Source organism: Stenotrophomonas maltophilia group sp. Smal12, from assembly GCF_037079935.1.
Classification (GTDB): domain Bacteria; phylum Pseudomonadota; class Gammaproteobacteria; order Xanthomonadales; family Xanthomonadaceae; genus Stenotrophomonas; species Stenotrophomonas sepilia.
Window position 1 is genome coordinate 1 of the sequence record NZ_JBAWUK010000040.1, and the last position, 44990, is coordinate 44990.

Sequence of the window (44990 nt, forward strand, 5' to 3'; positions counted from 1 at the left end):
CCCCCCCCCCCCCCCCCCCCCCCCCCCCCCCCCCCCCCCCCCCCCCCCCCCCCCCCCCCCCCCCCCCCCCCCCCCCCCCCCCCCCCCCCCCCCCCCCCCCCCCACCCCCCCCGCCCACCCCCACCCGGCGGCGCCCGCCCGGCCCCCCCCGCCCGGGGGCTCGCCTCTACAGGCGGCGCATCACATGCCCGGACTGCGGTAGATCCACGCCATGCGTGGATGCACCCCCAGCCGGTACAATCACCGCTCTGTTTTCCCCCAAGCACCGGAGCGACCCATGTCCCGCCAGATCATCAACACCGAAAAGGCCCCCGCCGCCATCGGCCCGTACTCGCAGGCCGTGCGCGCCGGCAACACCGTGTATTTCTCCGGCCAGATCCCGCTCGACCCGGCCACCGGCGACATCGTCGGCGCCGGTGACGTCGAAGCACAGGCCCGCCGCGCCTTCGACAACCTCAAGGCCGTGGCCGAAGCCGCAGGTGGTTCGCTGGACAAGGTCGTGCGCCTGGGCCTGTACCTGACCGACCTGGGCGAGTTCGCCAAGGTCAACGCGGTCATGCAGGACTACTTCCAGGCCCCGTACCCGGCCCGTTCCACCATCGAAGTCTCCGGCCTGCCGAAGGGCGCCAGCTTCGAGGTCGACGCGGTGATGGTCATCGACTGACCGCCACGTGGCACGCAAGGCGGCGGTCACCCCGGTCCTGTCACCGTCCGGCGAAGCATCCCTGGCGATGCTCGCCGGCGTCGGTCCGGCCGTGGCCGCCAAGCTGCAGGCGCGTGGCCTGGCCACCCTGCAGGATCTCTGGCTTCACCTGCCGCTGCGCTATGAAGACCGGACCCGGCTGACCCGCATCGAAGACCTGCGCAACGGCGTGCCGGCGCAGGTGGAAGGGCGGGTGGTCGCGGTCGAGCGCGGCATGCGCTACCGGCCGATGCTGAAAGTGGCGGTGGAAGACGAAGGGCAGGGCACCCTGGTGCTGCGCTTTTTCCACTTCCGCCAGCAGCAGGTCGGGCAGTTCGCGGTCGGCACCCGGCTGCGCTGCTTCGGCACGCCCAAGCCCGGCCACTTCGGCCTGGAAATCGTCCATCCCAGCTACCAGGTGCTGGGCCGCAACGACGATCCCGAACTCGGCGACCGCCTCGACCCGGTGTATCCCACCGTCGAAGGGGTCGGCCCGATGACCATGCGCAAGCTGATCGGCCAGGCGCTGGACCGCCTGCCCGAGGAGAGCGCGCTGGAATTGCTGCCCAGCGGCTGGCTCGATGGCCTGGGCCTGCCTTCGCTGCGCAGCGCGCTGCTGACCGTGCACCGGCCACCGCCGGATGCCGATCTGGCCGCGTTGGCCGCCGGTACCCACCCGGCGCAGCGTCGCCTGGCGATGGAAGAACTGCTGGCCCATCACCTCAGCCTGCGCCGCCAGCGCATTGCCTTGCAGGCACACCATGCGCCGCCGCTGGCCGGTCCTGGCAAGCTGGCCAAGGCGCTGCTGAAGCAGCTGCCGTTCGCGCTGACCGGCGCGCAGGCACGCGTGTTCAAGCAGATCCGTGAAGACCTCGCGCGCCCCAGCCCGATGCTGCGGCTGGTGCAGGGCGACGTCGGCTCCGGCAAGACGGTGGTGGCCGCGCTGGCCGCCATGCTGGCGGTGGAGCAGGGCAAGCAGGTTGCGTTGGCCGCACCCACCGAACTGCTGGCCGAGCAGCACCTCAACAATCTGCGCGGCTGGCTGGAACCGCTCGGTGTGCGCATCGCCTGGCTGGCCGGCAAGGTCACCGGCAAGGCGCGCGCCAAGGTGATGGAGCAGGTCGCCAACGGCGAAGCACAGGTGGTGGTCGGTACCCACGCGCTGATGCAGGAGGCGGTGGTGTTCCAGGACCTGGCGCTGGCCATCGTCGACGAGCAGCACCGCTTCGGCGTGCACCAGCGCTTGGCCCTGCGCGACAAGGGCGCGGGCGGCAACAGCGTGCCGCACCAGCTGGTGATGACCGCCACGCCGATTCCGCGCACGCTGGCGATGTCCGAGTACGCGGACCTGGATGTGTCGGCGATCGACGAACTGCCGCCGGGACGTACACCGGTGCAGACGGTCGCGCTCAACAATGATCGTCGCCCGGAGCTGATCGAGCGCATCGCACTTGCCTGCCAGGAAGGGCGGCAGGTGTACTGGGTGTGTACGCTCATCGAGGAAAGCGAAGAGCTGGATGCCACCCCGGCGCAGGCCACCTACGAATCACTGCAGGCGCTGCTGCCCGGTGTTCGCGTCGGGCTGGTGCATGGCCGCCTCAAGGCCGCCGAGAAGCTTGCGACGATGGTGGCGTTCAAGGCCGGCGAGATCGACCTGCTGGTGGCGACCACCGTGATCGAAGTGGGCGTGGACGTACCGAACGCCTCGCTGATGGTGATCGAGAACGCCGAGCGCCTCGGCCTGGCCCAGCTGCACCAGCTGCGTGGCCGCGTGGGCCGCGGTTCGGCGGTGTCGCGCTGCGTGCTGCTGTACCAGGCACCACTCTCGCAGATGGCGCGTGAGCGCCTGCAGACCATGCGCGAAACCAACGATGGTTTCGTCATCGCCGAGAAGGACCTGGAACTGCGCGGCCCCGGCGAACTGCTCGGGACGCGCCAGACCGGCCTGGCCGGTTTCCGCATTGCCGACCTGGCCCGCGACGCTGGCCTGCTGCCCGGCGTGCATGAATTGGCCGAGCGCCTGTTGGCCCAGCAACCGGCCCTGGCTGATCGCGTGGTGCAGCGCTGGATCGGCACCGCGGTGCGTTACGCCTCGGCCTGATCCCTGTAGAGCCGAGCCCATGCTCGGCTGCCGTTCGCGCTGCGCGCGGGAGTCGAGCATGGTTCGACGCTACAGACAGCCTTTTCGATCATCTCGCGGATATGTCGACCAAGGTCGACACCTACCAAGAGCGGTAGCGATCTGTCGAAGGCGCGGTGGGGCCGGTTGCGGGGGCGTGAGCCGCATGGATGCGGCGACCGAGCTTACATGGACGTACTTGCAGCGTCCCCCGCAACCGGACCCACCCCGCCATCGCTCAGGAAACCAGCTTTTGCCGTTGCCGTTGCTCCTGCCTCTGCGGGTGCAGGGCGCAGCCCTGCCAGAACCCCAACCTCCGTACTTGCAACGGTCATCATCCCGGTCCACACTTCGTTGCCGATCTGAAGACGGCAATAATGACCCACAAGATCCCCCTGTTGATCGACACCGATCCCGGTGTGGACGACGCCTTGGCCCTGCTGATGGCCTTTGCCGATGAACGGCACGACGTGGTCGCCCTGACCATCGCCGCCGGCAATGTCGGCCTCGAATACACCGTCCGCAACGCCCTCAAGCTCTGTGACATCGTCGGCCGCCCCGACGTACCGGTGTTTGCCGGCAGCCCGGATCCGCTGCTGCACCCCTCCGTTGACGCTGCCCACGTGCATGGCCGTGATGGCTACGGCGACGTGGACCTGCCGCCGCCGAGCCGCCAGGCCGAGGCCGAGCACGCGGCCCTGGCCATCCTGCGCCTGTCGCACGAACACGCCGGCGAACTGATGCTGGTGATGTTGGGCCCGCTGACCAATCTGGCGCTGGCACTGAAGCTGGACCCGACCCTGCCCCAGCGCATCAAGCGCATCGTGGTGATGGGCGGTGCGGTTACCTGCCACGGCAACATCACCCCGGCAGCCGAATTCAACATTGCCTTCGATCCGGAAGCCGCGCACGTGGTGTTCACCTCGTTCAAGCACCTGCTGGTGTCGGACTGGGAGGCCACCGTTGCCCACGGCCTGCCGCTGGAGGACGCCGAGAAATGGCTGCAGGCCGATTCCGATCGCGCCCGCTTCTACGAACTGATCTCGCGCAAGACCCGCGCGCTGTCGGAAGATGCCAAGGGCGGCCGCTGGTATACCGCCGATGCGGTGGCCATGGCGTGGGCGCTGAATCCGGAAGGGCAGCTGCAGGTCGAGTCGCGGCCGCTGAACGTCGAGCTGAATGGCACGTTCAGCCGCGGCGCCACCATCGTCGACTGGAACCGCCAGACCGGCCAGCCGGACAACTGCGATCTGCTGATGGCCTACGACCAGCAGCGTTTCGAGGCCCTGGTGCGCCAGGCTCTGGGCGCGGACTGACGTCCGTTGCCCCGCACCGGTTGCCCCGAGCGGCAACCGGTGCTTATAATGCCGCTCTTGACCACCAGCCCATTTACGGTGTGAGCCCATGAAGGCCGATATCCATCCGAACTACCGCGACGTCGTCTTCCATGACGTCACCTCCGATTTCAAGATCCTGACCCGCTCCACCATGGCGACGAAGGAAACCATCCAGTGGGAAGACGGCAACGAATACCCGCTGGTCAAGGTTGAAATTTCCTCGGCTTCGCACCCGTTCTACACGGGCAAGCACAAGGTCATCGACACCTCGGGCCGTATCGACAAGTTCCAGAAGCGCTACGCGCGCTGATCTGTCGATCCAGCTTCGAACCGACGGCCGCGCTCTGCGCGGCCGTTTGTTTTTCCCCAACGCCAACCCAACGGGCGTTTGGATGGACGGAACACTGCGTTCGTGTGACAACGCTTTTGCCGATCCGGGCAGCTCAACGGCCGGTGTCTGGCCGCCTGTCGTATACGACTTCCGTCTAGCACCCGACAAATGCTGCTGTGCGATAATGACATGATCCCCGGCACAGGCCGAGGACGTCATTCACGTGCCTGACCAATGCGCTTGGGCAGGCGCCTTCCCATGAAGGAGCGCACACAGTGTCCGATCTTGATCAGGTCACGCTCAACGCCGGCGATAAGTCCGTCGTTCTGCCCGTCATCAAACCCACCCTTGGCAACGACTGCGTCGACATCGCGAAGCTGACCAAGGAAACGGGTTTCTTCACCTACGATTCCGGCTTCACCGCGACGGCCAGCTGCAAGTCCGCCATCACCTACATCGACGGCGACAAGGGCGTGCTGCTGTACCGCGGCTACCCGATCGAACAGCTGTCGGAAAAGTCGAGCTACGTCGAAGTGGCCTACCTGCTGATCAACGGCGAGCGCCCGAGCGCCGAGCAGCTGAAGGCCTTCACCGATGAGCTGACCGCCGAAGCCAACGTCGATGAGTCGATCAACACCCTGATCGGCAGCTTTGCCAAGGATGCCCACCCGATGGCGATCCTGGCGGCCGCGATCGCGCAGCTGTCGGCCATCTACCACGACTCGCTGGACCTGTCCGACGCCGAGCAGCGCCGCAAGGCCGCCGTGCGCCTGATCGCCAAGGTGCCGACCCTGTCGGCGCTGATCTACCGCCACGGCAAGGGCCTGCCGGCCAACAAGCCGGACACCTCGCTGGACTACGTCAGCCGCTTCCTGAAGCAGACCTTCGAGTCCGCTGACGGCCAGTACGACCTGAACCCGGACGTGGTCAAGGCACTGGACCTGCTGTTCATCCTGCATGCCGACCACGAGCAGAACGCCTCGACCTCGACCGTGCGCCTGGTCGGCTCGACCGGTGCCAACCCGTACGCGTCGGTCGCTGCGGGCGTCACCGCGCTGTGGGGTCCGGCCCACGGCGGTGCCAACGAAGCCGTGCTGAAGATGCTCGAAGAGATCGGCAGCGCCGACAACGTCGAGTCCGCCGTGGTCAAGGCCAAGGACAAGACCTCCGGCTTCCGCCTGATGGGCTTCGGCCACCGCGTCTACAAGAACTTCGACCCGCGCGCCAAGGTCATCGGCGAGATGACCAGCAAGGTGCTCAAGCAGCTGGGCGTGCAGGATCCGCTGCTGGACGTGGCCGTGAAGCTGGAACAGGCTGCGCTGCAGGACGAGTACTTCGTCGCCCGCAAGCTGTACCCGAACGTCGATTTCTACAGCGGCATCATCTACAAGGCGCTGCAGATCCCGACCGAAATGTTCACCGTCATGTTCGCCCTGGGCCGTACTTCCGGCTGGGTGTCGCATTGGCTGGAACAGCAGGTCGATCCGGAAATGAAGATCGGCCGTCCGCGCCAGGTCTACACCGGCAGCGACGTGCGCGACTACCAGGGCTGATCGCCCGCAGCAGATTTGCTGAGAACGCCCCGCATCCGCGGGGCGTTTTTTTTTGTGCCCTGATCGTCTTCGGCGGATGGCGACCGCGGAACGTTGGTCCGCACGATAAGAGCCCGCTTCCGGATCTGAACGCGTTCTGACAATGAATGTCGCATTCACATCTTTTCGGATCTATTGCATGGGTATCACGTCGAAGGCGATAGAACCTGTGCGTACTCATCCCTGTGTGGAGAACGCCATGAACCGACTGCTCGCCATCGCTTTTATCGCCACGCCGCTGGCCCTGCTGAGCCCGCAGGCCTTCGCGCAGTACACCGGGCCGGGGGCAGGGGCCGCTGCCAGCACGGTCGCTGACGCACGTGCGCAGCGCGATGATCATCCGGTGGTGCTGCGTGGCACCCTCACCGCCAAGATCGGTGACGAGCGCTACCAGTTCCGTGATGCCAGCGGCCAGATCGAGGTCGAGATCGATGACGAAGACCTGCCGCCGCAGGCCATCGGTGCCGACACCGTGGTCGAGCTGCGTGGCAAGGTCGACACGCATCGCTTCAAGCCCACCGACATCGATGTCGATCACGTCACCGTCGTGCCTGCAGGTTGAAGCGAACGGCAGCCGAGCGTGGGTTCGGCTCTACAAATTCAATGCAATGAGGTTTGTTGCATTGAACCGATGAGGGAAATTGCATAACCCTCAAACATTGAGCGAATTCAAGAATTCCCCTTAACGTTCAACGTTTTAGGAATGCTTGAATGGCCTGCATGGCAATGGATTTCTAACATTCTCTCCGTCGCCCGCACCCATCCCCGCGGGCGATGCTTCCCTCCCTTTTCTCCTTGGGGAGGGGAGCTTTCATATTCCCCCTTTGTCCGAGAGAGACAACCATGCACGCCATCATCAAGAAGGCCGCGCTCGCGGCAGCGCTGGCCACCGCTTCGCTGTCCGCGCACGCGCTGGAAACCAAGATCTCCGTCTATGCCGACGTCGACCCGACCCTGGCACTGCTGCGTGATGACGGCACCCCGTTGCCGGACCTGGTCACGCTGACCCACGATCCGCTGCGCGGCCTGATTCCGGACACGCAGCGCGTGCGCATTCACTCCAATGATGACACCGCGGATATCGAGGCACGCATCGACGGTGCGTTTGCCCTCGCAAATGAGACCGGCACCGTCACCGTGCCGATGACCATCAGCCTCAACAATCGCGCACTGGGTGCCGCCGCCATCGAATACGAGGCAGTCGACCTGTTCACCGGCGCCGGCTCGACCCCGGGCGCCTCGATCTCGATGCCGTTGACCATCGCCCAGGCCACCCCGGCCCCGATCACCACCAAGGGTCGCTACAGCGGCATCGTCAACGTCGTGCTGAACCAGAAGGCCACCACGCCGTAATCCCCGCGCCGGCCCGGCTCCCGGGCCGGCCGCTTCTCCAGCGGTACCCTCATGACCTCACACGCCCCCGCCGTCACCCGGCTGGCGGTCGCGCTCGCCCTGGCGTTGTCCACTCCGCTGGCGGCCGCGCGCGGCGTCCCGCCCGGTTTCGAAGATCTGGTCGAAGGACAGACCGAACAACTCGACATCCGGCTGTTCGGCCGCTCGGCCGGGCTGTCGCCGGTGCGCGTCACCCTGGAGCATGTGCAGCTGGAAGATCCCGCGCGCGTGCTGCAGGCACTGGACCTGCCCGCCGAGGCGCAGGCCGCGCTGCTGCCGGCGCTGTCGCAGCCGCTGCCACGCAACAGCCACCTGGCCTGCCGCTTCGGTGGCGCCGAGGCCGGTTGCGGCTATCTGGATCCCCCGGAAGACCCTGCGGCCGCGCGCGCGCTGTATGACGAAGGCGAGGGCGCCGTGCGCCTGTTCGTGGCGCGCAAGTGGATCGGTGGCGAGCCCGCCGCGGAACGCTTCCACGCGCTCAGCAGCAATGCCGAGAACGCTTTCCTGCACCAGCAGGTGCTCAACCTCACCGGTGGGCGCGACTACCAGTCGTTCAGTGCGCGCGGCACCGGCGTCCTCGGCCTGTTCCAGCGGGGCCATATGTCCGCCGACTGGTACTTCACCCAGCAGCGCTACCGCAGCAACGGTGGCGATGCGCATTTCGAATTCGACAACGTCTATTACCGCCATGACCTGGGCCAGCAGTACTACCTGCAGGCCGGGCGCATGGACCGCCGCAACCTGTCCAGCCCACAGGGCGGCACCTTCGGTTTCAGCATGCTGCCGCTGGACCGCTTCGACGGTGCCCGCGTGGGCACCACCCAGGCTTACGTGGACAGCGATGCTGCCGTGCAGGCCTCGCCATTGACGGTCCTGCTCGCCCGCGATGCGCGCGTGGACGTGTTCGACGGCGAGCGCCTGCTGCAGACCTACTACCTGCAGGCCGGCATCAACCAGATCGATACCCGCAACTTCCCGTTCGGCAGCTACCTGGTGCGCATGCGCATCTACGAGGATGGCGTGCTGGTGCGTACCGAAGAGGCCCCCTTTGACAAGGGCGGCGATTGGACCGACAGCCAATGGCAGTGGTTCGTGCAGGGTGGCCGCCGCAACGAGCGCCGCAGCGACCGCTTCGATGGTGAGCAGGTAACGGTGGCCGGCACGCGCGTGCCATTGGCTCGCGATCTGGCGGCCACTGCGGGCGTCGCCCACCTGGGCGGGCACAGCTATGGCGAACTGCGGATCGACCTGCGCCGCGTGCTGGCCACGCAGGAGATGCGCGCAACGTTCAGCGGCATGCGCGGCAGCGATGGCAGCCACGGCCAGCAGCATCAGCTGTCATACCGGCGCAAGGCCTCCTGGAACATCTACCAGCAGCGCATGCGCGGCAAGGCCTGCCAGTTCGAGGCCGATGCACGGGACCGCCTGGGCTGCACCAACTCGCTCAGCGGATCGGTCTCGCTGCCGATCGCCGGTGGTACGGCGTACCTGGGGTACACCCGGCGCCAGACCTGGCGCACCGGTTGGAGCCGTCCCGGTGACGATGATCCGTTGGCGCCACTGGATCCGTTCCTGCCGCCGCAACCGCTGCAACCGCACCGTGAGCCGCAGCTCAGCCGCACCTGGCAGGCCAGCTTCAGCCGCAGCCATCGTTGGCAGGATTTCAGCGTCTCCACGCGGCTGGGCCTGTGGCAGCAGCACAGCCACGACAGTGCCCGTGACACCCGCACGCGCGACCGTGGCATCTACCTCAACGTAAGCTTCACCCGCCTGCAGCGCAGCCATGTTGGCAACGGCCAGCGCCGCTATGCGGTGGACATGCGCCAGCCGCAGCACCAGCGGCCGGAGATCAACTACAGCGTCGGCCAGAGCTATCGCCAGGAGGTGGACGCGCAGTTGCGTGAGCTGACCTCCGAGCTGCGCGCCAACAACAACGACCGCTACAGCGCATCGCTGGGCGGGCAGCTGCAGAACCGCTACGGACAGACCGGCGCCACCGTGGCGTACTACCAGCAGCATGGCCGCAGCGAGACCGCTTACAGCGGCACGCACAGCTCCGCCTTCGCGCTGGGCCGGCGCGGTGCCTACTGGGGCGCAGGCACCGGCGCCGACGCCGGGCTGGCGGTACAGGTAGCCGCCACCGATGACCTGGACCTGCAGGGCGTGGCGGCCGAACTGCAGGTGAGCGGCGCGGGCCGGCAACGGCTGCAGATCGGCGAGCGCCGGCTGCTGCCGTTGGCCGCCTACCAATCGCACCGGGCCGAACTGCAGGACGCCAGCATCGACACCAGCATGGCCGCCATCCGCGTGAGCGGCGCAGGCGGTGCGCGCCCGATGTTCCTGGCGCCAGGACGGCTGATGCGCATGCCGGTGCCGATCGAAGTGACCTATACCTTCATCGGCACCGCCCGCACGCTTGCCGGCGTGCCGCTGGGCGGCGCCCGCATCCTCAATGCGCCGGTACCCGGCACCAGCGCCAATGGCGGCTTCGTCGCCGACTTCCCGCGTCGCGAGACAACGCTCTACCTGCTGCAGGACGACCGCCTGCTGCACTGCCCGCTGCAGGTGCGCGAGCGCCGCCAGGTGGTGCTGCTGGTCGGCGCCGTGCGCTGCGAACCGCTGGCCATAGCCCAGCTGCCGGCGGAGATCCGCCAGCAGGCCCGCGTCACCCGGCTGCTGCAGGAACGCGCGCTGATTGCTGCCACGCCCCAGACCGCTGCTGCAGGAGGAACGCCATGAGCCGGCGTGTGTTGTTCGTGTTGATGCTGGTGTGCGCGCTGGCCGTGCTGATGCCACGGGCATGGGCGCAGTGGCCGCCGGAGACACATCCCACCGATCAGAGCCGGGACATCGTGATGTCGTGGGACCGCTCGGCCGTGCCCGGCGACGTGGAGCTGTGGGCGCCGAGGACGGTGCTGGGGTTCAGTCATGACGTGGCGATGAAGTACGGGCAGATCCATGTGGTGTGTGGGTCATTCACGGACCCAGAGTTCGGCAGATGCCGGACGGAAGGGATTGGAGGGGAGCTCACCGTTCCCTCGGAGGTTGTCATTCGCTTGGTTGAGCAAAGAACGGGTCTACGAAACGACATTCGCATGGTCGGGTATCTGGAGCGTTCGATGACCGACCGCAGTTGCACGGGTGACTTCTGGCAACCGGGGGTCCGGCCGCTATTTGCATCACGCTTGGACTATTGCGGTACCGGCGAAGCAATTGGTACCGGCGCCGCGTTGACCTTGTCAGAAGCTGAGCTGGCGCGACTTGTCGCAGGCCACTGGAAGGCCACGATGCGCCTGAACATCAAGGCCGACCCAGCCGCAGCTCCTGTCGCCACCGCCACCTTCAACTTCGATTTCACCGTCACCGACTACGACGCGATCTCGATCTACTTCCCGGCCTTCGACACCATTGCGCCGCTGGTCAACATGGACCTGCGCTACGACCCCATCAAGCAGATGGTGGGCGGCCGCAAGCAGCTGGAGATGTGCCTCTACGACGGCCTCGGCTCGCAGAGCGAGTTCCTCGGCGTCACCGTGCGCGACAGCGGGCCGCGCCCGCCACCCGGCAGCGACTTCGCGGTCTGGCACCGCGATGGTGGCAGCGACGACCGCCAGCGCCTGGACTACCACGTCAGCCTGAACTACGGCGGGCGCGATATCCGCATGCGGCATGGCGTGGAAGAACTGCTGCATGGCATCGACAGCGCCGAACTGCGCCTGGTCATGCTGCCCGGCATCAGCCAGCCGGTCTATTGCGTGCCCACGCCGCTGACATTGCTGACACCTCCCACCCCTGTCGCCAGCAAGCGCCCCGGTCTCTACGAGGGCGAGCTGACGGTGGAACTGCGCGTACCCACCGCCAAACCCTGATCCCACACGGAGCCTGCCATGAACAAACTGATCGTCTGGATGCTGCCGTTGAGTGCGCTGCTTGCGCCATCAGCACACGCCAACCTGTCCATCCACCCCATGCGAACCGCGATGGACACAAAGCGTGGTGCGCAGATCCGCGTCTACTCGCAGTCCACCCGCCCGCAGTATGTACAGGCCAGCCTGCGACGCATCGATAACCCGGCAACGCCCCGCGAACAGGAGCAGGATATCGAGGTCGCCGATTCGGCCATTGCCATCACACCCGGCAAGTTCGCGCTGTCAGGCGGTGGCAATCGCCTGATCCGGCTGATCCCCCTGCAGCCGGTGCAGAAGGAAACCGCATACCGGGTGTACTTCGAAGGTGTGCGCGGCCCGGAAGGCACTGAACTGGAAAGCAGCGACGACGCTGCGCACGCCGACGTCGGCGTCAGCCTGGTGTGGGGCGCGCTGGTGAACGTGGTGCCCGCCGACGGCGTGGTCAACCTGAGTGTTCGCGGCAACACGCTGCACAACAGCGGCACCCTGCGCGTGGGCATTGTCCATGCGGCCGAATGTACGGCCGCCGGCGTCTGCACGCCGCACGACCTCTCGCACAGCCTGTACCCGGACGCCGATTTCACCCTGCCGTTCCAACCGCAGCCGGGCAATTCGCTGCGCCTGCGCTACCGGCTCAGCCAGGACGGCTATCGCGAGCATGTCCAGGACGTGGCCATCCAGTCCAGTTGATCCACTCCCTGCGTCCCGCGCCTGGCGCGGGATGCCTTTTCCGCAGACTGTTAAGGAGAAAGACCATGAATCGAATCTATCGACGTATCTGGAATGCTGCACGCCAGTGCTGGGTGGTAGCGAGCGAGCTGGCTGTCGCAAGGCAGTGTTCCTCATCGCCGAGAAGACTCCGGCTACTAGTCATTCCACTATCGATGTCTGCGGCCGGCTCCATTTCCGCGAACGCGGGCAGCATGTACTGGGGATGTTCGCCCTTCGATTGGGACAAGGCGGACGTCTATTGCGTGCCCATGTCAGGACAAAGTGAGGATGGAAGAACCTCTGCCAATGCAAAGATCTCCACCTCCAAGGACTATCTGATCATGGGGGGAGGTTCGTACAACGACGGCTCCTGGAACGCTGCCTTTGGTCCCAAGGCCCAGATCATTGGCAACTACAACGCGGCATTGGGCCACAAGGCCAACATCAACGGCGTAGACAGTGTTGCCGTGGGCTACAACGCGACTGCCAATGGTGGTCACAGCACGGTTGTAGGCGCAAATGCCTATGGCAGGGGAATCGGCTCCACCGCATTCGGAAACAGCGCTGCGGCAACGCGTCAGAACGCGCTTGCGGTCGGCAGTGGCTCGTTGTCACAGGGCGAGAATGCGGTTGCAATGGGCGCGAACGCATTTGCCAATGGCGTTGATGGCGTCGCCCTGGGCAGCAAAGCCTCGGTCGATACCGGCGGCGGCACGTCCGGCATCGCCATAGGTGCTGCTGCGAAGGCCGGGACGGCCGGCTACACCGGTGCAATCGCCATAGGCGGTGGCGCCGAGGCGCGCATTGATAGCGTAGCCCTGGGCTACGGTGCGTCGGCAGCCGCGCAAGGAGCAGTTGCGCTGGGTGTGCGTTCTTCCGCAACCGAAAAGAACACTGTTTCCGTGGGCAGTTCCACGCTGCGACGGCGGATTGTGAACGTGGAAGACGGCCGCATCACGGCGTCAAGCTCAGATGCCGTTACCGGCAAGCAACTGCATGCGATGAACGAGCGGGTCGATGGCTTGATCAAGCAGGATTCCGCGAGTGGCATAGTGCGTATTGCCAACAGCAATACCGGCACGGAAGTCAGCATGCGCAATGCAGTGTTGGCGACGCGAAAAGTGAGTGGCGTTTCTGATGGAACGTTGACGACAAGCAGTACGGATGCCGTGAATGGCCGGCAGCTCAACGCCACGAACTCCAGGCTGGGGACAGTGGAATCGGCAGTGGGAACCGTAAAGGGAGACCTTGCCGACGTCCGTACGCTCGCCCAGTCGGCCACCAACCGTATCGATGCCACCACCCTGGCGCTGGGCAAGGGCGCGGTTGCAGAATCGGGCAGCTACGGTATCAGCACCGCCATCGGCAACAATGCCAAGGCCTACAACGGTCGCAGTGTCGCACTCGGATTCGACGCGCTGGCCGGCGTCGATGCAGAAGGCAACAAGGTGAACAACCAGAATGCCGGCGTTTCCATCGGTGCAAACACGCGCAGCGCAAATGGCGCGGTCGCGACGGGCTTCCGGGCCATTGCCAGCGGAAACTTCTCCATCGCCGTAGGCGGCGACGCCAATGCGGCCGCCGAGCATGCCACTGCAATGGGGTACCTGAGCAAAGCCACGGCGCAGCGGTCCACCGCACTGGGCAATCTTGCGGTATCGGCCAACACCAGCGCCGTTGCACTGGGTGACCGGGCCAACGCACGCCATGACAATGCGGTGGCACTGGGTGCTGGCTCCGTCACGGCGTCCGTCAACTCCGTTTCGGTGGGCAGCGCTGCCACCAAGCGCAAGATCCAGTACATTGCCGATGGCGCGGTCAGCAATGGCAGTACCGATGCCATCACCGGCAATCAGCTGTTCGCGACCAACCAGGCCGTGTCCACTGCACAGAACACGGCCACGAGCGCGCAGACGGCGGCCAACGACGCCAAGGTCGACGCCGCCAAGGCGCTGACCGAGACGGCCGCGCTCGCCGGGTTGGTCTCTGAGACCGCCGCCAGCGGCAATGTCCGCTTGGGCGAGAAGAACAGCGGTACCGTACTGGACGTGCGCAACAGTACCAACGCCAGCCGAAAGGTTGCCGGTGTGGCTGACGGCGACTTGGGTGACAGCAGCAATGAGGCTGTGAACGGCAGGCAGCTGAATGCTACCAACGTGCAGGTGGCTACGGTGGAGAAGGCGGCCACGGCCGCGCAGGCCGATGCAACGGTTGCCAAGGCGGACGCTGCCAAGGCGTTGGTCAGTACGACCGCGCTGGAAGGACTGGTCAGCCAGACCGCCGGCAACGGCGATGTCCGTCTTGGCGAGAAGAACAGCGGAACCGTGCTGGATGTGCGCAACAGTATGGGTGTTGACCGAAAGATCAGCGGCGTTGCAGATGGCATGGTGACCGATAGTAGTGCTGACGCTGTATCAGGGCGTCAACTCTTCGCAACTAATGCCCGGGTCTTGATGATCGAGCGCCAATCGAAGTTCGTTGGGCTCGGTACTGACGAGTTCAGCGAACGGGCTGTGGCCGGGGGATTCGGTGTTGCGATTGGTGATTCCGCCAAGGCCAGCCCGCTCAGCGAAGGCGGGACGGCAATCGGGGCCTTTGCCAACTCACTGGGAATGAACTCGGTCGCAATTGGTCGGGGCTCTCTGGTTACGGAACATTCCGAGAGGGGCTTTGCACTTGGCGTAGCTTCCAGGGTGGAAGCGGCCGGCGGTATGGCAATTGGTGCAGGCGCCAAGGTGTCAGTCGGCGCTACGGGCTCTGTCTCGATAGGATCAGGTTCAGAGGCGACTGAAAGCGGAACCGCATCATTTGGCAATTCCCTTACCAAGCGCCGTCTCGTGAACGTTGATCGTGGCACCGCCGATCACAATGCCACCACTGTCTCCCAGCTGAAGGATTCCCTTGCCACCCTAGGCGGCAGCGCAGGCATGGACGCCAACGGCAACATCATTGCACCGACCTACTCGGTGCAAGGCGGTGCGCAGAACACCGTGGAGGATGCGTTGATGGCGCTCGATGGTGCCGTCATCACCTCAAGCCGCCGTGCGGACAAGGTGGAAGGCCAGCTCAACTCGATCTTCCAGGATTCACCCTCGGCCCGTGGCGATGGCATGAACCAGATCGCGCTGAATGGCGTGAATGGCATGGTGCTGACCAACTTGGCTGACGGTCGGATAGCGCCAGGAAGCCGTGATGCCGTAACGGGCAATCAGCTGTACGCCGCAGAGCAGAAGATCTCGCAGAATCGAAATGATCTGGAGGCCATGCGCAAGGAGCGGGAGATGCGCGAGCAGGCCATGCGTGGATTGGATGCGAGCGGCCCGATTGATTTCGGCGGTGCGCGTTTGACTGGCGTGGCCGAGGCGAAGTTGTCGGCTGACAGTTCGGATGTTGTTCGTGGAAGTCAGCTCTATGAGACCAACAGCCGTGTTTCGGAACTTGAGGACGTCGCACAGTTTGTGAGTATCGGGTCAGCGCCCTTCAGTGAACGCGCCCAGGCGGGTGTGGCGGGCGTTGCGTTGGGAAATTCAGCAAAGACGGGACTGGAGGGAGGAACTGCGGTAGGGACGTTTGCGGAGGCCATGGGGAAGAACTCGACCGCAATTGGTAGAGCGGCGACTGTCTCTGTGGACTCTGCGAATGGATTCGCAATGGGTGTCGGTGCACAGGTCGGTGGAGGCGCGGGCGGTGCGAATGAGGGTATCGCGATTGGTGCTGCCGCAAGAGTTGAAGGCGGAGCTCATGGCTCTCTGGCACTTGGAAACGGTGCCCTGGCAGATGAGGAAGGAGTTGCGTCATTTGGCGGTGTTGGCATCAAGCGCCGCCTCGTAAACATCGCCAGCGGCACCGCCAACCACAACGCCGCCACCGTCGGCCAGCTGCGCGATGCACTGTCCGCCCTCGGCAGCGAAGTCGATGCCAACGGCAACATCGTCGGCCCCAGCTTCACCGTGCAGGGCCAGTCCCAGTCCACGCTCAATGGCGCATTGGAAGCGCTGGATGGCGCAGTGGTCAGCACCACCTCGCGCGTGAACCAGGTCGAGTCCCAGCTGCGCAACGTGTTCCAGGACACCCCCTCGGTCCGCGCCGACGGTCTCAACCAGCTCACCCTGGCCGGAACCCACGGCATGGTCATCTCCAACGTGGCCAATGGCCTGGTCGCGGCCGGCAGCCGTGATGCAGTCAATGGCGGCCAGCTGCACTCGATGCAGCAGCAGCTCAACGGTCGTATGGATGGGCTCGAGCAGCGCATCGATGCGCCGCAGCCGCAGGCAATGGCGGTGGCTTCAGTGCCCGAACCGGAAGCACCGGTGCCGCAGGCCGAAGGCGGCCAGCAGGTGGCGTCGGTCGGCGAGGGTGAGAAACCTGCACCGCAGCCGAAGACGAAGAAGGAGGACACCCCGAAGCCCCAGGTCGATACCGCTGAACTGGAGAAGATGCTGGCCCGTGCCAACGAGTACACCGATGGTGCGATCAGCAACTTCGAACGCCGCCTGGACAAGATGGACAAGCGCTTCAACCGCATGGCGGCGATGAGCAGCGCGCAGACCGCGATGGCGATGAACACCGCCGGCCTGGCCACCTACAACCGCCTCGGCGCTGGCGTGGGCTACAGCGAGGGTGAGTCGGCGATGGCAGTGGGCTACCAGCGTGTGCTCAACGAGAAGGGCTCGGCCACCTTCAGCCTCAATGGGGCGTTCACCAACAGCGGTGAGCGCAGCATGGGCGTCGGCGTCGGCATCGGCTGGTAAGCGATGGAGCCCCGGCGTGACGCGCGTAATCCGCCCCGCCGCGCCGGGGTCCTTGCCGAGGAGATGGCAATGTATCGATGGGTAAGCCGGTTCATCAGCTACCGCACGTTCTACCTTTGGCGGGCGCGGTATTACTACTACACCCGCAATCTGGACCGCTGGCTGCTGTTCGCCCTGCTGTGCGTGGCGGGCATGGGCTTGGCGGCCTGGTACACCTGGCGGGTATCGAGTGTGCCGCCGCCGCGCGTGCATCCGGAGGCCGCCGCGCTGCGCGTGGAGAACATCACCCAGGAGGCGATCCATCGCATCGTGCTGGTGCGGCATGGCGGCCCAACCCCGGGTGAGCCGTTCACCACGCCGGAGGATGTCCGTGCCGGCACGCTGCGCACACTACGGGTGCGGCAGCTGCTGGACAGTGCGACGGTGTGGCAGCTGAAGGCCCACATGTTGGCCGACATCGCGACGTACATCGATGCCACGGGAAGCTGCTTCCCTTTCCCGTGCTGGCAGGTGAGCCATCGGCTGGAACTCATGCGTGCGGCGGAGGCGGAGAACGCGGCCATCAACCGGGCGCTGGAGCCGGTACTGGAGATCCCGCTGGACAGGATGCCGAACCTCAACGGCGGTGAGCGCGCGCGGATACAGACGGCGTGGTCCGATCCGTTCGGCGACGTCTACAACCAGACCTGGTTGCTGGGCGATCTGCAGAACATGCACGCGCGGATGATGATGGCGTACCCGCAGCGGGTGGGAGCTCCTTGGCTGATGCGCCTGCTTGGCGATGAGACGGAGGAGCAGCACCATGATGTCTGGTAGGGCAACGCACCTCCTGTAGAGCCGAGCCATGCTCGGCTGCTCTTCGGTCAGGTGTCCGGATGCCTGATGCACCGTGCGGACCAACGGTCCGCACCCACCAGAAGAAGGAAGCAGGTAGCGCGCTTTCTGTAGAGCCGAGCCATGCTCGGCTGCTCTTCGGTCAGGTGTCCAGATGCCTGATGCACCGTGCGGACCAACGGTCCGCACCCACCAGAAGAAGGAAGCAGGCAACGCGTCTTCTGTAGAGCCGAGCCATGCTCGGCTGCTCTTGGGCCAGGTGTCCGGATGCCTGATGCACCGTGCGGACCAACGGTCCGCACCCACCAGAAGAAGGAAGCAGGTAGCGCGCTTTCTGTAGAGCCGAGCCATGCTCGGCTGCTCTTCGGTCAGGTGTCCGGATGCCTGATGCACAGTGCGGACCAACGGTCCGCACCCACCAGAAGAATGAAGCAGGTAGCGCGTCTTCTGTAGAGCCGAGCCATGCTCGGCTGCTCTTGGGCCAGGTGTCCGCACGCCTGATGCACAGTGCGGACCAACGGTCCGCACCTACCAAGGCCGGAACCATCCAAGGCCGGAACCATCCAAGGCCGGCGCAACCGTCACCCGCCGATATACGCGGTGATCTCCGCTTCGGCCAGCAGCTGCCGCAGCTGTGCGACAGACGCGCGCCGCATCGGTTTCTCATCCACCGGCGACAGCGGCGCCTGGCGCAGCGCATCGTATGGCAGCACGGCCAGGTCGAAGGTCAGCTCCTCGGCACTGAACACCCACACCGGCACGTCCAGGCTGCGCTCGCGGTCCATGCGCAGGCGGCGCGTCCGCGATTCAGCGGGAATGCCGTGCTCGTCCAGGAAGCGATGCACGGCTTCCGGGTCGTCGCTGTGCAGGTGCAGCTGCACCGGGCTGTTGGCATCGGCGGTGCCTTCCAGCACCGGGCCGGCCAGCCGTGGGGCGAAGCCGTGCAGGAACTCCAGCGCGCGCATCGCGGCCTCGCGGCGGCGCTGCAGTTCATTGCCGTGCTGGGGCCCGGCGAACAGCCGCTGGTATTCGCGCAAGGCGTCTTCGATCTCGGTGTTGCGGGGCAGGGAGGCATCGTCGTGGATGCCGAGCCGGCTGGCGGCCTTCAACTTGGCCTGGTGATAGTCGCGGATGCCGCCTTCGGCCATCAGGCGGGCGGCTTCGTGGGCGAGGCGGTGGCGCCGCTCGCGGGTCTGGCTGGCAGCATGCTGGCGGGCGCGATGCATGCGATGACTCCTGTTGCGACCTGGCTACAGACTAGCGCACGGATGTGACATCCGCGTAGGTATTTCAAGGTGGGGATGTAGAGCCGAGCCCACGCTCGGCTGCTCTACGCGGGGGGCCCTGAACCGAGCATGGGCTCGGCTCTACAGTCGCATCGGTGCCAACCCACGGTTGGCACCCACTGCACCCTTCCTCAGAAGATATCGAACGCGGCGGCGTCGGCCTGCGGCGTATTGAGGTTCAGGTCGTAGTCGGTCAGGCGATCCATGTCTTCCACCTTCACCCACTCGGTCGCGCCGTTGAGCGTGGCCTGGACCATGCCGCTGGGCGGCTCGTTCTGCGCGATCGGGGTGTCCTTCAGCGCGGTGCGCATGTAGTCGATCCAGATCGGCAGCGCCGCCTTGCCACCGTACTCGCGGTAACCCAGCGAGCGGAAGTCGTCGCGGCCCACCCACACGGTGGTCACGTACGGGCCGCCGAAGCCGGAGAACCAGGCGTCACGATGGTCGTTGGTGGAGCCGGTCTTGCCGCCCACGTCCTCGCGGCCGAGCACCTTGGCCTGCACACCGGTACCGCGCTGGACCACGTCGCGCATCATCGACACCAGCTGGTAGGCGGTGCGGGCGTCGATCGCGCGCGGAGCGGTGCGGGCATCCGGGTTGGCCGGAGCGGTGGCAGTTTCGGTCTTGGCTTCGGCCTTGGCCGCAGCGGCCGGGTCCACCTTCGGGGCCGGGGCGCCGAAGTTGAAGCCATCCACCACCTGGTTGACCGGCTGATCGCTGCTGCCGGCGCAGTCGCGGCAGGCCAGCGCCGGGTTTTCCTTGAACACCAGGTTGCCGTCGCGGTCATTGACCTGGTCGATCAGCCAGGTATCCACGCGCGAGCCGCCATTGGCGAACACCGCGTAGCCACGCGCCACCGACAGCGGGGTCAGCGATGCAGTGCCCAGCGACATCGACAGGTTCGGCGGCAGCTCCGATTCGGCAAAGCCAAACTCGCTGATGTACTTGCGCGCGTAGTCCACGCCCATGCCATCAAGCAGGCGTACCGAGACCAGGTTGCGCGACTGCACCAGCGCTTCACGCAGGCGCATCGGGCCGCGGAAGCCGCCGCCGTCGTTCTGCGGGGCCCAGGTCTTGCCGCGGCGATCGCGGAACACGACCGGGGCGTCGAGCACGATCGAGGCTGGGTTGTAGCCCTTGTCGAAAGCGGCCGCGTAGACGAACGGCTTGAAGCTCGAACCCGGCTGGCGGCGGGCCTGAGTGGCGCGGTTGAACTTGTTGCCGGAGAAGCTGAAGCCACCCACCAGCGCCTTCAGCGCGCCGCTGTGGGCATCCAGCGAGACCAGTGCGGACTGGCCGCGCGGGATCTGGTCCAGCAGCCACTCCCCTTCCTTGGCACCGGCGCGTACGCGCACGATGTCGCCGCGCTGCACCAGCTTGCCCGGGGTCTTGTTGGTCCACTTGGCGGCGCCGGCCGGCAGCACGATCTCGGTGCGGTTGGCCAGCACCACCGTGGCGCTGCCATCGGCCGCGGTGCTGGCGACGATTGCCGGCAGCAGGCCGGCCTGGCCGTACATGCCGCGCAGGTGCTCGGCCAGCGCGGCGGTATCGTCGCCGGCGCCCAGCTGCACCTGCTTCTCCACGCCGTGCCAGCCGTGGCGGTGGTCGTACAGCAGCAGGCCATCACGGACGGCCAGGTTGGCGGCGGTCTGCAGGGTGGAGTCGATCGTGGTGGTGACGTGGTAGCCCTTGTTGACCACGTCGCCGCCGAAGCGGGCGATCATTTCCTGGCGCACCAGCTCGGCCACGTAGGGTGCATCGACCTGCACCGGCGGCTCATGCGCGGTGGCGTGCATCGGCACGGCCTTGGCCGCGTCGGCTTCGGCCTGGCTGACGAACTTCAGGTCGGCCATGCGCTGCAGCACGTAATTGTCGCGGCGCTGGCGGGCACGTTCCGGGTTGGAGATCGGGTTGCCCGACGACGGGAACTTGGGGATACCGGCCAGCGAGGCCATCTCGTCCAGGTCCAGCTCGTTCAGCTTCTTGCCGTAGTAGAACTCGGCGGCGGCGGCCACGCCGTAGGCGCGGTTGCCGAAGAAACTCTTGTTCAGGTACAGCTCGAAGATCTCGTCCTTGCTCAGCTCGGACTCGATCTTGCGCGCCAGCAGGATCTCGGCCAGCTTGCGGGTGTAGCTGTACTCGGAGCTGAGGAAGAACTGGCGGGCGACCTGCTGGGTGATGGTGGAGCCACCCGGCACGCGCTTGTCGTTGGTGGTGGCCAGCAGCCAGACCGCACGGCCGATGCCCATGTAGTCCACGCCGCCATGTTCGTAGAAGCGGGCGTCCTCGGTGGCCAGGAAGGCCTGCTTCAGCCGCTCGGGCACGTCCTTCATGGTGACCGGGGTGCGCCGGGTCTCGCCGAACACCGCCATCAGCTTGCCGTCGGCAGCGTAGACGTACATCGGCTCCTGCATTTCCACGTCGCGCAGGGTCTGCACGTCGGGAAGCTTGGAGGAAACGGCATAGTACAGACCGCCCACGGCGGCCGCGCCGATCAGCGCCAGGACCAGGACAATCAGGAAGATCCAGCGCAGCCAGCGGCGGAGTCGAGTCATCGGGTTCAGATTCCGATTGCGAATTTCGTGGTCGCAGAGTATAGATTACGCAAGGTGGCGGCTGGGGTCGGCACCGGGGAGCGCAAGGGGAACAGTCAGGGGCTGCATGGTGAATCCGTGAGGGATTTCACAGCAGGGCCGTTGCCATTTGCTAAGAATACGTTATTAATGCTCGGACGCAGGTCTTGCGTCCAAGTGCCCGTCGGCAGGGGAGAAACCGTGGGGCTCATCCCAAAAAGTCAGTCGCCGCTTGTAGGCGTCGACATCAGTTCGACTGCGGTAAAGCTTTTGCAGCTGTCCCGCAGCGGCAATCGTTTCCGCGTGGAACATTACGCTGTGGAACCTCTTCCGCCGAATGCGGTGGTGGAGAAGAACATCGTCGAAGTGGAGGCCGTCGGTGAGGCCATCCGCCGGGCGATGAACCGTTCAGGCAGCAAGGCCAAGTTGGCCGCTGCCGCCGTCGCGGGGTCGGCGGTGATCACCAAGGTGATCCCGATGCCGGCCGATCTCGACGAAAACGACATGGAAGCCCAGATCGAGCTGGAAGCGGTCAACTACATTCCGTATCCGATCGAGGAAGTGAACCTGGACTTCGAGGTGATCGGGTCGATCCCGAACAACCCGGAGATGGTCCAGGTGCTGCTGGCCGCGTCGCGTTCGGAGAATGTCGAGCTGCGCCAGTCCGCGCTGGAGCTCGGTGGCCTGCAGGCCAAGGTGATGGACGTGGAGGCCTTCGCGGTCGAGAACGCCTACGCCCTGGTCGCCAGCGAGCTGCCGGTGTCCATCGACGGCGTGGTTGCGCTGGTCGACATCGGCGCCACCATGACCACCCTCAATGTCCTGCGCGGCGGCCGCAGCCTTTACAGCCGCGAGCAGGTGTTCGGTGGCAAGCAGCTGACCGACGAGATCATGCGCCGCTATGGCCTGAGCTACGAGGAAGCCGGGCTGGCCAAGCGCCAGGGCGGCCTGCCGGAAAGCTACGAGATGGAAGTGCTGGAGCCGTTCAAGGAAGCCACGGTCCAGCAGATCAGCCGCCTGCTGCAGTTCTTCTATGCAGGCAGCGAATTCAACCGCGTCGATCACATCGTGCTGGCCGGCGGCTGCGCCGTGCTCGGTGGCCTGCCGGAGATGGTCGAGGAACAGCTGGGCGTGCCGACCGTGGTCGCCAACCCGCTGGCGCAGATGACCCTGGGGCCGAAGGTGAACGCGCATGCGTTGGCCCAGGATGCCCCCGCGCTGATGATCGCGACCGGTCTGGCGCTGAGGAGCTTCGACTGATGGCACGCATCAATCTATTGCCCTGGCGCGCCGAGCGGCGCAAGCAACGCCAGCGCGAGTTCTACGCAATGCTGGGCATGGCCGCTGTCGGTGGCCTGCTGTTGTCGCTGATGATCTGGTTCTATTACGACCGCCAGGTGAGCGGCCAGATGGACCGCAACGCCTATCTGGAAGCCGAGATCGAGAAGGTCAAGGAACAGAACAAGGAGATCGATCGCCTCGACGCGCAGAAGGAACGCCTGCTGGCCCGCAAGAAGGTGATCGAGGAACTGCAGGCCAAGCGCTCGCAGATGGTCCACCTGTTCGACGCGCTGGTACGCACCATTCCCGATGGCGTGGTGCTGACCGCGCTGAAGCAGGAAGGGGATGTGCTGACGCTGGAAGGCCGCACCCAGTCCAACGCCCGCGTTTCGGCCTACATGCGCAACCTGGAGACCTCCGGCTGGATGACCAATCCGGAGCTGTCGATCATCGAAGCGCGTGACCCGGAGAAGGACAAGGATGGCAAGGTCGGTCCGCTGGCCGACATCAAGGCGCTGCCCTACGTGTTCGTGGTCAAGGTGAAACTGCCGGCACAGAGCGAAGAGGTCTCGGCGACGCCGGGCCTGAACGCCGATGGGTCGGTGGCGACGGCTGCGCCCGCACCGGTGGCTCCGTTGGCCGCAGGTCCGGGTGCCGCGACGCCTGCGGCTCCGGCAGCGGGCCAGCCGGCAGCGGCTCCCGCTGCACCGGCCGCTGCACCGCCGGCCAAGCCGAACCAACCGGCCGCTCCGGCCGCCGCGCCGGCCCCGGCACCCGCCCCGAAGCCTGAGGGCAGCCGCCTGGCGCAGCCGCCGCAGGCCTTCAATGCGCTGCTGCAGGGGGACCGCGCATGAGCCAGAAGATCGACATCAAGAACCTGGATTTCAACGACATCGGCAACTGGCCGCAGAAGGCCAAGATCGTCTTCTGCTCGTTGCTGGCGCTGGTCATCATGTTCGTGGCGTGGATGCTGCTGATCAGCGGCAAGCGCGAAGAACTGGCCGGCCTGGAATCGAAGGAAGTCGAGCTGCGCGCCGAGTTCACCAAGCAGCAGGAACGCGCGGTGAACCTGGGGCCGCTGAAGCAGCAGCTGGCGCAGATGGAGCAGGTGCTGCAGCAGATGCTGCGGCAGCTGCCGAGCAAGACCGAAATGCCCGACCTGATCATCGACATCTCGCAGACCGCGCTGTCCAGCGGCCTGACCAACGAGCTGTTTGAGCCGGAGCAGGAGCAGATCAAGGAGTTCTACGCCGAGAAGCCGATCAAGCTGCGCATGGTGGGCAGTTACCACCAGTTCGGCGCATTCGTCAGTGGCGTGGCCTCGTTGCCGCGGGTGGTGATCCTGACCATGCATGACATCAACCTCAAGCCCAAGGAAAAGACCGGCGGCAACGTCCGCAGCGGTGCACTGGAACTGTCCGGTACGGTCAAGACCTACCGTTACCTGGACGAGACCGAAGTGCAGGCGCAGCAGGCGGCCGACGCTGGCAAGGAGGGCAAGAAGTGATGCGCGCGCAGACCGTACGTGGTGCGATGGTGCTGGCTGTACTGCTGCTGGCCGGTTGCGGCCGTGGCGTGACCAGCACGCCCGGCGACGCACCGAACCTTGAGAAGTGGGTGGAAGGCGAGCGCGCGCGACCGGCGCAACCGCTGGAGCCGCTGCCGGTGATGCAGCAGTTCGAGACCTTTGAATACTCCGCGCAGGGCATGCGCGATCCGTTCACCGATGCCTGGACCAATCCGCAGCAGGGGAACGGCGGATTGCGACCGGACCCGAACCGGCGCAAGGAGCCGTTGGAAGGCTTCCCGCTGGATGCGCTGGACATGGTCGGCACCATCGGTACCGGTGCAGGCACCGTGGCGCTGGTGATGGGGCCGGACAAGGTCACCTACCGGGTCCGCCCGGGCGGTTACCTGGGGCAGAGCGACGGGCGGGTCACGGCGGTCTTCGAAGACCGCGTGGAGCTGATCGAACTGGTGCCGGATGGCGCGGGTGGCTGGCTGGAACGGCCGGCAACGCTCTCGCTTGAAGATCAATGATCGTTTACTGGGGATAGCACGATGACCTTTCACCAAGCCAAGGGGCTGCGTCCCATCCGGCGCTCTACCTTGAACCGTGTCAGCGCGCTGGGAGTCGCGCTGATGCTGGCCTGCGCTCCGGCGCTGGCTGCCGCACCGGCGGAAAAGCCGGTGGGCGCCACCGTGGCACCGGCCGCTGCGCCGGCAGGCCTGTCGGTGGCAAAGATCGATTTCAAGCGTGGCGATGACGGCGCCGGGCGCCTGATCGTGCAGTTCGACGGGCAGGGCGCGATCCCTGACCTGCGCACGCAGGGCAACAGCGTCGTGGTCGACGTCGGCAATGCCCGACTGCCGGCCAACCTGCAGAAGCCGATGAACGTCACCGACTTCGCCACGCCGGTACAGCGCATCGACGCCAAGCCGTCCGGTGCCGGTACCCAGCTGGTGCTGAGCACCGGCGGTGCAGTGGAGTCGCTGGCGTACCAGAGCGGCAATGAGTACGTGGTCGAGATCAGCCCGCGGCAGGCCCCGGCCGCCGTCGGCGCGGTCACTGCCGGCAGCGTCACCCAGGCGGCCAAGGCCGTCGGCCAGCGCGGTTTCACCGGCAAGCCGGTGACCTTCAACTTCCAGGACGTGCCGGTGCGCACCGTGCTGCAGTTGATCGCCGAGGAGTCCAACCTGAACGTGGTTGCGTCCGACTCGGTGCAGGGCAATGTGACCCTGCGGCTGGTCAATGTGCCGTGGGACCAGGCGCTGGACATCGTGCTGCGCGCCAAGGGCCTAGACAAGCGTCGCGACGGCAGCGTGATCTGGGTGGCGCCGCAGGCCGAACTGGCCAAGTTCGAGCAGGAGAAGGAAGACGCGCGCATCGCCATCGAGAACCGCGAAGACCTGCAGACCGACTACATCCAGATCAACTACCACAGCGCTACGCAGATCTTCAAAGCGCTGACCGAGGCCAAGGGCATCGGTGGCAGTGCTGGTGGTGGCAGCGGCGGTGGTTCGGGCAGCTCGTCGCAGGAAGACAGTGGCTTCCTGTCCTCGCGCGGCCGCATCGTGGCCGACGAGCGCACCAACACGCTGATGATCAGCGACATCCCGAAGAAGATCGCGCGCATGCGCGAGCTGATCAACGTGATCGACCGCCCGGTCGACCAGGTGCTGATCGAAAGCCGCATCGTCATCGCCACCGATACCTTCGCCCGCGAACTGGGTGCGAAGTTCGGTGTCAGCGGCAGCCGCGACAATGTCTATTTCAGCGGCAATCTTGAAGCCAACCGCTTGACCCGGGAATCGCAGGTCAAGTCCGCGCAGGACAACGCCAAGGCCGAGCGCGACTGGATCGCCGGTGGCCGCGTAGGCCCGGCTCCTGTCCCGGTGGGCTCGACCATCACCCGAGGCCTGAACTGGAACCTGCCGGTGGCTGCCGCCAGCAACCCGGGTTCGCTGGCACTGTCCATCCTCAATGCCGGGTACCTGCTGGACGTGGAGCTGTCGGCCATGCAGCAGGAGTCGCGAGGCGAGGTGATCTCCAACCCGCGCGTGGTCACCACCAACCAGCGCGAAGCGATGATCAAGCAGGGCAAGGAAATCGGCTACGTCACCATCAGCGGTGGTGGCGCTGGTGGCGTGGCGACGCCGAACGTCCAGTTCAAGGAAGTGGTGCTGGAGCTGAAGGTCACCCCGACCATCACCAACGACAACCGCGTGTTCCTCAACATGCAGGTGAAGAAGGACGAAGTCGACCAGCTGATCCAGCTGGAAGGCTACGGCACCGTGCCGTCGATCAACCGCCGCGAAGTCAATACCGCGGTGCTGGTCGAGGACGGGCAGACCGTGGTGATCGGTGGTGTCTACGAGTTCACCGATCGCAACAGCATCAGCAAGGTGCCGTTCCTGGGCGACGTGCCGTTCCTGGGCAACCTGTTCAAGAAGCGGGGTCGCAACAAGGACAAGGCTGAACTGCTGGTGTTCGTCACCCCGAAGGTGCTGCGCGTGGCCAAGCAGAACTGAGCCATCGCTCCGAAGTCTTCGAAGAAGGGCCGCCCTGTGCGGCCCTTCCTCGTTTCCGCCGGTAGATCCACGCCCTGCGTGGATGCGCTGTTCAGCCGTCCTTGATGCCAATCGCAAGGCACCCTGCGATGATGTGGGGAACCCGTGCCGTCCTGCGCCGGTCAAAGGCCCCCATGAACCTGCCACCGCCGATGCCCGAAACTGTCTCGCCGCCGCCCGCGCCGGCAACCTCCCGCCTGCATGCGGCATTCACCCAGCTGCGCGATGCGTTGTCGACCGAGATCGTCGGCCAGGCGGCCCTGGTCGAACGCCTGCTGATCGCGTTGCTGGCCGACGGCCACCTGCTGGTGGAGGGCGCGCCGGGCCTGGCCAAGACCACGGCGATCCGTGCACTGGCCTCGCGCCTGGAAGCAGACTTTGCCCGCGTGCAGTTCACGCCCGACCTGCTGCCGGCCGACCTCACCGGCACCGAGATCTGGCGCCCCCAGGAGGGCCGCTTCGAGTTCGTGCCTGGCCCGATCTTCCACCCGATCCTGCTGGCCGACGAGATCAACCGTGCGCCGGCCAAGGTGCAGTCGGCGCTGCTGGAAGCCATGGGCGAGCGCCAGGTCACGGTTGGCCGCCATACCTATGCGCTGCCGCCGCTGTTCCTGGTGATGGCCACGCAGAACCCGATCGAGCAGGAAGGTACCTTCCCGCTGCCGGAAGCGCAGCTGGACCGCTTCCTGATGCATGTGCGCATCGGTTACCCGGACCAGGCCGCCGAATCGGAGATCCTGCGGCTGGCCCGTGAGCGTGCCCGTGGCGCATTGGGTGAGGCCGCGCCGGCGCCGGACAAGATGCCGATGCAGGACGTGTTCGACGCCCGCCGCGAAGTGCTGGACCTGCACATGGCACCGGCACTGGAGCGCTACCTGATCGAACTGGTGCTGGCCTCGCGCGATCCATCGCGCTACGACGCCGGCCTCGGCCGCCGCATCGCATGGGGGGCAAGCCCGCGCGGTTCCATCGCACTGGAGCGCTGCGCACGTGCGCGCGCCTGGCTGGCCGGCCGCGACTTCGTCACCCCCGATGACGTGCGTGCGGTGGCCGCTGATGTGCTGCGCCATCGCGTGCTGCCCAGCTATGAAGCCACCGCCGAAGGCTGGGACGGCGAGCGCCTGGTGCAGGAGCTGCTGGCCCGGGTGCCGGCACCCTGAGCCTGCGCATGACCGATCGATCCCTGGAACAGGCACCGTCTGCGCTCGAAGGTGACGGGCTGCGCCCGCAGCTGGCCGAACTGGTCGCGCTGCGTCGGCTGGCACAGCGTCCGCCGCCGCCGCGCCGTGGCCGCACCGGCAACGCGGGCCAGGCACCATCCCCGCTGCGCGGCCGCGGCATGGAGTACGCCGAGTCGCGCGAATACGTGGCCGGCGACGACGCGCGCCACATCGATTGGCGCGTGACGGCGCGCACCGGCCGCGCCCATACCAAACTGTTCCAGGCCGAGCGTGAGCGGGTCAGCCTGATCGTGGCCGACACGTCGCCGGCGCTGTACTTCGGTACCCGCGTGCGCTTCAAATCGGTGCAGGCCGCACGCGCGGGTGCTGTTGCCGCGTGGTCGGCGCAGCGCCGTGGCGACCGCGTGGGCGCATTGCGTGGCAGCGACCGCGAAGCGCCGATCACCCCCGCAGGTGGGCCACGCGGAGTGCTGCGCGTGCTCGACGCGCTGACCCGCTGGTACGCACAGCCGCCGGCCGATGATCTGGGCCTGGAGCGCGCGCTGGATCATGCCGGCCGCGTGCTGCGCCCAGGCGCGCGCATGCTGGTGCTGGCCGATCCGCAGCAGGCCATCCGCATTCCGCCCGCGCGCTGGAGCGCGCTGGCCCAGCATCACGACCTCAGCCTGGTGCTGCTGGTCGATCCACTGGAGCTGCGGCCACCGTCGGCGGCGTTGCAGTTCCAGACCGCGCAGCAGCGCATCGGTCTCGACCTGCGCCGCAGCGAAGTGCAGGCGCACTGGCAGGCGCATTTTGTCGAGCCGCTGCAGGAGCTGCGGCACCAGCTCGGCGCGCGCCGCGTCGACGTGCAGGTGCTGTCCTCCGATGCGCCCAGCGACGCCTGGCTGGCGCCGTCGCCGACCGAGGTGCCGGCATGAGCGCCGCGCTGCCGTTGCGCGATGTGCAGCTGCCGCCGGCACCGTCATGGTGGCCGCCAGCCCCCGGTTACCTGATGATCGGCGCGGTGGTCGTGCTGGTGCTGCTGGTGACCGCCGTGGTGATGTGGCGACGTCGCCGCCGTCGCGAGCGCTGGTTGCAGCTGTTCGATCAGGAACTGGCAACCGCCCCCGACGCTGCGGCCGAACTGGCGGCCATCGCCGGACTGCTGCGCCGTGCCGCACGCCATGCACGGCCGGGCAGTGAATCGCTGCGCGATGACGCCTGGTGGCAACGCCTCGACCCGCAGCGCACGCTGGCCGATGACCACCGCAGCCTGTTGGCCGAAGGCGCCTATCGCCCGCGCGTCGACAACCGCGACGTGGCGGCCATACGCAGCTGGGCCCGCGAACGCTACCTGGCGATGCTGCTGGAGCGCCGCCGATGAACCTGCTGGCAAGTTACTGGCCATGGCCGGACCTGCAGCTGGCGTGGCCGTTGGCCCTGCTGGCCCTCCCGATGCCGCTGCTGATGCGCTGGTGGAAGCGCCGTGCAGCGCCGGGTGCTGCACTACGCGTCCCCTACGCTGCCGCCGAGCTGGAAGCGCTGTCCGGTGGTGGCCGCGTCGACGTGTCGTGGCTGCGTACGCTGCTGCTGTGGCTGGGGTGGTGTGCACTGTGCATCGCGCTGGCGCGACCGCAGCAGCTGGGCGACGCCATCACGCCCCCGCAGCAGGGCCGACAGATGATGTTGGCGATGGACGTGTCCGGAAGCATGGGCGAGGGCGACATGGTGCTGGGCGACCAGGCGGTCGATCGCCTGACCGCAGCCAAGGCCGTGCTTGCCGACTTCCTTGATCGTCGTGCGGGCGACCGCGTCGGCCTGCTGATCTTCGGCGACCGCGCCTACACACTCACGCCGCTGACTGCGGACCTGGCCAGCGTGCGCGACCAGCTGCGCGACAGCGTGGTCGGCCTGGCCGGGCGCGAGACCGCCATCGGGGATGCCATCGGCCTGGCGGTCAAGCGCCTGCGCACCCAGCCGGAGGGACAGCGCGTGCTGATCCTGCTGACCGATGGTGTCAGCAATGCCGGTGTGCTGGAACCGCTGCGCGCCGCGGAAGTCGCACGCGCCGAAGGCGTGCGCATCCACACGGTCGCATTTGGCGGCGATGGCAGCATGCGGTTGTTCGGCATTCCGATTTCCACCGACCAGGATCCGGTCGATGAGGCCACTCTGAAGAGGATCGCCAGCATGACCGGCGGCCAGTTCTTCCGCGCGCGTGATACCGCGCAGCTGGCCGGGATCTACGCCGAGCTCGATCGCCTGGAGCCAGTGGCCGCAAAGGGCCCGAGCCTGCGCCCTCGCGAGGAACGCTATGCGTGGCCGTTGGGCCTGGCATTGCTGCTGGGCGCATTGGCCTGGCTGTGGCCGGAGCGTCGCCGATGATCGCGTTTGCTTCGAATCTTCCCAACTGGAACGCGCTGCACTTCCTGCGGCCCGAGTGGTTGTGGGCGCTGCTGGCGCTGCCGCTGATCATCGCGTTGGCGCTGTACCGGCAGCGACGCAGTGATGCGTGGCGGCAGGCCGTGGATGCACATCTGTTGCCACATCTGCTGGCCGCCGGTGCGAAGCGTCGCGTGCGCCTGCCATGGGCGCTGCTGCTGGGCTGGACACTGGCATCGCTGGCGATGGCCGGGCCGAGCTGGCGGCAGCAGGCGCAGCCGATGTTCCAGGCCAGCGCACCGCTGCTGGTGGTACTGGACCTGTCCAGCCGGATCAGCGCAACCGATCTGCCACCGTCGCGCCTGCTGCAGGCGCGCGCGAAAGTGGGCCAGCTGCTGCGCGCGCGCCAGGGCGGGCAGGTGGGCCTGGTGGTGTATGCCGATGATGCCTACACCGTGGCGCCGCTGACCGACGACGGCAGCAACGTCGCGCTGTATCTGGATGCGCTGTCGCCGGACGTGATGCCGCGCGATGGCCAGCGTGCCGACCGCGGCATCGACTGGGCAACACGGCTGATGCGGCAGATTGGTGCGCTGCAGGGGCAGATCCTGCTGGTCAGCGACCAGGCGGATGGTGAAGCTGCACTGGCGGCAGCGCAGGCACGCAGCCTGGGCCTGCAGGTGTCGGTGCTGGGCCTGGGCACGCCTGCCGGTGCGGCCTACCGCGATGGCAGCGGGCAGATCCGCCAGGCTGCGCTGGATGAGGGCAGCCTGCGCGCGGTGGCCACTGCAGGCGGCGGCCGCTATGCACGCATCTCCGCCGATGACAGCGATCTGCGTGCGCTCGGTGTACTCGACGCGCGCGAAGGCACGGCGGCGCAGCGGCCGGGCGAAGGCAAGCAGTGGCGTGACGAAGGCTTCTGGCTGCTGCCGCCGGTGATGCTGCTGGCATTGCTGGCCTTCCGCCGTCGTGCGCTGCTGGCGGCGGTGCTCGCGGTCGGCCTCGTGCCATGGATGAATGACGCGCAGGCGCAGGCACCTGCGACGCAGGCCTCGCAACCCGCGCAGGGCACGCTGTGGAAGCGTAGCGACCAGGCGCAGCATCAGCGCCTGGCCGAGGGGGTCCAGGCTTACCGCAACGGCGACTTCACCACTGCACGCAAACGCTTCGAAGGCATCGACAACGATGCCGGTTGGTACAACCTGGGCAACACGCTGGCACGCGAAGGCAACTACGACGAAGCGATCGCCGCCTACGACCGCGCGCTGGCATTGCATCCCGGCATGGCCGATGCGGTCGCCAACCGTGCCGTGGTCGATGCCGCGCGCAAGCGCAGGCAGTCCGGTGGCAAAGGCCAGGATCATCAGAAGCCACCGCAGAGCGGGCAGCATAAGCAGCAGAACGGTACCCCGGGCCAGCAGAACCCGCAGGGCCAGAAGCCGCAGCAGGGCCAGCCGAATCCCGGCCAGGGCCAGCCGCCGTCGGGCCAGCAGGGGCAGCCCAAGGCGGGTGACGACAAGAACCCGTCGAGCCCGCAGCCCGGCGAGCGCGGCCGCGATGGCCAGCAGGCGCCACCACAGGTGGAGGATGCCAAGGCACAGGCCCAGGCTGATGAGCAGCAGCGCCAGCGCATGCAGCAGGCGATGCAGCAGGCACGCGAAGGCGAGGCTGGCAAGGACGGCAAACCCGTACCGGGGGCTGAGGGCCGCACGCCGCGCGAGCGCGAGGAGCAACAGGCGGTGGAAGCGTGGATGCGGCGCGTGCCGGATGATCCGGGCGCGTTGCTGCGGGCCAAGTTCCAGCTGGAAAACGAACGCAGGAAGAGGGAAGGGCGATGACGCGGGCGATCAACATGCACGGGCACTGGTCACGGCCGGTACTGGCGGCGCTGTTGCTGTGGCTGCCGCTGCTGGCCTGGGCGCAGCCACGCGCCTGGCTGGATCGCGACCGCATCGCGATGGGTGATACGGTCACCCTCAATGTCGAGAGCGATCAGGGCGCTCCCGACTTCACGCCATTGCGCACCGACTTCGACCTGAGCGGCCAGACCAGCAGCCGCCAAGTGGAATGGAGCAATGGCAGCATGCAGCAGCGCAACCTGTATGGCGTGGCGCTGACCCCCCGGCGCAGCGGTGCGCTGGTGGTACCGGGCCTGCAGGTGGGCAGTGCGCGAACCGCGCCGCTGACGCTGCAGGTCGATGCGGCCGCCGTTGCCGGACCTGACAGCAATGCGATGGCCTTCATCGAGACCGTTGTCGATGACGATACGCCGTACGTGCAGCAGAGCGTGGGCGTGGTGGTGCGCTTGTATTTCGCCTCGCAGCTGGCCTCCGGCGAGCTGGTGCTGGACACCCCGGCGGGCGCGTCGTTGCAGCGGGTGGGCGATGACCGCACCGACGTACGCCAGGTCAACGGGCGCCGCTACAACGTGGTCGAACGACGTTTCCTGCTGATCCCCGAGCGCAGCGGCGCGTTGCGGCTGTCCGGTGCGCGTTTCAGCGGGCGCAGCGCCGGAGGTTTCTTCGATGACTTCTTCGGGGGCGGCGATGGCCGCATGAATGCCACCGGCGCAGACCGCACGTTGCAGGTGCAGGCACAGCCGGCACAGGCGCCGCAGCCGTGGTTGCCCCTGCAGAGCCTGCAGCTGCGCTACACCAGCGCGCCCACCAGTGCCCGTACCGGCGAGGCAGCCAACGTGGTGGTCGAAGCGGTTGCCGAAGGCGCGACCCGAGCACAGTTCACCGACCTGCCGGTGCCGGATGTCGGCGCCAACGCGCAGGTGTTCGCCGAACCGGCACAGTACGAAGAGACCTTCAACGGCAGCACGCCGCGCCTGAAGATCACCCGCCGCTATTCGATCGTGCCGCGCCAGCCGGGTTCGCTGGTGGTGCCGGGACCACGCCTGCCCTGGTGGGATGTGCGCAACGGCAAGGCACAGGAAGCGAAGCTGCCGGACCTGACGCTGGCCGTTGCGGCCGGTACCGGCGCCGCCACTGCCTCGCCGGCAGCGCTGCCACCGATCGACACCGCTGCCGCGCTGCCCGGCAGCGATGGACAGGATGCGCGTATCGCCGCGACCGATCCACGCGCCAGCGGCCTGTCCGAGCGACCGTGGCCATGGATGGCGGCGGCCATTGGCCTGGCGCTGCTGTGGCTGCTGACCCTGTTGTGGGGCTGGCAGCGAGGCCGACGCCCGCGTGTGGCGGCGCCTGCAGCCGGCACGCCCTCTGTGCCGACCGTGGTGAGCGGGCGTGCCGGCTTGGCCGAACTGCGCCGTGCGCTGGATGGTGAAGGCTTCGACCAGGTGGAGGCACGGCTGTGTGCGATGGCCGGCGTGAAACGCATCGAGCAGGTCATCGCCCGGCTGGATGACCCGGCCCAGCGCCAGGTGTTGCTGGACCTGCAGCAGGCGCGCTGGGGCGGGCAGGGCGAACTGGCCCCGTTGCGCGCGCGCCTGCGTGAGGTCTTCCGTGACGGACCGCACTGGTCGGCGGCAACCGGCGCCGCCGACACTGGCCTGGCGCCGCTGTATCCAACGCGGCGAACCTGAACCGGCGCCGCTTGCGCGCTTTGTTAGAGTGCATTCATTTTTCGAGGAAACCCGCGCATGACAGCAGCTGCTGCCGACAAGAAGAAGTTGCCCCTGCATTGGAAGATGGGCATCGGCTTTGCGATCGGCCTGATCCTGGGACTGATCGTGCACGCCCTGGGCGGCAGCGTCGATGGCCTGCAGGCCGGTGCCAAGTGGGTCATGGACTACGTCACCACCCCGGCGTCGGGCCTGTTCCTGAACCTGATCTTCATGCTGATCGTGCCGCTGATCTTCTCGGCGCTGATCATGGGCGTGTCGGAGATGGGCGACATCCGCGCCCTGGGCCGCATCGGCTGGAAAACCCTGGCCTATACCGTGCTGCTGTCCGGCATTGCCGTGGGCATCGGCCTGGTGCTGGTCAACCTGCTCAAGCCGGGCGTCGGCGTGGATCCGCAGGTCGCCGCGATGATGCTGTCGGAGAACGCCGAGCGCAGCAAGGAAATCGTCGCTGGCATCCATGGCACGCCGAAGGGCATGGACATGCTGCTGTCGATCGTGCCGAGCAATGTGCTGCAGGCCGCGTCGGACAATGGCGCGATCCTGTCGCTGATGTTCTTCGCGCTGATGTTCGGCATCGGCATGGTGCTGACCGACAATGAGAAGGTCGCCCCGTTGCGCCGCGCCATCGAAGGCGTGTTCGAAATCTCGATGACCCTGATCAACCTGGTCATCCGCCTGGCCCCCTATGCAGTGGCCTGCTTCATGTTCAATCTGGCCGCGCTGTTCGGCTTCGAGCTGATCATCCGCCTGGGCGCGTACGTGGGCGTGGTGGTGCTGGCGCTCGGCCTGCACATGGTCGTGACCTACGGTACTGCCGTATGGCTGTCCGGCCGCTCGCCGCTGTCGTTCTTCCGCGATACCCAGGAAGCGACGGTGATGGCGTTCTCCACCGCCTCCAGCAACGCGACCCTGCCGACCGCACTGCGCGTGGCGGACCAGATGGGCCTGCCGCAGCGCGTGTCGCGCTTCGTGCTGACCGTGGGTGCCACCGCCAACCAGAACGGCACCGCCCTGTTCGAGGGCGTGACGGTGATCTTCCTGGCCCAGTTCTTCGGCGTGGACCTGAGCATTGGCCAGCAGGTCATGGTGATGGCGGTCTGCATCCTTGGCGGCATCGGCACGGCGGGCGTGCCTTCGGGCTCGCTGCCGGTGGTGGCGATGATCTGCGCGATGGTCGGTGTGAACCCGCTGGGCATTGGCCTGATCCTGGGCGTGAACCACTTCCTGGACATGTGCCGTACCGCCCTGAACGTGACCGGCGACCTGGCCCTGACCACGTTGGTGGCCAAGGGCGAGTCCCATGACGGACCGGCGCTGGGCGCGCCCCTCGATTGAACGCGCCCTGAATGCCATGGATACTATCCCGACGCATGGAAGGCGTCGGGATTGGCGCCGTGCGAAAGGGAGCAGAAATGAGGATTTCGTACGTGATGGTCGCCGCCCTGGGCCTGCTGGCTTTCGACGCCAGTGCCCAGAAGGCCTGTGAAACCAACTACACCAAGACCGGCAGCTTCTTCGCCGGGCGCACCTTCACCACCTGGGACGTGGTGCCCAACGTTACCCCGGCCGACGCTCTCAAGCGTATCCAGATCGAGGGCGTGAAGTCGGGCCTGAAGGTGGCCAGCGTGGACAAGGACCTGGGCATGCTGACCCTGGAACAGAACGTCCAGTTCAATGGTGGCCAGACCACCCTGCCGTGGAACGTGCTGGTTGAAGCCGAGGGCAAGGGTTCCAAGATCACCGTGACCAAGACCACCCCGGCCACCTACGCCACTGGCGAGGACTTCCAGAAGAAGTCGATGTGTGGCGTGATCGAGGCTGCCGCGCCCAAGTAAGGGGGTGGCGGGACCAGATCCCTTTCACTGGCAAGGGATCTGGTCCTACGCCTGAACCCGGCCCCGCGTCTGTGGGACAATAGGCCGCCCGCACGTCCGCGGCCGCCTCCCGATTCCGACAGAACCATGACGCAGCCTACCCGTCGCCAGTTGGCCAACGCCATCCGCTTCCTCGCCGCCGATGCGGTTGAAACCGCAAAGTCCGGCCACCCCGGCATGCCCATGGGCATGGCCGACATCGCCGAAGTCCTCTGGAACGACTACCTCCGCCATAACCCGAGCAACCCGCACTGGTTCAACCGCGACCGTTTCGTGCTGTCCAACGGCCACGGTTCGATGCTGCAGTACGCGCTGCTGCACCTGAGCGGTTACGACCTGCCGATCGAGCAGCTCAAGCTGTTCCGCCAGCTGGGCAGCCACACCGCCGGCCACCCGGAGCGCCACGAGACCCCGGGCGTGGAAACCACCACCGGCCCGCTGGGACAGGGTTTCGCCAATGCCGTGGGCTTCGCCCTGGCCGAGAAGCTGCTGGCACAGCGCTTCAACCGCCCGGAGCTGGAAGTGGTCGACCACCGCACCTGGGTGTTCATGGGTGATGGCTGCCTGATGGAAGGCGTGTCGCACGAAGCGGCCTCGCTGGCCGGCACCTGGGGCCTGCACAAGCTGGTCTGCTTCTGGGACAACAACCACATCTCCATCGACGGCAACGTCGAGGGCTGGTTCACCGACAACACCCCGGAACGTTTCGAGGCCTATGGCTGGAACGTGATCCGCGATGTTGACGGCCACGACCCGGAAAGCATCAAGGCCGGCATCGAGGCCGCGCTGTCGCAGAGCGACAAGCCGACCCTGATCTGCTGCCGCACCACCATCGGCTTCGGTTCGCCGAACAAGGCGGGCAAGGAATCCAGCCACGGTGCTCCGCTGGGCAAGGACGAGCTGGAAGCCACCCGCAAGCAGCTGGGCTGGGAATACGGCCCGTTCGAGATCCCGCAGGCGATCTACGACGGCTGGCGCGCCAATGGCGCCGGCACCCTGCGCCAGGCCGAGTGGGAACAGCTGTTCGACAAGTACGCCAGCCAGTATCCGGCGGAGGCGGCTGAGCTGACCCGCCGCTCGCACGGCGAGCTGCCAGCCGACTTCGTTGCCAAGGCCGATGCCTACATCGCCCAGGTGGCCGCCGAGGGCCCGACGATCGCCTCGCGCAAGGCCTCGCAGCTGGCCATCGAAGCCTATGCGCCGCTGCTGCCGGAAATCGTCGGTGGCTCGGCCGACCTGGCGCACTCCAACCTGACCCTGTGGAAGGGCAGCAGGTCGGTCGCCAGCGACGACGCCAACGCCAACTACGTGTACTACGGCGTGCGCGAGTTCGGCATGACCGCCATCGCCAATGGCCTGGCCCTGCACGGTGGCTTCATTCCGTTCGACGCCACCTTCCTGGTGTTCAGCGATTACGCCCGCAACGGCGTGCGCATGAGCGCGCTGATTCCGGCCCACGCCATCCACGTCTATACCCACGACTCGATCGGCCTGGGCGAAGACGGCCCGACCCACCAGCCGGTGGAGCACCTGGCCTCGCTGCGCTACATCCCGAACAACGACGTGTGGCGCCCGTGCGATGCGGTCGAGTCGGCCGTGAGCTGGAAGGCCGCGATCACCCGCCAGGACGGCCCGAGCTGCCTGGTGTTCAGCCGCCAGAACCTGCCGCACCAGCCGCGCAGCGCCGAGCAGATTGCCCAGATCGAGCGCGGCGGTTATGTGCTGGCCGATGCTGCCGGTACCCCGGACGTGATCCTGATCGCCACCGGCTCGGAAGTCTCGCTGGCCACCGAAGCCAAGGCCCAGCTGGACGCGGCCGGTATCAAGACCCGCGTGGTCTCGATGCCGTCCACCGACGTGTTCCTGCGCCAGGATGCGGCCTACCGTGAATCGGTGCTGCCGAACGCGGTGCGCAAGCGCGTGGCCGTGGAAGCTGGCGTCACCGGTTTCTGGCGCCAGTTCGTCGGCCTGGACGGCGCGGTGATCGGTATCGACACCTTCGGTGCCTCGGCCCCGGCCGACCAGCTGTACAAGCACTTCGGCATCACCACGGCGCACGTGGTGGAGGCCGCCAAGGCGCTGTAAGCAGCCTCTCGGCGCAACAAAGGAAAGGCCGGCGCAAGCCGGCCTTTCTCGTTGCCGGAAGAAAAAGGGGACGGAGGGAATTAAGTCGTTTGTGCACAAACGACTTAATTCCCTCCGTCCCCTTTTTCTCAGGCGGTACGCGCCAGCGCCAGCCGCAGCAGCCGCGCGTCCAGGCGTTCGGCGAAGTCTTTCGGTGCCTGCAGGCCCATGCGCTGCAGGTACACGGCATCGCCGTCGCCGGCCGGTTGCCGCAGCGCTGCCCAGACGGTGCGCAGCTTGTCGCTGCGGGTCTGCGTGTTGGCCTTCAGCCACGCCAGCGCTTTGACCAGCACCTGCTCGATCTCGTTGAAATCGCTGCCCAGCGGGTAGTCCGGCAGGCTGCCATCGGCGCGGAATGGTGCCAGTGCCGCCGCCAGCGCCTGGGGCGTGTTGCGCTGCAGGCGCTGCGGGTCGGGCTGGGACGCCGCCAGCAGCTTGCGCGAGGCCTGTGCCTGCTGCAGCAGATCGCCCTGGAAGGGCGCTTCGGTAATTGCGGTCATCGCATGCACGCAGTCCTCGTCGGTCAGCCCGCGCAGATCGGCGATGCCGTACTCGTTGAGGTAGATGTCACGCAGGTGGCGAGGGATGGTGGTGTGGCCGTAGTTCCAGCGCACGTTCGATTTCCGGCGGCCCTTGTCATCGCGTGCGGCACGGAACATCAGCACGCTGCGCGCTTCCGGCAGCGCATGTGCCATCGCCACGAAGTTGTACTGGCCGCCCACGCCGGACACCACGCGTCCATCGTCCAGCGCATCCGATACGGCCGCGCCGAGCGCGGTAGCCATCATGCAGGAATTGAAGAAACGCGCATGGCGGCGCTGCAGGCGCTCCAGTGCCTCGTTACCGCCATACAGCTGGTTGATCTCGCTGATGCGGCGCATGCCGATCGCACGGCATTCGTCTTCCGGCAGCGTGCGCAGCCACTCGTAGAACTCCGGCGAGCCCAGGTAGAACGCGCCATGCAGGTACTCGCCTTCCGCGGCGAGGGTGGCGTGGTCGATCGACAACGTGCTGCCATTCTCGATGCGCTGCATCAGCGCCAGGTCGTCGTGCACCTTGCGCCTGATCACCCCGGTCTGCACCAGGCGGCGGAAGCCTTCATTGAGCATCTCGCTGCAGCCGTACAGGCCCACCTCGAATGGATCCACGCCGCCGATCTCCTGCACCAGCGGGTGGCTGACCAGCTGCGGATCCAGCGCGTGCAGCACGCGGCGGTAGCGCGCGTTGTCGGTGTGGCGCAGCACCAGCGCATGGCTGAGGGCATCGGCCAGCGTGCCGATGCCGATCTGCAGGGTGCCGCCATCGCGTACCAGGGTGCTGGCATACAGGCCGATGGCGTAGTCGGCGTCGCCGACCGGCTGCCGCGGCAGCCCGAACAGCGCCGGGTACGGCGGAGGCGGAGTGATCACGAGATCGAAGAACGACACATCGACCGTCGCCGAGCCGCCCAGATAGGGCAGCTGCGGATCGATCTCGGCAATCAGCAACGGGCGTGGCAGGCCACGCGCGGTCATCGCATCGAGCGTGTCCTGGGTGATGTCGTTGTTGCACGACAGCGAAAGCCGACGGTCATTCGGCCGCATCGCCACCTTCTGCACGATCACCTGCGGCGCGCGCTGCGCGACCGCGTCGGCGGCATGGGTGTAGTTCAGGCTGGTATAGCTGGATTGCGCCTGCCGCGACCCGAGTAGGGCGCCGGACTGCATGTAGAACTCTTCCACCTGCACGTGCGCTGGCAACGCGTCGCGCGCGATCGCATCGGCATAGGCCAGGCGCGGGAAGTCGTCGCCGAAATGGCGTTGCGCGAACGGTGCCAGGAAGCGCGCCTCCAGGCCGTTGCCCCGCGCCTTCGGCGGGTTCAACGACAGCGCGGTATACAGCTGCAGCGGCCGCGAAGGATCATGTTCGACGCGTGCGTAGAGGGCATTGAGCAGCCGATGCGGCTTGCCCAGTGCCAGCGGTGCCCCGATCCGCAGCGGCCCGTCCACGCGCGCAAACAGCCAGTCGACGGCGGCGTCCAGGTCGGTGAGGTGTTCGGTCATGCGCGGCGGTCCTGCGTGTGGGGGAGTGCGGGCATTACAGCATGTCGGGCTTGAACCGCCGTCGACGCGAGACTTCTGCGCCGGACACCATGAACTGCCCATCGCCGCGGTAATGCACCGTGCGCGGCAGTTTCGGCCGGGGCGCAACATGGGCGCGCACGATCTCCCAGATGAACAGATTGCTCGACGCCACCTGGCTGTCGTCGTACAACCGGCATTCGAAGTTCGAGTGGCACTGCCCGACCAGCGGCGCGCCGACCTCGCGCGCGGGCAGCGCATCGAGCCCGAAACGGGCGAACTTGTCGACCTCGCGGCCGCTGCAGTTGCCGATGTCCACCACGGTATCGAGCAGTTCCACGCCGGGTACGTTGATCACGCACTCGCCACTGCCGACGGCCAGTGCATGGCTGTGGTTTTCATTCCACAGGTAGGTGGCGACCAGTGACGGCGAGAAGCCCATCACCATGTGCCAGCCCATCGTCATCAGGTTGTGCTGACCGCGCCAGGCGGTGCTGACCAGCACGATCGGGCCGGGTTCGAGGAAGCGGCGGGCCTGCTCGACCGGGAACTCCTTCTTGGGAAGCGCTTTCATCCGAGGCCTCGGCCGGGAGGGCTCGATGCTGGCGCAAAGCCGATGAATCCGGAGTCGAGGGGCTTGACAGCCGGTTCGATTACGCGCGTAATCGAGCTGTCGATTACGGATGTAAATCATGACCCCGATCAGCGAAGCCGAAGCCGTTGTGATGGAGGTGCTGTGGCATCAGGCACCGCGTAGTGCCGATGACGTGGTGGCCGCGCTGGCCCACCGCGACTGGGCCGAGCCGACCATCAAGACCCTGCTCAACCGCCTGCTGACCAAGGGCGCGATCGCCGCCGAGCGCGATGGCCGGCGCTATCTGTATCGCCCGCTGTTGCAGCGCCAGGTGTGGGTGGAGGCGCAGAGCCAGGACTTCATCGGCCGTGTCTTCGAAGGGCGCGTGGCGCCGCTGGTCGCGCACTTCAGCGAACGCGGCCAGTTGAGCGCACAGGACATCGCCGAACTGAAGAAGCTGATCCAGGAGCTGGACCATGACTGAGCTGCTCGGTGCACTGCGGCAGGCCAGCGTGTGGCTGGCCATGGGGGTGATCCTGCTGGCCGTGCTGCGACCGCTGCTGGTGTGGATGGGGGGCGCTGGACTGGCTTATCGCAGCTGGTGGTTGTTGCCGATGCTGCTGGTGACCTTGCTGCTGCCGTTGCCGCAGGCTGCGCTGTTGCAGCACGTGCCGACAGTGCTGGTGAAAGTCGAGCCAGGGGCCGTGGACGAACTGGCAGGGCCGTCGCTGCCATGGGCACCGCTGTTGCTGCTGGCATGGGCGCTGGGCATGGGCATCTGCCTGCTGCGCGACCTGCGCGCACAGCGTCGTTTCGAACGGCGCATGGGCCCGCTGAAGCCGCGCGCCGATGGCAGCTGGCAGGCCAGTGGTGACCCAGGCCTGCCAGCACTGGTTGGCCTATGGCGGCCGCGAATCGTGGTTGGCCCGGACTTCGATCAACAGTTCAGCGCACAGGAACAGGGGCTGATCCTGCAGCACGAGCGCAGCCACCGCCGCAATGGCGATCACTGGGCCAATGGTGCGTTGCTGCTTATGCGTGCGGTGTTCTGGTTCCACCCGCTGGTGCTCTGGGCTGCACGCTGCTTCCTGCGCGACCAGGAACTAGCCTGCGATGCCCGCACCATCGCCCCGCAGCCTGCGCTGCGCGGGCTTTACGCCAGCACGCTGCTGAAGGCGCAGCTGGTCCACCCGGTTGCGCCAGCGGTCTGCCATTGGCGCAGCCAACCCGTGTTGAAGGAGCGTATCGCCATGTTGAAGCAGTCCAAGCGGAAGGCATTGCCGTGGGTATCGGGGCAGGTGCTGGTCGTCGGGTTGTGCCTGGGAATGGGCGCAGTAGCGTGGGCCAGCCAGGGCGATGCGATGGCTGGCCGCCCGGCAGCGGCGGTCATGGATCGGGAGATCCAGGTCGTCAAGATGCCACCGCCTTCCTATCCGAAATCCGCGGTCGAGGAGCGCCAGGTGGGCGTGGTGAACCTGCGCGTGGAAGTGGATGCCAGCGGCCAACCCACCGATGTCAGGGTGCTCAGTGCCACCAATCCGGGCGTGTTCGACGCGGTGTCGATCACCGCAGCGCGCAGCTGGACCTATCGGCCGGCGATGAAGAACGGCAAGCCGGTGGCAGGCGCAGTGAAGATTCCGATCACCTTTGCGATGGACAACAGCGAGGACGCCCAGTGAAGTCCGCGCCGCTGCTCGTGGTGGCGGCGCTGATGATGGGGTGTGCGAGCCAGGAACGGCTGGCCACCGTGCACACCCGCAGCGAGAATGTCGGCCACCAGCGACTGCAGCCGCAGGCGGGCGGTGGCAGTGGGCAGTTGCAGGCATATTCGCTGGGTGCGACCGAGGGCTACCGGATGCCGCAGTTGTACGCGGCACCGGCCCCGGAGGTCGGCGATCGTGACCCGCGTGCGGAACTGGCGCCGACCACGATCTGCCTGCAGGTGGTGGTTGATGCCAACGGCGTCGTCGAGCGCAGCCTGCCATTGACCGATCGCCCGGAGTGCGCGGCAGGTGCTGCGGGCGAGAATGCGCCCCTGCTGCAGGCTGCGCAGGAGGCCGTGGCGATGTGGAAGTACTCGTCCGCAGCGGTCTGCCACTTCGCGGCTGGCAAGGTGCCTGCCGACCGCGGTGACTGCCGGGGCGCCGAACGGGTCGAGCCGGTGGCGGTCACCCTGCAGTACGCCTTCACCTTCGAGATCGTGAAGGGCCAGCATGTGGTGCGCACGCAGGGAAAATGAACGCTCGCGGTCCGTGATGGAAACCGATGGCGCCGGGCTCTGCCCGGCGTACGTCAGGCCCCTCCCTGGATGTTGGCCTTCACCGCCGGTTGCATCAGCTTCGGTTCTTCCAGCGTGGCATCGCGGGCCTGGCGCACGCTGACGAACTCTGCCTCGGCCACGCCGTCATGCACGTGGATGTTGTGCGCGCGCTGTTCGCCGATGGTGGTTTCGTTGGCGAAATCACGCCCGCCCGGGCCGTAGTCGTGGCAGACGAAAACCCGGGTGGTATCGGGCAGCGCCAGCAGGCGCTGGATCGAGCGATACAGCTGCGCGGCATCGCCACCCGGGAAATCGCAGCGTGCGGTGCCGCCGTCGGGCATGAACAGCGAATCGCCGGTGAACAGCGCATCGCCGATCAGGTAGGCGATGCTGTCGCTGGTGTGGCCGGGCACGGCGATCACCTGTCCTTGCAGCTCGCCAATGGCAAAGGTTTCGCCGTCGCTGAACAGGTGATCGAAGATCTCATCGGCGGCCGGAAGCTGCAGGCCATAGCGCGGCGCGAACGTGGCCTGCACCGCGCGGATGCCTTCACCGATGGCCAGCGTGGCGTGCGGGAAGCGCTGCTTGAGCCGGCGCCCGGCCGACACATGGTCCGCATGGGCATGGGTTTCCAGCAGCCAGCGCAGCTGAAGGTCCTGCTGTTCGATGGCCTGCAATGCCCCGCGCAGCGGTGATTCGCTGCTGGCGTCGGTGTCCGGGTCGTAGTCCAGGACCGGGTCGATCAGCGCCGCCTCACTGCTGGCCGGATCGCTGACCAGGTAGCTGAAGGTATTGCTGTCACGGTGGAAGAACGACTGCACCTGGACCGGCATCGGAATTCTCCTCAGCGCGTGCCTAGCACGCGATTCAGCAACTGCGCCAGGTTTTCACCGGCCAGTCGCAGCTGCGCTTCGGCCAGCGGCCGGTAGCGCTCGGTGTATTCGTCACCGATTTTATGCGACGCCGGATAAACGCCAGCTTGCATGGAGATGCGGCAGCTGGCCTCGGCCCAGGCCTGCGGGTCACGCTGCGGGGTGGACTGGCGCGCCAGCTTCGGCGCGCGCAGGCCCTGCAGCACGGGCAGATAGCCGGTGTCGTCGAGCTTGCGGGTGTTGAGCATGCCGCTGTCCCACAGCGAGTGCAGGTTGGTGCCGCGGTTGCCGAACTGCAGCTGGAAATCGTTGCCGCCCTTGTCATGGGCGTAACCGGCATGCATCGGCTGGTGGATGTCGCCGACCAGGTGCACGACGAACTTCAGTGCCTGCAGGCGCTCGCCATCGGTCAGGCTGCGGTCGCCCAGGATGGCGCTCTGTGCTTTCAGGGCCTCGACGATGCAGTTGCCGTTTTTGCAGTGCTTCGGTGCTTCGTAGTGGCAGTCGTCTTCGGCGATGTTGACGTAGTGCCAGCCGGCCGAACGACGGCCCAGGCTGGGGTCCTTTGCGCGCAGCTGGTCGGCCCACGGCGCGATGCTGGCCAGGGTGGCGTCCGCTTCGGTGGCCAGCAGGCGGTCCACTTCGGCGCGGGCGGTGGGGTTGAGGCGGGCGTCGGCGACTTCGGCAACCAGGCGGTGGCCTTGCGCGCCCCAGGCATGGGCGGGGGCGGAGACGGACAGCAGGGCCGGCGCCAGGGCGGCGGCGAGGAACAGGGAGTGCAGGGCTTTCATGCACACATTCTAGCGGGGTAGGTGGATTGAAGAGCGGCGCGTTCCTTTCTGCTGGGGGCTGGCTGCAGGGGCAGCCCCCATCCAACATGGCCGCGGAGGCGGATGCAAACGTCAAAGGCAACATCAAAAACAAATGCAGGATCAAAATCCGCCTTCTGCAATTGCAGGCAACCATTACGCCTCGGATGTGCAGGCTCTGCCCTTGCCTTTGCTTGAGCTGGCACGCACGCGGTGATGGGAAGGGGCGAGGCGGGGAACGGGGCCGGGACCGTTGGCGCCATGGATGGCGCCATCGAGCCCCCAAGGTGAAGTGACCCCCGAGACTTGGACGGTGGGGTCAGGCGGCTGCTTGGGCCTGTTCCCGGTACTTTACCGGGCTTAGCCCCTTCAATTTCAATCTGATTCGCTCTTGGTTGTAGTACTTGATGTACTC

General features: G+C 66.7%; 36 protein-coding genes. 29 read left to right on the top strand and 7 right to left on the bottom strand.

The genetic code is table 11. The features are described from left to right. Nucleotides 1-277: 277 nt before the first annotated feature. The 12 genes from WDC87_RS16195 (at nucleotide 278) to WDC87_RS16250 (ending at nucleotide 17639) form a co-directional block, all read left to right on the top strand. Complete coding sequence (locus tag WDC87_RS16195; protein WP_005418954.1) at nucleotides 278-664, top strand: RidA family protein; 387 nt, start codon at nucleotides 278-280, stop codon at nucleotides 662-664. 7 nt (nucleotides 665-671) lie between these two features. Next, a complete protein-coding gene (gene recG / locus WDC87_RS16200; RefSeq protein ID WP_252744843.1) occupies nucleotides 672-2783 on the top strand; it encodes an ATP-dependent DNA helicase RecG in 2112 nt (703 codons plus the stop codon). 395 nt (nucleotides 2784-3178) lie between these two features. Further along, on the top strand, nucleotides 3179-4117 hold the full coding sequence (locus WDC87_RS16205) for a nucleoside hydrolase (RefSeq protein WP_005418952.1): 939 nt from the start codon (nucleotides 3179-3181) through the stop codon (nucleotides 4115-4117). A gap of 88 nt (nucleotides 4118-4205) precedes the next feature. Continuing rightward, complete coding sequence (locus WDC87_RS16210; protein WP_005410871.1) at nucleotides 4206-4448, top strand: type B 50S ribosomal protein L31; 243 nt, start codon at nucleotides 4206-4208, stop codon at nucleotides 4446-4448. A gap of 296 nt (nucleotides 4449-4744) precedes the next feature. Continuing rightward, nucleotides 4745-6022: a citrate synthase gene (locus WDC87_RS16215; RefSeq protein ID WP_061480588.1), complete on the top strand. Its 1278-nt coding sequence runs from the start codon at nucleotides 4745-4747 to the stop codon at nucleotides 6020-6022. A 238-nt stretch (nucleotides 6023-6260) separates the two neighbouring features. After that, nucleotides 6261-6623, top strand: coding sequence for a NirD/YgiW/YdeI family stress tolerance protein (locus WDC87_RS16220; RefSeq protein ID WP_072168459.1), 363 nt, complete (start codon nucleotides 6261-6263; stop codon nucleotides 6621-6623). A 281-nt stretch (nucleotides 6624-6904) separates the two neighbouring features. Then, nucleotides 6905-7414, top strand: coding sequence for a CS1 type fimbrial major subunit (locus WDC87_RS16225; protein ID WP_252745414.1), 510 nt, complete (start codon nucleotides 6905-6907; stop codon nucleotides 7412-7414). Nucleotides 7415-7465: 51 nt separating this feature from the next. Further along, nucleotides 7466-10192, top strand: a complete 2727-nt coding sequence (locus WDC87_RS16230) for a TcfC E-set like domain-containing protein (protein WP_072168461.1) — start codon at nucleotides 7466-7468, stop codon at nucleotides 10190-10192. Between the two features lie 200 nt (nucleotides 10193-10392). After that, nucleotides 10393-11322, top strand: a complete 930-nt coding sequence (locus WDC87_RS16235) for a CfaE/CblD family pilus tip adhesin (RefSeq protein WP_336331313.1) — start codon at nucleotides 10393-10395, stop codon at nucleotides 11320-11322. Nucleotides 11323-11340: 18 nt separating this feature from the next. Further along, nucleotides 11341-12051: a pilus assembly protein gene (locus tag WDC87_RS16240; protein WP_072168463.1), complete on the top strand. Its 711-nt coding sequence runs from the start codon at nucleotides 11341-11343 to the stop codon at nucleotides 12049-12051. 65 nt (nucleotides 12052-12116) lie between these two features. Beyond that, nucleotides 12117-16823, top strand: a complete 4707-nt coding sequence (locus WDC87_RS16245; RefSeq protein ID WP_252745413.1) for an ESPR-type extended signal peptide-containing protein — start codon at nucleotides 12117-12119, stop codon at nucleotides 16821-16823. Between the two features lie 69 nt (nucleotides 16824-16892). Continuing rightward, a complete protein-coding gene (locus tag WDC87_RS16250; RefSeq protein WP_088497526.1) occupies nucleotides 16893-17639 on the top strand; it encodes a hypothetical protein in 747 nt (248 codons plus the stop codon). Nucleotides 17640-18238: 599 nt separating this feature from the next. Here WDC87_RS16250 and WDC87_RS16255 read toward each other — a convergent pair. Together WDC87_RS16255 and WDC87_RS16260 are read right to left on the bottom strand one after the other, a co-directional pair. Then, nucleotides 18239-18883: a hypothetical protein gene (locus tag WDC87_RS16255; RefSeq protein WP_049411389.1), complete on the bottom strand. Its 645-nt coding sequence runs from the start codon at nucleotides 18881-18883 to the stop codon at nucleotides 18239-18241. A gap of 191 nt (nucleotides 18884-19074) precedes the next feature. Then, nucleotides 19075-21498 carry a penicillin-binding protein 1A gene (locus WDC87_RS16260; protein ID WP_005418929.1) on the bottom strand — a complete coding sequence of 808 codons (2424 nt, stop codon included), beginning with the start codon at nucleotides 21496-21498 and terminating at the stop codon, nucleotides 19075-19077. 219 nt (nucleotides 21499-21717) lie between these two features. On the opposite strand from WDC87_RS16260, the gene WDC87_RS16265 reads away from it, so the two are divergent. From WDC87_RS16265 to tkt, 14 genes are all read left to right on the top strand, one after another. After that, entirely contained in the window at nucleotides 21718-22776 is a 1059-nt protein-coding gene (locus WDC87_RS16265; RefSeq protein ID WP_014038321.1) for a pilus assembly protein PilM, read from the top strand. Next, the gene (locus WDC87_RS16270; RefSeq protein WP_088497528.1) at nucleotides 22776-23651 is read left to right on the top strand and encodes a PilN domain-containing protein; all 876 of its coding nucleotides are present in this window, start codon (nucleotides 22776-22778) and stop codon (nucleotides 23649-23651) included. Before WDC87_RS16265 ends, WDC87_RS16270 begins: the two co-directional genes overlap by 1 nt. Continuing rightward, nucleotides 23648-24304 carry a type 4a pilus biogenesis protein PilO gene (gene pilO, locus WDC87_RS16275; RefSeq protein WP_057493352.1) on the top strand — a complete coding sequence of 219 codons (657 nt, stop codon included), beginning with the start codon at nucleotides 23648-23650 and terminating at the stop codon, nucleotides 24302-24304. Before WDC87_RS16270 ends, pilO begins: the two co-directional genes overlap by 4 nt. Continuing rightward, the gene (locus WDC87_RS16280) at nucleotides 24304-24837 is read left to right on the top strand and encodes a pilus assembly protein PilP (RefSeq protein ID WP_005418914.1); all 534 of its coding nucleotides are present in this window, start codon (nucleotides 24304-24306) and stop codon (nucleotides 24835-24837) included. Before pilO ends, WDC87_RS16280 begins: the two co-directional genes overlap by 1 nt. Nucleotides 24838-24858: 21 nt before the next feature. Continuing rightward, nucleotides 24859-26829 (top strand): type IV pilus secretin PilQ family protein, encoded by a 1971-nt coding sequence (locus tag WDC87_RS16285; RefSeq protein ID WP_252745412.1) that lies wholly within the window; start codon nucleotides 24859-24861, stop codon nucleotides 26827-26829. A 173-nt stretch (nucleotides 26830-27002) separates the two neighbouring features. Then, nucleotides 27003-28028 carry a MoxR family ATPase gene (locus tag WDC87_RS16290; protein ID WP_005418911.1) on the top strand — a complete coding sequence of 342 codons (1026 nt, stop codon included), beginning with the start codon at nucleotides 27003-27005 and terminating at the stop codon, nucleotides 28026-28028. An 8-nt stretch (nucleotides 28029-28036) separates the two neighbouring features. Then, nucleotides 28037-28966: a DUF58 domain-containing protein gene (locus WDC87_RS16295; RefSeq protein ID WP_252745411.1), complete on the top strand. Its 930-nt coding sequence runs from the start codon at nucleotides 28037-28039 to the stop codon at nucleotides 28964-28966. Beyond that, nucleotides 28963-29412, top strand: coding sequence for a DUF4381 family protein (locus tag WDC87_RS16300; protein WP_088497530.1), 450 nt, complete (start codon nucleotides 28963-28965; stop codon nucleotides 29410-29412). Before WDC87_RS16295 ends, WDC87_RS16300 begins: the two co-directional genes overlap by 4 nt. Beyond that, nucleotides 29409-30413: a VWA domain-containing protein gene (locus WDC87_RS16305; RefSeq protein ID WP_111178304.1), complete on the top strand. Its 1005-nt coding sequence runs from the start codon at nucleotides 29409-29411 to the stop codon at nucleotides 30411-30413. The genes WDC87_RS16300 and WDC87_RS16305 overlap by 4 nt, the downstream gene beginning before the upstream one ends. Further along, nucleotides 30410-32248 (top strand): tetratricopeptide repeat protein, encoded by a 1839-nt coding sequence (locus WDC87_RS16310; protein WP_252745410.1) that lies wholly within the window; start codon nucleotides 30410-30412, stop codon nucleotides 32246-32248. The genes WDC87_RS16305 and WDC87_RS16310 overlap by 4 nt, the downstream gene beginning before the upstream one ends. Next, the gene (locus tag WDC87_RS16315; RefSeq protein WP_252745409.1) at nucleotides 32245-33960 is read left to right on the top strand and encodes a BatD family protein; all 1716 of its coding nucleotides are present in this window, start codon (nucleotides 32245-32247) and stop codon (nucleotides 33958-33960) included. The genes WDC87_RS16310 and WDC87_RS16315 overlap by 4 nt, the downstream gene beginning before the upstream one ends. Nucleotides 33961-34017: 57 nt before the next feature. Beyond that, complete coding sequence (locus WDC87_RS16320) at nucleotides 34018-35337, top strand: dicarboxylate/amino acid:cation symporter (protein WP_252745408.1); 1320 nt, start codon at nucleotides 34018-34020, stop codon at nucleotides 35335-35337. Between the two features lie 77 nt (nucleotides 35338-35414). Further along, a complete protein-coding gene (locus WDC87_RS16325) occupies nucleotides 35415-35837 on the top strand; it encodes a hypothetical protein (protein ID WP_227837915.1) in 423 nt (140 codons plus the stop codon). A 126-nt stretch (nucleotides 35838-35963) separates the two neighbouring features. Further along, nucleotides 35964-37961, top strand: a complete 1998-nt coding sequence (tkt, locus tag WDC87_RS16330) for a transketolase (protein ID WP_139727577.1) — start codon at nucleotides 35964-35966, stop codon at nucleotides 37959-37961. A gap of 128 nt (nucleotides 37962-38089) precedes the next feature. Here the strand turns inward: tkt and WDC87_RS16335 are convergent, their stop codons facing one another. Beyond that, nucleotides 38090-40042, bottom strand: a complete 1953-nt coding sequence (locus WDC87_RS16335) for an acetyl-CoA hydrolase/transferase C-terminal domain-containing protein (protein WP_088497532.1) — start codon at nucleotides 40040-40042, stop codon at nucleotides 38090-38092. A 34-nt stretch (nucleotides 40043-40076) separates the two neighbouring features. Continuing rightward, on the bottom strand, nucleotides 40077-40634 hold the full coding sequence (locus WDC87_RS16340) for a flavin reductase family protein (protein WP_005418896.1): 558 nt from the start codon (nucleotides 40632-40634) through the stop codon (nucleotides 40077-40079). 118 nt (nucleotides 40635-40752) lie between these two features. Here WDC87_RS16340 and WDC87_RS16345 point away from each other — a divergent pair, with 118 nt between their 5' ends. From WDC87_RS16345 to WDC87_RS16355, 3 genes are read left to right on the top strand one after another with little or no spacing between them, the layout of a single operon-like run. After that, a complete protein-coding gene (locus tag WDC87_RS16345) occupies nucleotides 40753-41118 on the top strand; it encodes a BlaI/MecI/CopY family transcriptional regulator (RefSeq protein WP_005418895.1) in 366 nt (121 codons plus the stop codon). Beyond that, nucleotides 41111-42313: a M56 family metallopeptidase gene (locus tag WDC87_RS16350; RefSeq protein ID WP_252745407.1), complete on the top strand. Its 1203-nt coding sequence runs from the start codon at nucleotides 41111-41113 to the stop codon at nucleotides 42311-42313. Before WDC87_RS16345 ends, WDC87_RS16350 begins: the two co-directional genes overlap by 8 nt. Further along, nucleotides 42310-42873 (top strand): hypothetical protein, encoded by a 564-nt coding sequence (locus WDC87_RS16355; RefSeq protein ID WP_072168476.1) that lies wholly within the window; start codon nucleotides 42310-42312, stop codon nucleotides 42871-42873. Before WDC87_RS16350 ends, WDC87_RS16355 begins: the two co-directional genes overlap by 4 nt. Before the next feature lie 53 nt (nucleotides 42874-42926). On the opposite strand, the gene WDC87_RS16360 is transcribed toward WDC87_RS16355, so the two are convergent. From WDC87_RS16360 to WDC87_RS16370, 3 genes are all read right to left on the bottom strand, one after another. Next, a complete protein-coding gene (locus WDC87_RS16360) occupies nucleotides 42927-43727 on the bottom strand; it encodes an MBL fold metallo-hydrolase (RefSeq protein WP_065179072.1) in 801 nt (266 codons plus the stop codon). Between the two features lie 11 nt (nucleotides 43728-43738). Next, a complete protein-coding gene (locus WDC87_RS16365) occupies nucleotides 43739-44557 on the bottom strand; it encodes a S1/P1 nuclease (protein WP_227837911.1) in 819 nt (272 codons plus the stop codon). A gap of 337 nt (nucleotides 44558-44894) precedes the next feature. Next, nucleotides 44895-44990 (bottom strand): IS3 family transposase (locus WDC87_RS16370; RefSeq protein WP_156476642.1); only part of this gene is annotated, 96 nt, incomplete at its 5' end.

Coding starts and splice junctions, on each gene's coding strand:
- WDC87_RS16195 (WP_005418954.1), top strand. CDS start 278: ATGTCCCGCCAGATCATCAACACCGAAAAGGCCCCCGCCGCCATCGGC.
- WDC87_RS16205 (WP_005418952.1), top strand. CDS start 3,179: ATGACCCACAAGATCCCCCTGTTGATCGACACCGATCCCGGTGTGGAC.
- WDC87_RS16210 (WP_005410871.1), top strand. CDS start 4,206: ATGAAGGCCGATATCCATCCGAACTACCGCGACGTCGTCTTCCATGAC.
- WDC87_RS16220 (WP_072168459.1), top strand. CDS start 6,261: ATGAACCGACTGCTCGCCATCGCTTTTATCGCCACGCCGCTGGCCCTG.
- WDC87_RS16225 (WP_252745414.1), top strand. CDS start 6,905: ATGCACGCCATCATCAAGAAGGCCGCGCTCGCGGCAGCGCTGGCCACC.
- WDC87_RS16230 (WP_072168461.1), top strand. CDS start 7,466: ATGACCTCACACGCCCCCGCCGTCACCCGGCTGGCGGTCGCGCTCGCC.
- WDC87_RS16235 (WP_336331313.1), top strand. CDS start 10,393: ATGAAGTACGGGCAGATCCATGTGGTGTGTGGGTCATTCACGGACCCA.
- WDC87_RS16240 (WP_072168463.1), top strand. CDS start 11,341: ATGAACAAACTGATCGTCTGGATGCTGCCGTTGAGTGCGCTGCTTGCG.
- WDC87_RS16245 (WP_252745413.1), top strand. CDS start 12,117: ATGAATCGAATCTATCGACGTATCTGGAATGCTGCACGCCAGTGCTGG.
- WDC87_RS16250 (WP_088497526.1), top strand. CDS start 16,893: ATGTATCGATGGGTAAGCCGGTTCATCAGCTACCGCACGTTCTACCTT.
- WDC87_RS16255 (WP_049411389.1), bottom strand. CDS start 18,883: ATGCATCGCGCCCGCCAGCATGCTGCCAGCCAGACCCGCGAGCGGCGC.
- WDC87_RS16260 (WP_005418929.1), bottom strand. CDS start 21,498: ATGACTCGACTCCGCCGCTGGCTGCGCTGGATCTTCCTGATTGTCCTG.
- WDC87_RS16270 (WP_088497528.1), top strand. CDS start 22,776: ATGGCACGCATCAATCTATTGCCCTGGCGCGCCGAGCGGCGCAAGCAA.
- pilO (WP_057493352.1), top strand. CDS start 23,648: ATGAGCCAGAAGATCGACATCAAGAACCTGGATTTCAACGACATCGGC.
- WDC87_RS16280 (WP_005418914.1), top strand. CDS start 24,304: ATGCGCGCGCAGACCGTACGTGGTGCGATGGTGCTGGCTGTACTGCTG.
- WDC87_RS16285 (WP_252745412.1), top strand. CDS start 24,859: ATGACCTTTCACCAAGCCAAGGGGCTGCGTCCCATCCGGCGCTCTACC.
- WDC87_RS16290 (WP_005418911.1), top strand. CDS start 27,003: ATGAACCTGCCACCGCCGATGCCCGAAACTGTCTCGCCGCCGCCCGCG.
- WDC87_RS16295 (WP_252745411.1), top strand. CDS start 28,037: ATGACCGATCGATCCCTGGAACAGGCACCGTCTGCGCTCGAAGGTGAC.
- WDC87_RS16300 (WP_088497530.1), top strand. CDS start 28,963: ATGAGCGCCGCGCTGCCGTTGCGCGATGTGCAGCTGCCGCCGGCACCG.
- WDC87_RS16305 (WP_111178304.1), top strand. CDS start 29,409: ATGAACCTGCTGGCAAGTTACTGGCCATGGCCGGACCTGCAGCTGGCG.
- WDC87_RS16310 (WP_252745410.1), top strand. CDS start 30,410: ATGATCGCGTTTGCTTCGAATCTTCCCAACTGGAACGCGCTGCACTTC.
- WDC87_RS16315 (WP_252745409.1), top strand. CDS start 32,245: ATGACGCGGGCGATCAACATGCACGGGCACTGGTCACGGCCGGTACTG.
- WDC87_RS16320 (WP_252745408.1), top strand. CDS start 34,018: ATGACAGCAGCTGCTGCCGACAAGAAGAAGTTGCCCCTGCATTGGAAG.
- WDC87_RS16325 (WP_227837915.1), top strand. CDS start 35,415: ATGAGGATTTCGTACGTGATGGTCGCCGCCCTGGGCCTGCTGGCTTTC.
- tkt (WP_139727577.1), top strand. CDS start 35,964: ATGACGCAGCCTACCCGTCGCCAGTTGGCCAACGCCATCCGCTTCCTC.
- WDC87_RS16335 (WP_088497532.1), bottom strand. CDS start 40,042: ATGACCGAACACCTCACCGACCTGGACGCCGCCGTCGACTGGCTGTTT.
- WDC87_RS16340 (WP_005418896.1), bottom strand. CDS start 40,634: ATGAAAGCGCTTCCCAAGAAGGAGTTCCCGGTCGAGCAGGCCCGCCGC.
- WDC87_RS16345 (WP_005418895.1), top strand. CDS start 40,753: ATGACCCCGATCAGCGAAGCCGAAGCCGTTGTGATGGAGGTGCTGTGG.
- WDC87_RS16350 (WP_252745407.1), top strand. CDS start 41,111: ATGACTGAGCTGCTCGGTGCACTGCGGCAGGCCAGCGTGTGGCTGGCC.
- WDC87_RS16360 (WP_065179072.1), bottom strand. CDS start 43,727: ATGCCGGTCCAGGTGCAGTCGTTCTTCCACCGTGACAGCAATACCTTC.
- WDC87_RS16365 (WP_227837911.1), bottom strand. CDS start 44,557: ATGAAAGCCCTGCACTCCCTGTTCCTCGCCGCCGCCCTGGCGCCGGCC.